The 57,671-nt window shown below is 35.3% G+C and carries 50 protein-coding genes; 22 read left to right on the forward strand and 28 right to left on the reverse strand.

Going from position 1 to position 57,671, the window contains the following annotated elements; translation table 11 throughout:
- The 9 genes from J3U57_RS07985 to J3U57_RS08020 form a co-directional block, all read left to right on the forward strand.
- Nucleotides 1-293, forward strand: a 293-nt coding sequence (locus J3U57_RS07985; RefSeq protein WP_267344440.1) for a DUF2345 domain-containing protein, incomplete at its 5' end; no start/stop codon positions are given.
- On the forward strand, nucleotides 265-672 hold the full coding sequence (locus J3U57_RS07990) for a DUF2345 domain-containing protein (RefSeq protein ID WP_267344439.1): 408 nt from the start codon (nucleotides 265-267) through the stop codon (nucleotides 670-672). The genes J3U57_RS07985 and J3U57_RS07990, both read left to right, overlap by 29 nt.
- Nucleotides 673-682: 10 nt before the next feature.
- The gene (locus tag J3U57_RS07995; protein WP_267344438.1) at nucleotides 683-1,681 is read left to right on the forward strand and encodes a hypothetical protein; all 999 of its coding nucleotides are present in this window, start codon (nucleotides 683-685) and stop codon (nucleotides 1,679-1,681) included.
- On the forward strand, nucleotides 1,681-2,847 hold the full coding sequence (locus J3U57_RS08000) for a hypothetical protein (protein ID WP_267344437.1): 1,167 nt from the start codon (nucleotides 1,681-1,683) through the stop codon (nucleotides 2,845-2,847). Before J3U57_RS07995 ends, J3U57_RS08000 begins: the two co-directional genes overlap by 1 nt.
- 61 nt (nucleotides 2,848-2,908) lie before the next feature.
- Nucleotides 2,909-4,066, forward strand: a complete 1,158-nt coding sequence (locus J3U57_RS08005) for a hypothetical protein (RefSeq protein WP_267344436.1) — start codon at nucleotides 2,909-2,911, stop codon at nucleotides 4,064-4,066.
- A gap of 17 nt (nucleotides 4,067-4,083) precedes the next feature.
- Complete coding sequence (locus tag J3U57_RS08010; RefSeq protein ID WP_267344435.1) at nucleotides 4,084-4,524, forward strand: Tox-REase-5 domain-containing protein; 441 nt, start codon at nucleotides 4,084-4,086, stop codon at nucleotides 4,522-4,524.
- Nucleotides 4,525-4,540: 16 nt separating this feature from the next.
- The gene (locus J3U57_RS08015; protein ID WP_267344434.1) at nucleotides 4,541-5,284 is read left to right on the forward strand and encodes an Imm52 family immunity protein; all 744 of its coding nucleotides are present in this window, start codon (nucleotides 4,541-4,543) and stop codon (nucleotides 5,282-5,284) included.
- A gap of 248 nt (nucleotides 5,285-5,532) precedes the next feature.
- Complete coding sequence (locus J3U57_RS12840) at nucleotides 5,533-5,697, forward strand: Tox-REase-5 domain-containing protein (RefSeq protein WP_416379669.1); 165 nt, start codon at nucleotides 5,533-5,535, stop codon at nucleotides 5,695-5,697.
- 18 nt (nucleotides 5,698-5,715) lie between these two features.
- Complete coding sequence (locus tag J3U57_RS08020; protein ID WP_267344433.1) at nucleotides 5,716-6,879, forward strand: hypothetical protein; 1,164 nt, start codon at nucleotides 5,716-5,718, stop codon at nucleotides 6,877-6,879.
- 394 nt (nucleotides 6,880-7,273) lie between these two features.
- Here J3U57_RS08020 and glnS read toward each other — a convergent pair whose 3' ends face one another.
- The 4 genes from glnS to J3U57_RS08040 all read right to left on the reverse strand — a co-directional run bounded on the left by glnS (nucleotide 7,274) and on the right by J3U57_RS08040 (nucleotide 12,659).
- Entirely contained in the window at nucleotides 7,274-8,959 is a 1,686-nt protein-coding gene (gene glnS, locus J3U57_RS08025) for a glutamine--tRNA ligase (protein WP_065634533.1), read from the reverse strand.
- Nucleotides 8,960-9,256: 297 nt separating this feature from the next.
- Nucleotides 9,257-10,468, reverse strand: a complete 1,212-nt coding sequence (locus J3U57_RS08030) for an MFS transporter (protein ID WP_267344432.1) — start codon at nucleotides 10,466-10,468, stop codon at nucleotides 9,257-9,259.
- A 122-nt stretch (nucleotides 10,469-10,590) separates the two neighbouring features.
- The gene (locus tag J3U57_RS08035) at nucleotides 10,591-11,934 is read right to left on the reverse strand and encodes an ATP-binding protein (protein WP_267333867.1); all 1,344 of its coding nucleotides are present in this window, start codon (nucleotides 11,932-11,934) and stop codon (nucleotides 10,591-10,593) included.
- On the reverse strand, nucleotides 11,931-12,659 hold the full coding sequence (locus J3U57_RS08040) for a winged helix-turn-helix domain-containing protein (RefSeq protein WP_267333868.1): 729 nt from the start codon (nucleotides 12,657-12,659) through the stop codon (nucleotides 11,931-11,933). The genes J3U57_RS08035 and J3U57_RS08040 overlap by 4 nt, the downstream gene beginning before the upstream one ends.
- A 156-nt stretch (nucleotides 12,660-12,815) precedes the next feature.
- Here J3U57_RS08040 and J3U57_RS08045 point away from each other — a divergent pair, with 156 nt between their 5' ends.
- The 4 genes from J3U57_RS08045 to J3U57_RS08060 are packed head-to-tail and all read left to right on the forward strand — an operon-like array spanning nucleotide 12,816 to nucleotide 15,137.
- On the forward strand, nucleotides 12,816-13,544 hold the full coding sequence (locus tag J3U57_RS08045) for an MtnX-like HAD-IB family phosphatase (protein ID WP_267333869.1): 729 nt from the start codon (nucleotides 12,816-12,818) through the stop codon (nucleotides 13,542-13,544).
- Nucleotides 13,545-13,556: 12 nt separating this feature from the next.
- Entirely contained in the window at nucleotides 13,557-14,390 is an 834-nt protein-coding gene (locus J3U57_RS08050) for an alpha/beta hydrolase (protein ID WP_065634529.1), read from the forward strand.
- Nucleotides 14,390-14,746 carry an EamA family transporter gene (locus J3U57_RS08055; protein ID WP_267333870.1) on the forward strand — a complete coding sequence of 119 codons (357 nt, stop codon included), beginning with the start codon at nucleotides 14,390-14,392 and terminating at the stop codon, nucleotides 14,744-14,746. The genes J3U57_RS08050 and J3U57_RS08055 overlap by 1 nt, the downstream gene beginning before the upstream one ends.
- Before the next feature lies 1 nt (nucleotide 14,747).
- Nucleotides 14,748-15,137 carry a DMT family transporter gene (locus J3U57_RS08060; protein ID WP_065634527.1) on the forward strand — a complete coding sequence of 130 codons (390 nt, stop codon included), beginning with the start codon at nucleotides 14,748-14,750 and terminating at the stop codon, nucleotides 15,135-15,137.
- Between the two features lie 75 nt (nucleotides 15,138-15,212).
- On the opposite strand, the gene J3U57_RS08065 is transcribed toward J3U57_RS08060, so the two are convergent.
- From J3U57_RS08065 to J3U57_RS08075, 3 genes are all read right to left on the reverse strand, one after another.
- Nucleotides 15,213-16,085 carry an arginase family protein gene (locus J3U57_RS08065; RefSeq protein ID WP_267333871.1) on the reverse strand — a complete coding sequence of 291 codons (873 nt, stop codon included), beginning with the start codon at nucleotides 16,083-16,085 and terminating at the stop codon, nucleotides 15,213-15,215.
- Entirely contained in the window at nucleotides 16,082-17,131 is a 1,050-nt protein-coding gene (locus tag J3U57_RS08070; protein WP_267333872.1) for a GNAT family N-acetyltransferase, read from the reverse strand. The genes J3U57_RS08065 and J3U57_RS08070 overlap by 4 nt, the downstream gene beginning before the upstream one ends.
- Before the next feature lie 80 nt (nucleotides 17,132-17,211).
- Nucleotides 17,212-18,621, reverse strand: a complete 1,410-nt coding sequence (locus J3U57_RS08075; protein WP_141671563.1) for an aspartate aminotransferase family protein — start codon at nucleotides 18,619-18,621, stop codon at nucleotides 17,212-17,214.
- A 176-nt stretch (nucleotides 18,622-18,797) separates the two neighbouring features.
- Here J3U57_RS08075 and J3U57_RS08080 point away from each other — a divergent pair, with 176 nt between their 5' ends.
- The 7 genes from J3U57_RS08080 (at nucleotide 18,798) to gyrB (ending at nucleotide 28,096) form a co-directional block, all read left to right on the forward strand.
- Nucleotides 18,798-19,547, forward strand: a complete 750-nt coding sequence (locus J3U57_RS08080; protein ID WP_267344431.1) for a MipA/OmpV family protein — start codon at nucleotides 18,798-18,800, stop codon at nucleotides 19,545-19,547.
- A gap of 130 nt (nucleotides 19,548-19,677) precedes the next feature.
- Complete coding sequence (locus J3U57_RS08085) at nucleotides 19,678-20,586, forward strand: recombination-associated protein RdgC (protein WP_267344430.1); 909 nt, start codon at nucleotides 19,678-19,680, stop codon at nucleotides 20,584-20,586.
- Nucleotides 20,587-20,778: 192 nt separating this feature from the next.
- Complete coding sequence (gene ompA, locus J3U57_RS08090; RefSeq protein ID WP_267344429.1) at nucleotides 20,779-21,876, forward strand: porin OmpA; 1,098 nt, start codon at nucleotides 20,779-20,781, stop codon at nucleotides 21,874-21,876.
- A gap of 162 nt (nucleotides 21,877-22,038) precedes the next feature.
- Nucleotides 22,039-23,397, forward strand: a complete 1,359-nt coding sequence (gene dnaA, locus J3U57_RS08095; protein WP_267333877.1) for a chromosomal replication initiator protein DnaA — start codon at nucleotides 22,039-22,041, stop codon at nucleotides 23,395-23,397.
- Between the two features lie 15 nt (nucleotides 23,398-23,412).
- Entirely contained in the window at nucleotides 23,413-24,516 is a 1,104-nt protein-coding gene (dnaN, locus tag J3U57_RS08100) for a DNA polymerase III subunit beta (RefSeq protein ID WP_267333878.1), read from the forward strand.
- Between the two features lie 52 nt (nucleotides 24,517-24,568).
- Nucleotides 24,569-25,642 carry a DNA replication/repair protein RecF gene (gene recF / locus J3U57_RS08105; protein ID WP_267344428.1) on the forward strand — a complete coding sequence of 358 codons (1,074 nt, stop codon included), beginning with the start codon at nucleotides 24,569-24,571 and terminating at the stop codon, nucleotides 25,640-25,642.
- 42 nt (nucleotides 25,643-25,684) lie between these two features.
- Nucleotides 25,685-28,096 (forward strand): DNA topoisomerase (ATP-hydrolyzing) subunit B, encoded by a 2,412-nt coding sequence (gyrB, locus tag J3U57_RS08110; RefSeq protein ID WP_267333880.1) that lies wholly within the window; start codon nucleotides 25,685-25,687, stop codon nucleotides 28,094-28,096.
- A 137-nt stretch (nucleotides 28,097-28,233) separates the two neighbouring features.
- Here gyrB and J3U57_RS08115 read toward each other — a convergent pair whose 3' ends face one another.
- From J3U57_RS08115 to gss, 13 genes are all read right to left on the reverse strand, one after another.
- Complete coding sequence (locus tag J3U57_RS08115) at nucleotides 28,234-29,718, reverse strand: vWA domain-containing protein (protein ID WP_267344427.1); 1,485 nt, start codon at nucleotides 29,716-29,718, stop codon at nucleotides 28,234-28,236.
- Between the two features lie 99 nt (nucleotides 29,719-29,817).
- The gene (locus tag J3U57_RS08120; protein WP_267344426.1) at nucleotides 29,818-31,206 is read right to left on the reverse strand and encodes a VWA domain-containing protein; all 1,389 of its coding nucleotides are present in this window, start codon (nucleotides 31,204-31,206) and stop codon (nucleotides 29,818-29,820) included.
- A gap of 62 nt (nucleotides 31,207-31,268) precedes the next feature.
- Nucleotides 31,269-31,751: a hypothetical protein gene (locus tag J3U57_RS08125; protein WP_267333883.1), complete on the reverse strand. Its 483-nt coding sequence runs from the start codon at nucleotides 31,749-31,751 to the stop codon at nucleotides 31,269-31,271.
- A gap of 2 nt (nucleotides 31,752-31,753) precedes the next feature.
- On the reverse strand, nucleotides 31,754-32,446 hold the full coding sequence (locus J3U57_RS08130) for a hypothetical protein (RefSeq protein WP_267333884.1): 693 nt from the start codon (nucleotides 32,444-32,446) through the stop codon (nucleotides 31,754-31,756).
- Nucleotides 32,446-34,059: an SUMF1/EgtB/PvdO family nonheme iron enzyme gene (locus tag J3U57_RS08135; protein ID WP_267344425.1), complete on the reverse strand. Its 1,614-nt coding sequence runs from the start codon at nucleotides 34,057-34,059 to the stop codon at nucleotides 32,446-32,448. Before J3U57_RS08135 ends, J3U57_RS08130 begins: the two co-directional genes overlap by 1 nt.
- Entirely contained in the window at nucleotides 34,016-35,239 is a 1,224-nt protein-coding gene (locus tag J3U57_RS08140; RefSeq protein WP_267333886.1) for an ABC transporter permease, read from the reverse strand. The genes J3U57_RS08135 and J3U57_RS08140 overlap by 44 nt, the downstream gene beginning before the upstream one ends.
- Nucleotides 35,232-35,960, reverse strand: coding sequence for an ABC transporter ATP-binding protein (locus J3U57_RS08145; protein ID WP_267344424.1), 729 nt, complete (start codon nucleotides 35,958-35,960; stop codon nucleotides 35,232-35,234). The genes J3U57_RS08140 and J3U57_RS08145 overlap by 8 nt, the downstream gene beginning before the upstream one ends.
- Nucleotides 35,961-35,965: 5 nt before the next feature.
- A complete protein-coding gene (locus tag J3U57_RS08150; RefSeq protein ID WP_267344423.1) occupies nucleotides 35,966-37,939 on the reverse strand; it encodes a vWA domain-containing protein in 1,974 nt (657 codons plus the stop codon).
- Between the two features lie 14 nt (nucleotides 37,940-37,953).
- Nucleotides 37,954-38,964 carry a hypothetical protein gene (locus J3U57_RS08155; RefSeq protein ID WP_267344422.1) on the reverse strand — a complete coding sequence of 337 codons (1,011 nt, stop codon included), beginning with the start codon at nucleotides 38,962-38,964 and terminating at the stop codon, nucleotides 37,954-37,956.
- 130 nt (nucleotides 38,965-39,094) lie between these two features.
- Nucleotides 39,095-41,773, reverse strand: a complete 2,679-nt coding sequence (locus J3U57_RS08160) for a putative virulence factor (protein WP_267344421.1) — start codon at nucleotides 41,771-41,773, stop codon at nucleotides 39,095-39,097.
- Nucleotides 41,770-44,796 carry a virulence factor SrfB gene (locus J3U57_RS08165; protein WP_267344420.1) on the reverse strand — a complete coding sequence of 1,009 codons (3,027 nt, stop codon included), beginning with the start codon at nucleotides 44,794-44,796 and terminating at the stop codon, nucleotides 41,770-41,772. Before J3U57_RS08165 ends, J3U57_RS08160 begins: the two co-directional genes overlap by 4 nt.
- A gap of 8 nt (nucleotides 44,797-44,804) precedes the next feature.
- Complete coding sequence (locus J3U57_RS08170) at nucleotides 44,805-46,346, reverse strand: SrfA family protein (protein WP_267333892.1); 1,542 nt, start codon at nucleotides 46,344-46,346, stop codon at nucleotides 44,805-44,807.
- 258 nt (nucleotides 46,347-46,604) lie between these two features.
- Nucleotides 46,605-48,479, reverse strand: a complete 1,875-nt coding sequence (gene gss, locus J3U57_RS08175) for a bifunctional glutathionylspermidine amidase/synthase (protein ID WP_267344419.1) — start codon at nucleotides 48,477-48,479, stop codon at nucleotides 46,605-46,607.
- Nucleotides 48,480-48,674: 195 nt separating this feature from the next.
- Here gss and ybeD point away from each other — a divergent pair, with 195 nt between their 5' ends.
- Together ybeD and J3U57_RS08185 are read left to right on the forward strand one after the other, a co-directional pair.
- Nucleotides 48,675-48,944 (forward strand): DUF493 family protein YbeD, encoded by a 270-nt coding sequence (gene ybeD / locus J3U57_RS08180; RefSeq protein ID WP_065634508.1) that lies wholly within the window; start codon nucleotides 48,675-48,677, stop codon nucleotides 48,942-48,944.
- 74 nt (nucleotides 48,945-49,018) lie between these two features.
- Nucleotides 49,019-50,296 carry a bifunctional O-acetylhomoserine aminocarboxypropyltransferase/cysteine synthase gene (locus tag J3U57_RS08185; protein WP_267344418.1) on the forward strand — a complete coding sequence of 426 codons (1,278 nt, stop codon included), beginning with the start codon at nucleotides 49,019-49,021 and terminating at the stop codon, nucleotides 50,294-50,296.
- A gap of 53 nt (nucleotides 50,297-50,349) precedes the next feature.
- Here the strand turns inward: J3U57_RS08185 and adk are convergent, their stop codons facing one another.
- The 8 genes from adk to J3U57_RS08225 all read right to left on the reverse strand — a co-directional run bounded on the left by adk (nucleotide 50,350) and on the right by J3U57_RS08225 (nucleotide 57,634).
- The gene (adk, locus tag J3U57_RS08190) at nucleotides 50,350-50,994 is read right to left on the reverse strand and encodes an adenylate kinase (protein WP_267333895.1); all 645 of its coding nucleotides are present in this window, start codon (nucleotides 50,992-50,994) and stop codon (nucleotides 50,350-50,352) included.
- A 39-nt stretch (nucleotides 50,995-51,033) separates the two neighbouring features.
- A complete protein-coding gene (locus J3U57_RS08195; protein WP_267333896.1) occupies nucleotides 51,034-51,282 on the reverse strand; it encodes a zinc-ribbon domain-containing protein in 249 nt (82 codons plus the stop codon).
- Between the two features lie 3 nt (nucleotides 51,283-51,285).
- On the reverse strand, nucleotides 51,286-52,752 hold the full coding sequence (der, locus tag J3U57_RS08200) for a ribosome biogenesis GTPase Der (protein WP_267344417.1): 1,467 nt from the start codon (nucleotides 52,750-52,752) through the stop codon (nucleotides 51,286-51,288).
- A 15-nt stretch (nucleotides 52,753-52,767) separates the two neighbouring features.
- The gene (gene bamB, locus J3U57_RS08205) at nucleotides 52,768-53,940 is read right to left on the reverse strand and encodes an outer membrane protein assembly factor BamB (RefSeq protein ID WP_267333898.1); all 1,173 of its coding nucleotides are present in this window, start codon (nucleotides 53,938-53,940) and stop codon (nucleotides 52,768-52,770) included.
- 26 nt (nucleotides 53,941-53,966) lie between these two features.
- Nucleotides 53,967-54,683 carry a YfgM family protein gene (locus J3U57_RS08210; protein WP_267333899.1) on the reverse strand — a complete coding sequence of 239 codons (717 nt, stop codon included), beginning with the start codon at nucleotides 54,681-54,683 and terminating at the stop codon, nucleotides 53,967-53,969.
- 18 nt (nucleotides 54,684-54,701) lie between these two features.
- Nucleotides 54,702-55,979 carry a histidine--tRNA ligase gene (hisS, locus tag J3U57_RS08215; RefSeq protein WP_267333900.1) on the reverse strand — a complete coding sequence of 426 codons (1,278 nt, stop codon included), beginning with the start codon at nucleotides 55,977-55,979 and terminating at the stop codon, nucleotides 54,702-54,704.
- A 24-nt stretch (nucleotides 55,980-56,003) separates the two neighbouring features.
- Entirely contained in the window at nucleotides 56,004-57,113 is a 1,110-nt protein-coding gene (gene ispG, locus J3U57_RS08220) for a flavodoxin-dependent (E)-4-hydroxy-3-methylbut-2-enyl-diphosphate synthase (RefSeq protein ID WP_065634500.1), read from the reverse strand.
- Between the two features lie 86 nt (nucleotides 57,114-57,199).
- Entirely contained in the window at nucleotides 57,200-57,634 is a 435-nt protein-coding gene (locus tag J3U57_RS08225; protein ID WP_065634499.1) for a helix-turn-helix domain-containing protein, read from the reverse strand.
- Between the last annotated feature and the right edge of the window lie 37 nt (nucleotides 57,635-57,671).

The following is a 57,671-nucleotide window of genomic DNA, read 5'->3' on the forward strand; positions in this document are numbered from 1 at the left end:
AGGCAAACTTAACTGAACTGGCGCAAAGTGGCATTTTAGCTTATGCACAGGAGGGCATGGCGTTAACCAGTCCTGAAAACATCCAACTATCCACGAGTAGCAGTATTTCCTTAACCAGTGAAAACCAGACTGACATCACTGCATTAAAAAACATCACCCTGTCTGGTGGTGAATCATTGGGATTATTTGCCCACAAATCGGGGATGAAAGTTTTTGCTAACCAGGGGGGATATAAACCTGCAAGCGCAAAATGCCAACCTGAATATGGCCGCCAAACAGGATATCAAAATTGACAGTGTTGATGGTGAGCTGACAATCACAGCCAGTCAAAAAATCACCTTAATTTGTGGTGGCTCTTATATCAAAATCAGTGAAGAGGGGATTGAACTCGGTACAGCTGGTAATGTGTATATAAAAAGCAATGCCCTGCAAAAAATGGGGGCAAAAACAATAGCACCTAATCCATTAGCACTACCGTATATTATTGGTGATTATGCTGTTAAATTTATCTGTAAAGATGAAACTGGAAAAATTTATGCCAATGAACGTTACATTGCTACGCTACCTGATGGTAGAAAGATACAAGGGCAAACCGATAAAAATGGGTATACACAATCATTCCACTCTACCAATGAAAATGAAACAATTACACTGGAATTAATTAGTAGGTAAGTTAATCAATATGCCAAATGAAAACACGCAAAAATGTAAAATTTTTACAGCTCAAACAAGTAAGCTTGAAAATGGCGAGGTTGCCACTGAGGAAGTGATATTAAAAAACGTACCAACGCCTCTTTTTATATTATTTGCTTATGGGGGCACAGGAGCAGCAAACTTTTTAAGAGCTGCCGAATTTAAAAAACAACGATTAGAGTTTAAATACCCGGATGCTGAAGTTAGAATCATAAAAGGTTTTGAGTATCCATTACAATTTAAAGCGGAATGGAAAAAACTATATAATGAATTAACCAACTCAGAAACGGCTTGTAAATATGCATTGTGGCATGTTCATTATTTTGGGCATGGTGATGAAATTTCCCTAACTTTTAGAAGCTACAGTAGGTTATACTTTGACAGTTCCGACAACATGGAACGTTTACCATGGCATCCAAATGAAGGCATTTTTGTTTTACACTCCTGTCGGGGAGCAGCTTTTGAAGATACTCTTAATATAACATACATAGAGAATCAAATTTGCTTAGCTAATACCATTTCAAAGCAGCAAAAAACACGTTGTTTAGGGCAAGTAACCTTTGGAAGTTTTAATGCTCTTGACATACTAACAGATAATAATAAAGTTGCCATACCATTGAATAAGCGAGCAAATATTTTTCATCCAAAGGACAAATGGGAAGCTGATATTATAAGTAAAGCAAAATACAGATCTCATTATGCTTATAATTATGTTAAAGATTTCTTAGAACAACCCGCTGTTTTATGGGGCTATGCCTTGTTAACAAATGATACAAAAGAAAGAACATTAGATATAAAACAAAAGTATGAGAATAATACAAAAATACAAAATTCAACTTTACCTAAGTTATATCCAATCTATCAAGAAATAGAAAAACTTGCACCGAAAAATCAAATCCTACCTTGTAGGGTTTTTAATAAAGGAGATTTAGAAGAGCGTATTGTTGAAGTGGATGTGTTTAATCAAAATGATTTGGAATATATTTAATGAGTTATACTACCAAAAAAAATAAATCAATACGGAAAAAATTAATCATTTTTGTCACTTTTTTGGGTCTTATTATCAGTATTGGCCTTATATATTTAAATACTGATAATTCAAAAAAACGAAACTATGAACTTAATCAACCGGAAAATTTAATTATGGACTTTACCATTTACCCTTCAACTATTCCCGAAAATGAATTATTACGCATAGACGAAGCTAAAAAGCTGTATAACTCAGCCTTTGACCATAGCGTATTTTATGGTGTGGTTAATCCTGACCAATTGATAAAATTTCTTAAACATGCCTGGCAATGGGATAAAAATGCCATGCCGTATTATTACGATGTTCTTAGTTGTAAAGATTTTTATGATAAAAGAGGAAAAGAGGACGGTATCATTATGTCCTTTGCTGAGTTTATGCACAAATATCGAGATCAGTTAGTGGATAGTGCTGGTAAACCGTTAGTTGAACCAGCGGTGTTTAAAAATAGTCAAATACAGTGGTATTTATGGGATAAGTTTGCCGATTTAAAATATCCCTATTTTGCCTTTCAAAATGGTTACGTAATAGGTACTTGTGGGTATGATGAACAAGGTATGGCGCGCCCCTGTCCAGATGAGCAATTAGAAAAAAGTATTGAGTATTTAAATTATGCCATTGAAGGCGGCTATCATTGCTACGAATATTTAATAGCCCGTATGTTATTTCAACATGGGCGTCAATATAAAGATCAGAAATATAAACAACTGACTAAACTAACCGAATACCGCAGAGCATTAAAATCAGATGATTTAAAACTAGCCATAGATTATGCACAGTTAATGGCCGAGCATAGCTCAATGATTGGCATATTGCGCATGACTGAAGCCTATTTCTATGGATTAGGTCGAGAGCAAGATCCGGTTAAAGCTTATGCCTGGTCACTGTTAAGCAATTATGCAAAACAAAAAATCACCGAGATAGACAACAATTTGGCGTGGGATGCAGAGCAATTACCACCAGTTTGGGAATATAACAAGCAAATCCAACAACGTTTAGAACAAATGCTTACCCCAACCGGAAAACAGGCGGCATTAGATTATTTGGAAATACTGAAAACTAAAATTGTAACTTGGGATTACAATGAATGGCGCAATCAAATAGATGATTTTCATCCTAAACCTTAATTTATTTGACTATATTGTAGTGAGTTTAAGGTTGAATAATAGTGATTAATCTGGATAGCGTGTGAAGAATAGCAAATTGAAACGTTCAAAGTTGAAAATAGTCATGCTAGTAATGATTATGATAATGGTTATTAGCCTTTATCAATTATATTTTAATCAATCATCCGATAACCAAGTTAATGTTGGTTTTGTTGAATCCGAAAATTTAATTAGGGACTTTACCATTTACCCGTCAACTATTCCCGAAAATGAATTATTACGTATAGACGAAGCTAAAAAGCTGTATGAATCAGCCTTTGACGATAGCATATTTTATGGTGTGGTTAATCCTGACCAATTGATAAAATTTCTTAAACATGCCTGGCAATGGGATAAAAATGCTATGCCATATTATTACTCTCTTCTTAGTTGGCAAAAACACTTTGATGATGGTTACAAAGAAGATGGGATGATCTCTTTTACAGAATTTATGCGCAAATATCGGGATCAGTTAGTGGATAGTGCTGGTAAACCGTTAGTCGAACCTGACGTATTTAAAAGTGAGCAAATGCGGCAGTATTTATGGGATAAGTTTGCCGATTTAAAATATCCGTATTTTGCCTATAAAAAGGGGTGGGGAATGGGTTTTTGTTGGTATGATGAACAAGGTATGGCGCGCCCCTGTCCTGATGAGCAATTAGAAAAAAGTATTGAGTATTTAAATTATGCCATTGACGGTGGCTATCATTGCTACGAATATTTAATAGCCCGTATGTTATTTCAACAAGGTGACCATTATCAGGATGAAAAGTATAAACAAATAATTAAATTAACCGAATACCGTAAAGCATTAAAATCAGACGATTTAAAACAGGCAATAGATTATGCACAGCTAATGGCCGAGCATAGCTCAATGATTGGCATATTGCGCATGACTGAAGCCTATTTCTATGGATTAGGTCGAGAGCAAGATCCGGTTAAAGCTTATGCCTGGTCGCTGTTAAGTGATTATGCAAAACAAAAAATCACCGAGATAGACAACAATTTAGCGTGGCATGCTTATCAACTACCACCAGTTTGGGAATATAACAAGCAAATCCAACAACGTTTAGAACAAATGCTTACCCCAACCGGAAAACAAGCAGCATTAGATTATTTGGAAACACTGAAAACCAAAGTGATCACTTGGAATTATAATCTGTGGCGCAACCAAATAGATGATTTTCATCCTAAACCTTAGCGTAATTAAATATATTAATGAGCGATCTATCCGCCGATTACCAAGGCGCTTTTTCAGGGGAATCCTGGCAAGAGACAGAGAACCCGAAAACCGGTAAAATGTCCCTTGAGATGAAAGAGTGGTTATACGTAGGTCCTGCTGGACGAGCCGATTTTGATGGCTGGTTAGAAATGTTTTGTTTACTGCTTGAAATGAAAGCTAATTATGATTCATTGATGTTTAGTCGGACAGAGTTTGAAGATGTAGAGAAAACGATACCACAGTTAAAAACGTTAGGCAGAAATAAAAAGCTTAGTTTTGAAAAACAAGCGAAAAGACATAACGAAATTTGTTCAAAACACCCCTACGCCCACTGTTGTTGGATTTTTATGACGCCATGGGCGTATAACGCTTTTTTGAATATTTTAAAAGTTAATTCATTCCCTGCATTAAGTGCAATTTGGGTTCCCTTACCTTAGTTATAGAGGATATTTTATGCGAGAGATATTAAATGTTCAGTTCGATATAATCATTTATTTACCTAAAGTCTCCTTCATTACCTATGCTGATTTTTGTCACCGTTTAGAAAAGGCCTTAAAGGTTTATCAACACTGTTTTGACCCCAAAATGACTTGGTATTTGTTCAAAAATACGGTGAAAGTAAAACCCGAGGCGCTAGTCTATAGTCCCGATGGTTTTACTGAGTTTGGTTTAAAAAAACTCTCTTTCGCTCACAAAAAAATCGATAAAGATGGCGATACGCTGATTTCGTTTATTGATGGTGAACACAATACTTTCGGAAAATTAATTGGTTATAGTGCATCTAAATCCTTAGATAATTCGTTTGTTCAATCTAAAATAAGTTTTTTTTTCACTGAACCCAACGAGCCTCAAATTTTAAAACAAATCACATCTTTTGTTACCGAGCTGGCAAAAGTCTTTACCGATAGCTATATTGAAATTGACTTAATGCAGACCTTTTCGAAAGTGAATGCACTATTTGTGAAACGAATTGGTGTATCACTAATAGCTTATATCCCAAGTCCCTTAAAAGCTAGCGACTATCCCGAAGCCTATCAAGTGATCCCGATTTATAAAGACGATAAACAGGTGGGAACTGTGATTGTATCGCTTGATCATTTGCCAAGTATTGAAAACACCGAAGATGTGAAAACAATCAATCGGATTGATTTAAGATTACGTGATGCTGATTTATTACCAATTAGAAGTGATTTATAAGGGATATTATGTGACAAGCTACTCTGTTCAATGTGATTATTAACTTAGTTAAAAAAACTTTCATTACCTTTGACGATGGTATTAGTGGTCTTGCAAAATTGTGATTGCCCTCCCGATACCTTTAAACAGGTTAAGCTAAAACCAATATGTCGAGGTATGAGCTTACTATTGCTCGATTATCAATAAGCGAGTGGTGATGTTGAATGGTACGTTGAGGTAGGTAATAAAAAATCAAATTTTATTCCTGAGTGGGTCTATTTTTAGAGGTTAAAGCTCATTATGATTTTTTATTTCAAAAAGGGTTAGAAAAGCCGCTGTTAAATAAATGGGCTAGGCGTTATCACAATTCTTTAGTTAGTCAAGCTAAAAAGCAAAATAAGGTATGTAGTTTTAATACTACTGCAAAATGTTAATGATTTAGAATACATTTAATGAATTATACTGCCAAAAAAAACAAATCAATACGGAAAAAATTAATCATTTTTGTCATTATTTTGGGTCTTATTATTAGTATTGGATTTATATATTTAAATACTGATAATTTAAAAAAACAAAACTATGAACTTAATCAACCGGAAAATTTAATTAGGGACTTTACCATTTACCCCTCAACCATTCCTGAAAATGAATTATTACGCATAGACGAAGCTAAAAAGCTGTATGAATCAGCATTTGATGATCAAGTATTTTATGCTGTAGTTAGTCCGAACAACTTAGTCAAATTTTTAAAACATGCCTGGCAATGGGATAAAAATGCCATGCCATATTATTACTCTCTCCTTAGTTGGCATAAATTCTTTGATGAAGATTACAAAGAGGATGAGATGATCTCATTTACAGAATTTATGCGCAAATATCGAGATCAGTTAGTGGATAGTGCAGGTAAACCGTTAGTTGAACCAGCGGTGTTTAAAAATAGTCAAATACAGTGGTATTTATGGGATAAGTTTGCCGATTTAAAATATCCCTATTTTGCCTTTCAAAATGGTTATGTAATAGGTACTTGTGGGTATGATGAACAAGGTATGGCGCGCCCCTGTCCAGATGAGCAATTAGAAAAAAGTATTGAGTATTTAAATTATGCCATTGAAGGCGGCTATCATTGCTACGAAGATTTGATAGCTCGAATATTATTTCAACAAGGTGACCATTATCAGGATGAAAAGTATAAACAAATAATTAAATTAACCGAATACCGTAAAGCATTAAAATCAGACGATTTAAAACAGGCAATAGATTATGCACAGCTAATGGCCGAGCATAGCTCAATGATTGGCATATTGCGCATGACTGAAGCCTATTTCTATGGATTAGGTCGAGAGCAAGATCCGGTTAAAGCTTATGCCTGGTCGCTGTTAAGTGATTATGCAAAACAAAAAATCACCGAGATAGACAATAATTTAGCGTGGCATGCTTATCAACTACCACCAGTTTGGGAATATAACAAGCAAATCCAACAACGTTTAGAACAAATGCTTACCCCAACCGGAAAACAAGCAGCATTAGATTATTTGGAAATACTGAAAACTAAAATTGTAACTTGGGATTACAATGAATGGCGAGATCAGATAGATGATTTTCATCCTAAACCGTAATTTATTTGACTATATTGTAGTGAGTAAAATTTAAGGTGTATTAAGAAATCGCAAATTGAAGTAAATGGACAATAGTGTGAATAAACGTAACGTTAAATGCTCGATGCTTAAATTATTAATCCTTATAATTGGCATGAATAGATTGGATGTTATTATGACAAAAATTTTGAATATTTTCGAATCATCTAAAAATAATCAACCTAAATAATGTTTTTTAATTTTATCTAGTACAGCCCCTTCTTTGGCTAAAGACTGCGTTATATATAATAATTCTAAAGATAGTTTCAAACTAGCTTTAAAATTTACTTAGTTATATTTTGCGTAAAAGTGATAACTTTTTAATTTTAATTAAAAATAAGTTAAATAAAACGCCGACTGAAGTCGGCGATCATCATTACTTAGCTTGAGTTTCGTTCCAGCTATCTCTTAATCCAACCGTTCGGTTGAATACTAAATTGTCATCAGTTGCATATTTACTATCTAAACAGAAGTAGCCTTCACGTTCAAATTGGTAAGCTTTGCCAACTTCAGCATGTTGCAGGCTTGGTTCAACAAACCCTTTTTTGATAATCAATGATTCTGGATTAATAGTTGATAAAAAGTCTTCAGCCGCCCCAGGATTTGGAGTATTAAATAAACGATCATAAAGACGAATTTCGGCTGGTTTTGCAAATTTAGCCGATACCCAATGAATCACACCTTTAATTTTACGTCCATCTTCTGGGTTTTTATTAAGGGTGGTTGGATCATAACTACAATAGATAGTTTGTATATTACCTTCTGCATCTTTTTCAACGCGATCAGCACGAATAACATAAGCATTACGTAAACGGACTTCTTTTCCTAATACTAAGCGCTTATAATTTTTGTTCGCCTCTTCTTTAAAATCAGCGCGATCAATATAAATTTCGCGGGTAAATGGTGCTTCACGATTGCCCATCTCCGGACGATTTGGATGATTTGGCATGCTGAGCACTTCATCTAAGGTTTCTGAAAAGTTTTCAATCACAACTTTCACTGGGTCAAGCACAGCCATTGCTCGTGGTGCGTTTTCGTTAAGATCTTCACGAATACAAAATTCTAGCGTGCTCATTTCAACGGTATTTTCTTGTTTGGTTACACCAATGCGGTTACAAAATTCACGAATGGAAGCAGGTGTATAACCACGGCGACGTAAACCTGAAATAGTTGGCATACGTGGATCATTCCAACCATCAACAATTTGTTCTGACACGAGTAAATTTAATTTACGTTTTGAGGTGATAGCATACTCTAAATTTAATCGAGAAAACTCATATTGATGTGGGCGAGCGTCAATTGTGATGTTATCTAATACCCAGTCATATAAACGGCGATTGTCTTGAAATTCAAGTGTGCATAATGAGTGAGTAATATTTTCAATTGCATCAGAAATACAATGAGTAAAATCGTACATTGGGTAAATACACCATTTATTGCCGGTTTGATGATGTTCGGCAAATTTAATACGATATAACACTGGATCTCGCATAACAATGAAAGGGGAAGCCATATCAATTTTTGCTCTTAAACACGCTTTTCCTTCAGCAAATTTTCCTTCTTTCATTTGTTGGAATAGCGTTAAATTTTCATCGATACTACGATCACGATAAGGACTATTTTTGCCGGGCTCTTTTAATGTGCCACGATATTCACGAATTTCATCTGCTGAAAGTTCATCAACATAAGCAAGACCTTTATTAATTAACTCAATTGCATATTCATATAATCGGTCGAAATAATCAGATGAGTAACAGATTTCACCATCCCACTCAAAACCTAACCAATGAACATCTTCTTTAATCGATTCAACGTATTCAACATCCTCTTTGACTGGATTAGTATCATCAAATCGTAAATTACATTTACCCTGATAATCTTGAGCAATACCAAAATTTAAACAAATTGATTTAGCATGACCAATATGCAAATACCCATTTGGTTCAGGTGGAAAACGCGTATGCGTGGTTTTATATTTACCTGCTGCTAAATCTGCATCAATAATTTGACGAATAAAGTTAGTTGGACGATTTTCTGTCTCTGTCGGTAAGGAACCGCTCATAAAAAAACCTCTGATTAAATATTTCAATGACGAATTTAGAAATTTGTTCTGTCACTTTTTATCATTTTGACCAAAGAATATAACAAATTTTTTGTTTTTCTGAAATGGAAAAACGTGTATTTACTGTGACAAAATAATGTTTTTTATAAAATCGATGGTTTTCCTAAAAATTGCATGTGACGACAACCTAAAAGTGACATTACTCAAATATAATTAAAACAACTATTAAAATTGGGTATTATTTATATTTGAGTAAACTAGTGAGTTTAAAATTTTAGTTTTAGTAATAAGATAATGTTAATTTTTATTTTTCTTTTCATTGACAAAAAGCATAGCGGTTATACCCACTAAAGTTAACGCTGCGGCTAAATAAAAACCACTATTTAAACTACCTGTTTTATCCGCTATCAATCCAGTAAAATAAGGAGCACAAATTGATGCGCTCATACCAAAAAAGTTGTATAACCCAAAAGCCGTACTAAGCGAAGCTTTAGGTGCATTATCGGCAACTAAAGCGATTAATACTGGATTCAAGCTTATTTTACCAATAAAACCATATAATATAAGTACTGCAATTAATACAGCATATGATTCACTATACACAATCGAAAAAATAGCAATTAATGATAATGGCATCATGCATAACACTACCGGTTTACGTCGACCAAGTTTATCCGATATATAGCTACACAACAAAGTACCAATAATTGAGATCCAAGGTACAATTGATGCAATTTGTGAAGCTTGTAATTTATCCATTCCTCTTTCTGCTTCAAGATAGTTTGGTAACCAGGTAATAATGACAAAAAAACCATATATTGAACAAAAGATTGTAATATAAGCTAAAACCAAATTGCGGTTCTTGAACAATTCCGAAAATTTTATAGACTGTGAAACCTGTGTTGCTGTCGGTTTGGCCACTTTTTCTTTAATACACACAGCCATCAGTAAAGTAACGATTATTATTGGAATAGCAACAACCACAAACGGTAGTTGCCAAGAACTATGGAATACTGAAATCATCACACTTGATAGATAATATCCCATGGCAATACCAAATGACATTCCACTGCCAATAATAGCACTGCCTAACGTTATCCATTTTTTAGGAATAGCTTCTGATGATAACGCATATTGTGGTCCATAATAACAGCCTTGTGCCGCACCAGCTAATATCCAAAGAATCAAAAAGATTATGAAAGAAGGAGCAAAATATATTGATGCAATAAAAATGGCATATAATATGAATCCTGTCACAAGCACACGCTTGCGACCTATTTTATCGCCCAATATACCTGAAGGTATTTGAAATACGGTATAAGCAAGAAAAAACAGGCTCATTATACCGCCAGTTTCAGCCTTATTTAAGCCAAACTGAGTTTGTAATTCACCAATAAGCGGGCTTAAAACTGATCGCCCAGCATAAATAACAATCCAGCCCAAAAAGAAAATGATAACTAATTTGATCCAATAAGCATTTGGAGTGGCGTTTTTTGAATCGCTTGCCATGTTACTCACCTTACCGTTGCATAAAGTAAGTATCATCTTATGATAACGTCAAAAAAATAAATTACTCACATATCACAATTATGATTATTTTTAATAAAAAAACATTGATTATAAAAAAATAATTAACAATCATTCGATTTTAATGAAACAACAAATCGTGCGCCACCCAATGGACTTGTCACCACAAATGCTTTGCCATCGTGAAATTCAGCCATTAGTTTTACATAAGCTAAACCAAGACCATAGCCGCCCGTTGAACGAGTTCGACTAGTATCTAACCGCGCAAAAGGCATAAAAATTTTTTCTCGAGCATCAAATGGAATACCTGGACCATCATCATCGATTTCAAACACAACGCCATTTTCTTGTTTGGTGATATTTAATACCGCTTTATGTGCTGCATATTTAAAAGCATTTAGCAGTAAATTTTTAACAATGGTTTCGGCTAAATTGATATCTATCACGGCTTGAGCATCTTGACTATTACACACTAACTCAAAGTCTTTGGGTTTGAATAATGCGAGTGATTGGCAAACTTTTTCGCTCCACTGTTTGAGTGATACTGCTGTTAAATTTAGCTCAATATTACTCTGCTGCATTTTAAAGTAACTTAAACTAGCATTAATTAACGTTTCAAGTTCGTTAATGTCATCATTCATACCTTTTTGTAGCAATAACCGTTCTTGTTCGTCGGTTGACTCTTCAAGCATGCTAAGTTCAAATCGCATTCGTGCCAGTGGGGTTCGAAGTTCATGCGCCATGGCATGTGAAATAGTTTGATTGGTCCCAACTAAATGTTCAATATGTGTCCCCATGTTATTAAGGACATTAGCCAATGGCTGAAATAACCAACCTTTGACATTTTCCGTTCGCGCCTTAAGATTACCCTGTCCTAACTGCTCAGCTGTCTGCCTAATATTAACTAAATCTTTCCAGACCGCACTGAAAGCAAAATAGATCAAAATAAAGAAGATAATAGCGCTAAATAATGCCCATATAATTAAAAAAACACTAAGTGACATAGTGTTAGATTTTAAAATATCGCGCATAACCATGGGCCCGAGTTGTAGCAACTTGCCATCGTTTAAATCGATATAGACAACCTCTTCATCACCATCGTATGAAAAACCTAATTTTTTTAACTCGTTGTGTACAGTTTCAGGCAGTGGTGTATTAGCGGGTAAAATGGTTATTGGATAACCAAAATAGGGTTGTAATTCATTGACCACTTCTTGAAGAGGACGATGTTTATTTTCATTAATGCGCATGCGTATCAGGTTGACTGTACCTCGTTGTGACTCACGAAACACAATATGATCATCTGGCATATCGGTTAATGATGAAGGTAAAGAATCAAATACGAGTAATGCACCATAAGCAATGATACATTGCAATGAAAGCAAAATGACCAGATAAAATACGATGCGGCGATTAAAAAAAAGGGGTTTTGCTAATAATTGGCTCAATGATTATCCCCTTCTCGCATAAATAAATAACCTTTGCCTCTTACTGTTTTAATGCGTGATGGATTATCGGGATCATCAAGTAATTTTCGACGTAGTCGAGAAATCCGAGCGTCAATTGAACGATCACTACCATCAAAATCAATTCCTCGAACTTGAGAAAAAATATCATCACGAGTCAATATATTACCGGCGTTAACAGCGAGTAACCAAAGCAAATCAAATTCAGCGGTGGTTAAATCAATTTCTTGATCTTGTAATAGCACCTTACGATTTTCACCATCAATAGTAAGATTATCAAAAACTAATGTTTTGTTATTGAGCGGAGCGGCTGTTTCTTTACTGCTATCTTTGTCTAATTCAATTTGTTTTCGCCGAAGTAGCGCTCGAATACGTGCAAGTAATAATCTTGGTTCAACAGGTTTAGCCAAATAGTCATCGGCACCCAGTTCTAAACCGACAATTTCATCAATATTATCTTCACTTGCTGTCATAATAAGAATGTAATTATTGAACCAAGTACGTATATCACGGCAGATATCAAAGCCAGATTTTTCCGGTAACATGACATCTAAAATGACTAAATCGGGATTAAATTGTTGAATTTTTTCTTCTGCACCATTACCACTATTATGCCATTGAACAAGATAACCTTGTCGAATCAAATAAACTTGTATTAAATTAGCAAGTCGCTGGTCATCTTCAATAATTAGTATACGTTCACTCATTCTTATTCTCAGTATGGTAACAGTAAGTAGTAAGGCCTTATTATACAGGCAATTTTATTCTCGTTACAAAATATATACAAAGAGCCTACAAAGTTTGAAATCACTCTATGAGAAAATTTGCGACAATATCGATAAATAGGCTATTTAATTTCAAAAATGAATAATTTTTCATCAATTACAAGTCATCTATTTCATCCATCTTATTCACAACATCATACGCCAATCGTGTTGTGTGATTTTGATGGTACTATTAGTGTTAAAGATGTAACAGATACTTTACTGAATCATTTCGGTAAAGACGGATGTGACGAGCTTGAAGAGTTATGGGTGAATGGTAAAATTGGTTCTCAAGAGTGCATGAGTAAGCAAATTGCTTTGATGGATGCCAGTTTAGCAGAACTTAATGAAGTTTTATCACAAATTGAAATTGACCCAACCTTTAAGGCATTCATTGATTACACTGATCAAAACAACATACCGGTTCACGTTGTCAGCGACGGATTAGATTACGCAATTGAATTTGTGTTAAAACGTCATGGCATAGAAAATTTACCTATTTTTGCTAATAGATTATTACACGATAATGAACGTAGCTGGCGTCTTGAATTTCCTTATGCTAATCAAAATTGCATTAAACAAAGTGGAAATTGTAAATGTAATCACGTTAAAAAACAGCAATATTTTCCACAAATTCTTTATGTTGGTGATGGAACGTCTGATTATTGTGTTTCTCATAATGTGGATTTTGTTTTTGCCAAAGATAAATTGATTCATTATTGCCAAAAAAATAATATTGAACATAGTGCTATTAAATATTTTTCTGATGTTACTCAAGCATTAAAACAGTCACAGCAAGCACTTATTCCAACTGTGATGGTAAAATAATAGGAAATAATAATGAGTACAATTCAAGATTTATCTTACTTTTTACCAGGTAATAAAAATGGGGTGCTTTTAATTCATGGATTAACAGGTACACCAAATGAGATGAGAATTTTAGCAAATGGCCTACATAAAGCTGGATTCACCGTTTATGCAATACAATTAGCTGGCCATTGTGGGACTGAAGCCGATCTTTGTAAAACCACATGGCAAGATTGGTATAAAAGCGTACAAGATGGCGCAGATTATCTAGCCAACCATGTAGATAATATTTTTGTGGCGGGATTATCAATGGGCGCCCTGCTAGCGTTAAAGTTAGCAGCTGACAGACCTGAACAAATTAAGGGAGTGGGTGTGCTTGCGCCCACTTTTTATTATGATGGTTGGAGTATGCCTTTTTGGGCAAAAAAATTCTTTTTCTTACTCGTCTATTTTAAAAAATTAGGTATTTTTCAAAAAGTTTCTTTTATTGAAAAGCCGCCTTACGGGCTTAAAGATGAACGAATTCGTGCTGTCGTTTCAGAAAGTATGCTTAGTGGCGATGCAGCGTCTGCCGGCCTTGCTGGTAACCCTTTTCCGGCGCTGGCAGAAATGCAACTATTAGCAAAAAATGTACGACAAATTTTGCCGAATGTTACCTCACCTTGTTTAATTATGCATTCGGGTAATGATGATATCGCAAATATTGAAACCAATGCCAAATTAGTTGAAAAGCATGTATCGGGACCTAAAAAATTAATCGTATTAAATGAGAGTTATCATTTAATCACCATTGATTCTCAACGCCGCGAAGTGATTAAAGAATGTGTTTCTTTTTTTAACGGTATAGTAGAAGGAACAAACACTTAATGTCACCATTAGTCATCATACTTTGGGTTAGCAATATCTGTTTTGATACTTTAGGGCAAATAGCCTTTAAATTCGCTGCAACTTCAACAAATAATCGTGACGGTTGGTACTATTGGATCGATTTATCAAAAAATCATTGGATTTGGATTGGTATTATATCCTATATTGCTGAATTCCTACTTTGGTTAGCATTTTTAACATTAGTTCCACTGTCACAGGGTGTTTTACTTGCCTCATTTAATATTATTACCATCATGTTGGTTGGTCGTATTGTTTTTAAGGAACTTCTCACCTTTCATCGTATAGTTGGTATGCTTTTAATCACAGCTGGCGTTATTTTTGTGGGATTGTCTTAATATGGCACGATTTTATTTAATTGGCTTCACAGTATTACTCATCTTTGATACGATTGCACAATGCAGTTTTAAATTAGCAGCAATTCACGCTGAACCTTTAGCGATGAGTATTGATTGGCTGGTTCGCGTATTTACTAATCCATGGATCTATATATCAATTGCTGGTTATATTTTCACGTTTTTTACCTGGATGACCTTACTAAAAAAAGCACCAGTTGGACCCGCTTTTGCCGCTTCTCATTTTGAAGTGGTGACAGTTATGATCGCATCAATTTGGTTATTTAACGAGCCAATAACCTTATTTAAATTGATTGGAACAATATTAATTGTGTCAGGAATTGTGTTTTTAGCGATAGCTGAAAACAAATTAACTCAACAAAACAATCATTAAATTAAACCTAAATTATTCAATAAAGTGTAGGTGGTTTTCTATTAAAACAACTACACTTTCTATTCGATTTTTCAGTTATATAACTAATGCTTTTAACAAGGTCAAATTAAGTTGATGTTGTTCACTTTGCCAAGTTTGTAACTTATCAGCCGGTATGATGGGTTGTTTATCTAACGAACTTAAAAAGCGCTTAAACCAGTTCGATGGTTGCCATATTGACAATTCGCCGGTGATATCACTACCAATAACACGCTGTTTAATCGATGAAATAACATCCAATAGGTGGTAAGTCTGTAACTGACCTTGATCCCAATTGGTATGAATAACCTCTTCACTTAATACATCTTTATCAATCGATAAATAAACGGGTTCTGCATTGTGATACTGTTCAGATAAAAAACTCGCAATAAGATCATCTGGAGTAGAAAAATGCCGAAATGCATGACCTAAACCTATTTTTTTTGCCCATGACACATTAACACCTAGGCTCCAATAAGTGAGTTTTTTATGAAAAAGTGGTTTCCATCTATTTTCCCAAAAATGGCTAATGCCAATATCATGTGAGGTAATACCCAATACGTGTACCTGTTTCACAAACGGTAAGCTTGCGACATAACTGACCCATGAACCACAATGAATACCAAATAAGTAACGCATATTATCGGGATGATTATCAAAAATTATTACTTCAATGGGATTTTCTGCTGAGTAATATTTCGCTAAACGCGCAATCAATAATAGTGAGATATGATGATAATCCCCGCTTCCCATCAAAACTGTACCATAATGCTCAGGTAAAAATTGTTGAAGTTTTGCGCTAAATTGTTGAAATTTAGTTCGAGAGCATCCAAAACGCAGAGTCTCTTGCCAAGCGGTTAAATCTATTTTTTTAGCATCACTAATTTCACCGACACTTTGATCAAAGTCGAGAATTATAGGGCATTTCATGCTACTTTCTCCTTGTCACTTTCAAAGTGACCAATCAATTTACGTATTACCACTCTTAATAAAGGATTGCGGATATAAACTAAATGCTTTGTTAACGTAAATTTGGCACCAAGTGATGCTTTAACTTCGGGATCGGTCCAACCGGCAATATAGTGACTAAAGCCGTTTTCAACTGCATATTCAAGATTAACAAACCAACTGACAAAATAGAGATTGAGATTTTGAGCTTGGGGGTAAACCATACCAATATATTTATCAATTAACATGTTATTGACCACGTAGCAGATATTGTAACCAATAAGTTCATTGTCATGATAATAAGTAAAAATACGTGTTTGAGCAGATTTGTTCTGTAATAATTGCACGAAAAATGGTTTAGTTAACAAATCAAAATGTACGTCGCTTTGCTGATAAACATTAAGATAAAGTTGATAATATTTATCTAAAACAGCATCATTAAAAAAACAGTCATCGCCACTATTTAAAACATTAATCTCTAGCTTTTGGCGAGATTTTAATTTCCGCCTAAAATTTTTTCGACGACTATATGAAAAACGTGAAAAAACTTCATCTAAGCTATCAAAATCTATAGGTAACCAAGCTAATGCTTGCCCTTCAACTTCAATAAAACCTTGATTTTTTAACGCTGATATAAATTCGGCAGAATATTGATTATCTTTATCACTCAATAAGGGGGAAGATAAAGGTAAATCTTTAACAATAACAAAAGGATATTCTTTGCTATAACTTGCTTTCAGGTTACCCGCTAATTTTTTTGCATCAACTTTATCATTGAGCATGCCATATTCAGAGACAGTTGTCCCAACAAAACATGTTTTAGGTTGTAACCAGTGCCGCCATTTTTTGGATAGTGGTAATTTTTCAATTTTATTTTTGAAATTATCATCAGCTGTTGTCAATAAATCGAACTTTGCTGAAAAAACAGGCACACCACCATCACTTAGCCAAGCAGCAAAATTATGTGGAGGATGATTTAAAAAATTGTCTATTAATTCATTAGGCTCTAACTGATTAATATATTTCATAACGATATAAATGTTAACTGTTTGAATTGAATAAGAGATCCCGCTAATAGCCATTAGCGGGAAAATTTAGAAATAATGGATTAAAGCTCTTTTTTAGCTCGAGTAATTAACTGATCCAGTAATTCAATACCTTGATCAATCTCTTGACGAGTAATGTGTAGCGAAGGGGCAAATGTAATTACGTTTTTGTAATAACCACCGATATCAAGCACTAAGCCCATTTTCGTACCTTTCCAATCAAGATCGCCTGACATACCAATGTCTACCATTTTATCAACCAAAGCTTTATTGGCTGTAAAACCATCATCAGTACAAATTTCAGCACGAAGTGCTAGACCTAAACCATCTACTTCACCGATCTCTTTGTGTTTTTTCTCTAGTGTTTTTAAGCCTTCAAGGAAATATGCACCGCTATCCATTACCATTTTTTCGTAATCAGTTTCAGACGTCATTTTTAACACTTCAAGACCAACGGCTGTACCTAGTGGATTTGATGCAAAAGTTGAATGCGTCGATCCAACAGGGAACACTTCTGGATTAATTAACTCTTCACGAGCCCACAAACCACCTAATGGATTTAAACCATTAGTTAATGCTTTAGCAAATACCACCACATCAGGTTTAACATCAAAATGTTCAATTGACCATAATTTACCAGTACGGTAAAAGCCCATTTGGATTTCATCTACAACTAATAAAATACCATATTGATCGAGAACTTTTTTCAAACCTTTAAAGTAATTACGTGGCGGAACAATATAACCACCCGTTGCTTGTAGTGGCTCAGCATAAAATGCAGCATATTCAGCCTGACCTACTTTTGGATCCCATACACCGTGATATTCTGTTTCAAATAAACGCGCAAATTCAGCAACTAAATGTTCACCATACTCTTCAGCAGTCATGCCTTTTGGACGACGGAACGGATATGGGAATGGAACAAACATAGCACGATCACCAAAATGTCCATAACGACGACGGTAACGGTAGCTTGAAGTAATTGAAGAGGCACCCAGTGTACGTCCATGATATCCACCTTGGAAAGCAAACATCAGTGACTTACCGCCTGTTGCATTACGAACAACTTTTAGCGAATCTTCAATACATTGTGAACCACCAACATTGAAATGCACTCGACCTTGATAACCAAATCGCTGCTCCATACCTTGAGCAATGGTTTTTGCTAATTCGATCTTGGTTGGATGCAAATATTGGCTTGCACACTGTGGTAAGGTATCAATCTGTTTTTTTAGAACATTGTTTAATCGTTCATTTGCATAACCAAAGTTACATGCTGAATACCACATTTGTAAATCAAGAAAGGCTTTACCTTCTTTGTCGTACATGTAGCTACCTTCACAGCCATCGAAAATTTTTGGCGGTTCAACATAATGAACGGTATCACCAAAAGAGCAATATTTGGCTTCGTCGGCTAATAGAGTGGCATCATCAGGGCGACTGTTAATCATTTCTAAAGTTGGTTTACTCATAATTTATCTCACTAATCCATATTCAAATATGATAAAATGTGGCATTATTATTCAAGAAATTTGTTTGTTACAATGTACAATTAATGTATAGATTTTGTGACCATTCATTTTAATTCAATTAAAACAAAAATATTCGACCAGACAATGGCATTAGAAATTTAATGGGTATAAAGAAAATGAAAAAATCGCGCTGTGCTACTTATATATTTACACTAATGACTTTAACATACATACCTATTGCTTCTGCTGATCCAACTTCTATTGGAATTGGAGCAGGTTGGGCAACATCACCATATAAGAATTACAGCTCGAAAATTTATCCAGTTCCACATATTGATTATGATAACGGTGTATTTTTTATCGATGATTTATCTGCAGGTGTTTATGCATATCAGGCCAATGGACAAAGTCTTTCAATTGGTGCTCGCTATTTAGCTAATGAATTTAAACCTCATGATTCTGATAATCACCGCTTAAAACAATTAGATACTCGCCATTCTACTCTACTTGCAGAAATCGAATATTCAATTGATACTGACTTCGGCAGTTTTTCTAGTAGTGTTGGTACCGATGTTCTTAATGAAAGTAACAGCATTTTAGCTAATGCTGATTATAGCTTACCTTACCTAGAGGGTAATTTAGTTATAGTACCAACCATTGGTATCAATTGGGCAAACAGCAAACATAACGATTATTACTATGGCGTATCTCACAGAGAATCATCTCGCTCTGGATTACGTTATTTTAATGCTGATAGTTCAGTAACCCCTTATGCTGAAATCGGCGCCCAATATTCATTAACGGATAATATTGCTACTTTTGGTGGTGTTCACGTTGATAAATTAACCGGTGATGCTGCCGATAGTCCAATGGTAGACAGCAGTACAATTACTTCTGTTTATATGGGATTATCTTATAAATTCTAAGTGTTTTGGTCTGTTTTAGAATTAAAGCTGATGATAAAACAATAGGTCAATCGTATTATTATCGTACGCTTTATTTACGACAATTATGGTAAAATAGTTATCCTAAATAAAACTTAGGAAGTGTAATAACATGCTTTGGTTTAAAAATGCCATTATTTACCAACTTAATAATGACACCTTACTAAATAAAGACACTATTGAAAAAGCAGTCAAATCCCAACTGTTTACACCCTGTGGTAACCTTGATACCACTAAAATAGGTTGGGTATCACCTTATCGTGATGATAACCAAGATAATTTAATTATTGATATCAATGGCCAATATTTACTACGTATAAAAAAAGAGACAAAAATATTACCTGCGCCAGTTATCAAACAAGCATTATTAGAAAAGATAGATAAACAAGAGCAAACATTAAGTAGAAAATTAACTAAAAATGAGAAAGCGACATTAAAAGATGAAGTCATGATTGATCTCATGCCTCGAGCCTTTAGTAAATATAATCACTATTGGCTTTGGATTGATACCGACAATAAACGTATCATTGTCGATAGTAGCAATTTTAAACAAGCCGAAGATATTTTAGCTATTTTACGTAAAGAGTTAGGCGCACTTGCCTTAACACCGTTATCAATTGATAAACCGCTAGAACAAATATTAACAACTTGGGCTAAAGAAAAACTTAGCTTTCCACCTTTTATATTAGGCGATCAAGCTGAATTGAAAGATCCGCTTGAAGGAAATGGCATTATTAGTTGCAAAAATCAAGACATCACTAGCGATGAAATGCTAATTCATTTTGATTCAGGAAAATGGATCACAAAAATGAAAATTATTGATGATAGAGGTGTGAATTTCATTGTACACAGTGATTTGACGTTAAAAAGAATCAAGTTTGATTCTATCATTTTAGATGAAAATGAAGACATCGGTTCAGATGAATTTGATAAGCGTCTCGAAGCTGATTTTATTATTATGTCAAACGTTTTAGCTAATACCATTAATGAGTTTACACTCGTGATTAACAAAATTATTTGATAATATTATTTAAATATTTTTTTAGTGTTCTATTATAAACTCTAGCTTTGCATATAAAGTATGCTATAATTACGAAAGATTATGTATAGCATAATTTACTTGAAGATAAATTATTATTAGTTTATTTCAAATAAACTTAAATAAAAACAAACTAAACAACGTCTATAACAACATATAAGTTGAGGCAAGAAAATGAAAAAAACAACTCTAGCTCTAGCAATTGCAGTTGCAAGCTTAACAGCTACTGCCGCTAACGCAGCATATGAAGACAACACTTTTTATACAGGTGCTAAATTAGGTTGGGGAGAACTTTATAGCTTAGATGCACATAAAGTTCGTGGTGATGATGAAATTGGCATTAAAACTTCAGACCGTAGCAACGTTGCTGGTGGTGCTTTTGTAGGCTTCCAAGCTAACCCTTATTTAGCATTTGAATTAGGCTATGATTGGTTAGGTTCAGCTAAATATAAAAGAACTTGGTCAGATGATAATACCAAAGCAGGTAACAGCAAAGTTTCTGCGCAAGGTGTTTCTTTAACTGGTAAATTAAGCTATCCATTATCATTCATCTCTGACGATTTAGATGTTTACGGTCGTGCTGGTGGTATGGTGACTATTGCTAAATGGAAAAACAGTGGTGACTATAAAGACTATTATGGTCATGGTGGCACTAAAACTGATGTATCTCCAGTTTATGCATTAGGTCTTGATTATCGCTTAGACGAAGACTTCTCTACTCGTTTAGAGTACCAATACACTCAACATATTCATACTAAAAGTGATGCATCACCTGATTCAGGCTTGTTAACTTTAGGTATTACTTACCGTTTAGGTTCTCCAGCAGTTGCTGCTCCAGAAGTTGAAGTTAAAACTCAAGAAAACCGTTATGTATTAAACGAAGATGTTCTATTTGCTTATGCAAAAGCTGATTTAAAACCAGAAGGACGTCAAGCACTTGATAACCTATTAACATCTCTTGTTAAAATTAACCCAACTCAAAGTGCAATTGTTGTAATTGGTCATACTGACCGTATTGGTTCAGACAGCTACAACCAAAAACTATCTGAACAACGTGCACATTCAGTAATGAAATACCTAGTAGAAAAAGGTGTTCCAGCTGATTTAATTAGTGCTCGTGGTATGGGTAAATCTCAACCAGTTACAGGTACTAAATGTAATGCACTTCGCGGCGCTGACTTAAAAGCATGTTTAGCACCAGATCGTCGTGTTGAAATTGAAGTTAAAGCACGTAACGTTAAAGAAGTGAAAGTGATCGACTCAACCAATTAATTTTGATTGATTTAATCACTAAAACCCGGCTGATGCCGGGTTTTTTTATTTATAAGATTTGGTTAGTAACTAAATAATATATCACCTTCGATCTATAAATTACCCACAAAAAAGATTATAATCAGTACTGTTTTGTTAGTAATTATAATTAAAGGGGTTATTGTGCCTACCGCTATTTGGCAAGATTGTCTTTCACAATTACAAGAAGAACTTCCGACAACTGAATTTAATTTATGGATTCGGCCATTGCAAGCGGAAATGGTTGATAATAAACTTTACATCTATGCCCCAAATAGATTTGTGCTCGATTGGGTTCGAAATAAATATCTCACAACCATATCACAACTATTAAATAAACATTTTAATAATGATTCTTTGAAGTTATATCTTGAAGTTGGCTCTACTTTATCAATTGATAAAAAAGTCAAAAAGGAACAACCGAAAGCTGATCTGGCTCCGGCATGGAAAACAACTAAAGAAAATAATAGTAACTATAATTATCATTCAGGAATCAATCAAAAACATACCTTTGATAGTTTTGTAGAAGGTAAATCTAACCAACTTGCTGTCGCGGCGGCAAAACAAGTGGCAGAAAACCCAGGTAAAGCCTATAACCCATTATTTTTATATGGATCAACGGGTTTAGGCAAAACACATTTATTGCATGCAGTTGGTAACCAAATAATTGAAGAACAAAATAATGCAAAAGTTGTTTATATGCATTCGGAACGATTTGTGCAAGATATGGTCAAAGCATTACAAAATAATGCTATTGAAGAATTTAAAAATTACTATCGATCAGTTGATGCGTTATTAATTGATGATATCCAATTTTTTGCCAATAAAGAGCGTTCACAAGAAGAATTTTTTCATACTTTTAACTCATTATTAGAAGGTAATCAACAAATTATCTTGACATCTGATCGCTATCCGAAAGAAATAAATGGTGTTGAAGATCGTTTAAAATCACGTTTTGGTTGGGGGCTAACAATAGCAATAGAACCACCAGAGCTTGAAACTCGCGTTGCGATACTAATGAAAAAAGCAGAAGAAAATCATATAAAGTTACTTGAAGAAGTAGCATTTTTTATTGCTAAACGCTTACGTTCTAATGTACGAGAACTAGAAGGTGCATTAAACCGAGTCATTGCCAATGCTAATTTTACAGGTAAAGCGATAACGATTGATTTTGTTAAAGATGCGTTAAAAGATTTACTCGCATTGCAAGAAAAACTTGTGACTATTGAAAATATTCAAAAAACTGTGGCGGAATATTATAAAATTAAAGTATCAGACCTATTATCTAAACGCCGCTCTCGCTCTGTAGCAAGACCTCGTCAAGTTGCGATGGCATTAGCTAAAGAATTAACCAATAAAAGTTTACCTGAAATTGGTGATGGATTTGGTGGCAGAGATCACACTACCGTTTTACATGCATGTCGAAAAATTGCAGAATTAAAAGAAGAAAACAATGATATTAAAGAGGATTATTCCAATTTAATTCGAACATTATCAACTTAAAAAAGAATCAACATTATGAAATTTATTATTGATCGCGAAAAACTTATCAAACCACTGCAACTTGTCAGCGCACCTTTAAGTAGCCGTCCAACGTTACCCATTTTAGGTAATTTATTATTACAAGTGAACGATAATACTTTATCAATGACAGGCACCGATCTTGAAATCGAAATGATTGCGCATTTACCTTTAACTGAAGCAAATGAACCGGGTGCAACAACAGTTCCAGCAAGAAAATTCCTCGATATCTGTCGAAATTTACCCAATAATGCGCAAATTTCGATAACCGTTGACGATAATCGATTAATAATTCAATCGGGTCGAAGTAAATTTTCCTTAGCGACCTTACCTGCTAGTGATTTTCCTAATTTAGAAAATTGGCAAAGCGATGTTGATCTTGCAGTTCCGCAAAAAACAATAAAACGACTTATTGATGCTGTTCAATTTTCAATGGCTAATCAAGATGTAAGATATTACTTAAATGGTATGTTATTTGAAATTGAAGACGGTCTATTAAAGACAGTTGCAACTGATGGGCATCGTTTAGCCGTTTGTGCTCAACCAATTGGTCAAAATATTGCTAGCCCTTGCTCAGTCATTATGCCAAGAAAAGGGGTGATAGAACTTGCAAAATTAGTTGCCGATAATGAAGAACTGATTAATATGCAAATTGGTAATAATAATTTACGCGTTAATCTTGGCGATTTTACCTTCACTTCAAAACTCATCGATGGTAGATTTCCCGACTATAAACGCGTATTACCTAGAAACCCAGATAAACCACTTGAAGTATCCTGTGATGAATTAAGAAATGCATTATCTCGTGTGGCAATTTTATCCAACGAAAAATTTCGTGGAATAAGATTATACGTACATAATGATCAGATAAAAATTACGGCCAATAACCCAGAACAAGAAGAAGCAGAAGAATTAATTGATGTTAAATATCAATCATCAGAGCTCGAAATCGGCTTCAATGTCACCTATTTATTAGATATATTAAATACTCTAAGATGTGATAGCGTACAACTTTTATTAACTGATGCAACATCCAGTGTTCAAATTGAAGATATCAATGATCAATCTGCCACATATGTTGTCATGCCAATGCGCTTATAATCATAACTTCTCTTAGCTTCTGATCCCAGTCGGAAGCCTTATTTTATACTATATGACAATTTCACAAATCAAAATTCATCATTTTCGTAATATTGATCATGCCGAGTTATCGTTATCTCGGCATTTTAACTACATCATTGGTGATAATGGTAGTGGAAAAACTAGCCTACTTGAAGCAATATACATGCTTGGGCATGGCCGGGCATTTAGACATATTCAATCCAATCGAATTATACAACATGAACAACCTGAATTAATTTTATTTAGCCAAATTGAATCTGCCAATCAACAAACACGCACAATTGGCTTATCAAAAACACGCAATAATGAAAACAAAATAAAAATTGATGGTGATGAAGGTTTTCGGCTCACTGATTTAGCAAAACTATTGCCTATTGAACTCATTACGCCAGAGGGTTTTGATTTACTCACTGGTGGTCCTAAATATCGACGAGCTTTTATCGATTGGGGCTGCTTTCACCATTACCCTGAATTTGTCTATCTTTGGAACAATTTAAAACGATTATATAAACAGCGTAATGCGTTATTAAAACAATCTTATAACTATAACCAACTATTACCTTGGGATAAACAGCTAGTCCCGGTTGCTGAAAAAATAAGCCAGATTAGAGCGGATTATACTCAACATATTTTTCCAAAAATTATAAAAACCTGTGTAGATTTTCTACCTGAATATCAATTAAATTGCCTGTACTATCAAGGTTGGGAACACAGCAGTGATTATGCAGAAATACTTTACAAGCAATTTGAACGAGATAAATTACTTAATTATACCTCGCTAGGTCCACATAAAGCAGATATCAAATTTCGAGTTGACAACATTCCCGTTGAAGATCTTTTATCACGTGGTCAGTTAAAACTACTCATGTGTGCTTTACGTTTATCACAAGGTGAGTATTATTCAAAACAAACAGGGCAATCATGTATTTATTTAATTGATGATTTTGCTTCTGAACTTGATAACAATAAACGAAATCTATTAGCAAAACGTTTAAAACTTGCAAATTCACAAGTGTTTATTACAGCCGTTAACCAAGACCAAATAACCCAGATGATCGATGAAAATGATAAGATTTTTAACATAAAATCTGGTATAATTTCATAATTGTACGAAACGATAAAAGAAATTAAATAGGTCAAAAAATCCATGTCTAACTCTTATGATTCATCTAGTATTAAAGTGCTTAAAGGGCTTGATGCAGTCCGCAAACGTCCTGGTATGTATATTGGAGATACCGATGATGGAACAGGCCTTCATCATATGGTTTTTGAAGTCGTTGATAATGCCATTGACGAAGCATTAGCAGGTTACTGTAACCATATCGAAGTAATCATTCATCCTGATAACTCTGTATCCGTTCGTGATGATGGACGCGGTATTCCAACGGGTATACATAAAGAAGAAGGTATCTCAGCAGCTGAAGTCATCATGACTGTTTTGCATGCTGGTGGTAAATTCGATGATAATTCCTATAAAGTATCGGGTGGTTTACACGGTGTTGGTGTTTCGGTAGTTAATGCTTTATCTGATAAATTAGAACTTGTCATTTATCGTGAAGGAAAAATACACAAGCAAACCTATCATTTAGGTGTGCCAGAAGAACCGCTTAAAGTTATTGGTGAAACCACTGAATCAGGGACTTATGTTCGTTTTTGGCCAAGTCCAAAAACGTTCACCAATATTGAATTTGTCTATGAACATTTAGCAAAAAGGCTACGCGAATTATCATTTTTAAACTCTGGTGTTTCTATTAAACTCATTGATGAACGTACAGGTAAAAGTGAGCACTACCATTATGAAGGTGGTATTAAAGCATTTGTAGAATATTTGAATAAGAATAAGAATCCAATTCATCCTAAAATATTCTACTTCAGTACCGAAAAAGATAATATTGGTGTTGAAGTTGCATTGCAATGGAACGATGGTTACCAAGAAAATATCTACTGTTTTACTAATAATATTCCTCAACGTGATGGTGGTACCCATTTAGCCGGTTTTCGTGGTGCTATGACTCGTACACTAAACAATTACATGGAAAGCGAAGGATACAGTAAAAAAGCAAAAATTAGTGCCACCGGTGACGATGCACGTGAAGGGCTTATTGCTGTCGTATCTGTCAAGGTTCCCGACCCTAAATTCTCATCACAAACTAAGGACAAATTGGTTTCATCAGAAGTTAAATCAGCAGTGGAATCGGTTATGGGTGAAAAGTTAACCGAATACCTACTTGAAAATCCTTCTGATGCGAAAATTGTTGTCGGTAAAATTATCGATGCAGCCAGAGCGCGTGAAGCAGCACGTAAAGCACGTGAAATGACTCGACGCAAAGGCGCATTGGATTTAGGCGGTTTACCTGGCAAACTTGCTGACTGCCAAGAAAAAGATCCTGCTTTATCTGAACTTTATTTAGTGGAAGGGGACTCTGCGGGCGGTTCAGCCAAACAAGGACGAAACCGTAAAAACCAAGCAATTTTACCATTAAAAGGTAAAATTCTAAATGTTGAAAAAGCTCGCTTTGATAAAATGCTCTCTTCTCAAGAAGTCGCAACATTAATTACAGCATTAGGTTGTGGGATTGGTCGTGATGAGTATAATCCAGATAAAATGCGATATCATAGCATTATCATCATGACCGATGCCGATGTCGATGGTTCACATATTCGCACATTATTACTCACGTTTTTCTATCGTCAAATGCCAGAAATTATTGAACGTGGTTATGTTTATATCGCACAACCTCCACTCTATAAAGTTAAAAAAGGCAAACAGGAACAATACATTAAAGATGATGATGCAATGACACAATTTCAAATTGCATTAGCATTAGAAGATGCCTCATTACATGTTAATGATCATGCACCAGCACTTGCTGGCGAAGCGCTTGAAAAACTGATTGCTGAATATCAAAAAGTTGAAAAACTCATTACCAAAATGGAACGTCGTTACCCTAAAGCGTTACTTTCTGAATTGGTTTATCATGATGTTTTAGATGAAAGTATTTTACAGAATCAACAATCAGCACAACATTGGGCTAAAACCATTATTGATAATTTAGCCAGCAAAGAACAACACGGTAGCAGTTATCGCTATTCAGCAGACTACAACGATAAAACACAATTATATGTGCCAATAATTAAAGTAAGAACACATGGTGTTGATAATAACTATGCATTAGATCAAGTGTTTATTCATAGTAATGAATACCGTAATATTTGTCATTTAGGTGCGCAATTAAAAGGTTTACTGGAAGATGGTGCTTTCATTCAACGAGGTGATCGCAAACAGCCAGTTAACTCATTTGAAGAGGCAGTAGATTGGTTAATTCGTGAATCTCGTCGTGGTTTAACCATTCAACGCTATAAAGGGCTTGGTGAAATGAACCCAGAACAGTTATGGGAAACAACAATGGATCCAACCAGCCGTCGCATGTTACAAGTGACCATAAAAGATGCAATCGAAGCTGATCAGCTGTTTACTACCTTAATGGGAGATGAAGTTGAACCACGTCGCTTATTTATTGAAGAAAATGCGCTAAAAGCGGCTAATCTTGATTTTTAACAGCCTATCAGCCCTATTACAGATAACAAAAAACCAGATAAACATCTGGTTTTTTTATAGTGATTGATAGTGATGGCTAAAGCAAATTAGCCTTATTTTGTAAGATAAGTTAATGCCTTAATACTTTATTATTGTCTTTATTGGCAAACAGGTCTATTTATTTTCAAATCAGACACCGCATTGTTCATCTGTTTAATCATATCTTTTGGACTCTGAGCGATATAGACCTTCCCTCCTGTCATATCCGCAACACAATCAATTTTATGTTCACCTGCTATATCGACAATATTAATTTTTAATTTTGGTTTCTGCGTCGAAATATAATTCGCTAAAGTACAAATATTATTCCTTGAACAGCTATCTTCACCATCACTGATGATCAAGATATAATCATTACGATTCACACCATCTAACATACTACTCGCTTTTTCAAGTCCACTATAAAGTGGTGTTCCACCCCCACCTGCACCTGATGGATTAAGTCTGGTGATATTATTTTTTAAAATACTACGACCAGCATAATCATAAAATTGCGTAAAATTTGCCGCCGGACAGCGATTTAACGTGACAAGCGATATACCAATATTGGGTTGTATTTTATCGATACTCGATAACGCTACGCCTTTACTTGTCGATAAACGACTGGGTAAACGCGTCATTTTTTTCTGATAATCAGCTTTTTCCTGTTCGGACATATTACGAGGATAACCATAAGACAGGTATTGAAAAAATTGCTCAACTTCTGCTGGCGATTCAGCTAAAGTTGCAGTCATCGATAGGGAATTATCAAACACAATAACCATTTTCGATGGATTTGGATTGTTCTTTATCTCATCTTGAGTGATACAATTAGGCGGATTTTTAACCTTAGGTTTTGGTTTAACTTTGGGTACTTCTTGAGTATTAATGACAGGCTCTGGCTCTATAGCAGGTACGGGATCATGTTCTGGCGTAGCGACAACTTGCGGCGCTTTCGGAGGTTCCACTACCGGTGCCGGCTTAGATACAGGTTCAGGTTTATTGACTAATACTGGCGGAATAATAATTAACTCAGGAACAGATTGCGCCTTGTTTTCTGGTGAAGATGGATAAAAAAAGTACCACAATAGGCTCAATAATCCTAGTAATAGCAATGCCAAAATTAACCAGTACCACCAACGCCAAAATGATTTTGAAACCGTAACAGGGGGAATAACCGGTTGCGATAAAACGGGTTTTGCTAGATCGAAAATAATAACGGGTTCATCATTAATAACAAAAATTTGATTGGCTAAATTTTTTATTCTAGGCAACCATAAAGCTACCAATTTTTGTTGTTCATCATTTAAAGGAATTGATTTAATCGCCGTTTCAATATCATTAATTCGCGTGGTTAATGTATCTTTTATTTTTTGCTTATGCGATTCATCTGCAACATGATCAATTAATATCGGTTGCCCTTCAAGATGAGTATACCAACCTAAATAGTCATTGTTACTCATAAGTTTAGGTATAGCAAAAATGGAAAAAGTGCGTTCTGTCAAATGCGGTTTTAACAACGATAACATTAAGGAGTATTGCTCCAATAAAGCCAACTTAGTTGAATCATTATGATCAATTGAAATCCGGGTTATTCGTTGCATTATTCACGCATTTCCTTCTATTTTGAACGTATAATAAACAAGCTTATTAACTCAAGGCTGTTTTTATCAACAACATCAAAAATTTATTATCGCTTTACACTACTCACAAATCGGTTTACTAATATTCATATCAGACACAGCATGATTCATTTGATTGACAATTTCTGTTGGATTTTGTGCAATGTAAACTTTACCACCAGTACTTTGAGCAACACAGTCAATTTTATGTTGCCCTGCAATGTCGACAATATTAATTTTCAAACGTGGTTGCTTAGCCGCTATATTACTCGCTAACGTACAAATATTACTTTTAGTACAATTATCATCACCATCACTAATAATTAAAATATAGTCATCACGATTTACGCCATTAAGTAATTTACTGGCTTGTTGTATACCACTATAAAGTGGCGTTGCGCTGTTATATTCTAACGGATTTAATTTATTGATTTTATTTTTTAACTTTGATCGATTAGTATAATTATAAAATGATGTGGTTTGAGCGACTGGGCAACTTGTAAGTGTCACTAATGCGATATCAATATTTTGCTGTATTTTATCAATTGTGGATAGTGCCACTTTTTTACTACTTGATAAACGATTAGGTAACCTAGTCATCTTTGCTTCATAAGCGTTGGCTTGACTTTCTGACATGGAATTCAAATTAGTTTTTAAATATTGATCTATTGCGGATTTTGACTCCATTAATGTCAATGTCATTGATGCTGAATTATCAAATATTATTACCATTTTAGAGGCGTCATTATTATGGGCGACGTCTTCTTTTCGAATACAATTTTTAGCTACTGGCTCAGGCACAGGTTGCTGAACAACAGGTTCAGGCTCTTTCGTCGGCGGTTCAACAACAGGAGCTGGTGGCTTGTTAACTAACACAGGCGGAATAATTATTAACGCCGGAATAACATCAGGCTTTTTATCTTTATTAAATGGGCAAAAAAAGTACCCTAACACACCTAAAAGTCCTAATAGCAATAATGCCAACAATAACAAATACCACCATCGCCAAAATGATTTTGGGGCAACCACAGGAGGAACCGGCGTAGGTTTGGGTAAAATTGGTTCTTCAAAAGAATTAACAATGACAGGTTCACCATTAACAACATAAATTTGATTACCTAAACTTTTAATTCTTGGTAACCAAGACAAAACTAATGTTTGTTGCTCACTATCTAAACGCATTGACTTAACGGATAATTCAATATCGTTGATGCGTGTTTGTAACGTTTCAGTAACTTGTTTCTTCACGAGCTCATCATTAACATCACTCAGTGAAGTAGGCTGTCCTTGAAGTTCGGTGTACCAACATAAATATTGATTATCATCAATTAATCGAGGTATCGCGAGAATTGAAAATGATCGCTGAGTTAAATTGGGCTTTAACAACGATAACAAAGAATTATATTGATCCAATAAAGCCATTTTTTGTGAGTCATTATGGTCAACTATAACCCTTGCTATTCGTTGCATGCGCAATATATTCCTTAATTTTAACTTTTCAAATAAATAATACTGTTCAAGTTTTCAGATAGCTAAATATTTAATGCTTTCTGTAATTGTTGAAGTTTTTTATTTAATTTATCCAGTTCGACCTGTTTTTCTACTTCTGATTTGTTTGATTTATTTACTTGATTATACTGTTGCTCAATGTCATTAACTTGTTTTAATAAATCGTCACGACCTTTCGCTTTTGCTTTTATTTCGCTCGTTAATTTAGACAGATCTTGCTTTAACTTCTGCTGCTGAGCTTGTTTCTGTTTTACACTCAACGTAGTATCGTTTTTCTGTTTTTCGATATTTGCATAAATCTCTTTAAATTGTTGATTAGCCCTTTGTTCGTTCTCAAGAATTTGTTTTTTCTGATCAATTCTAGCCTGATAATTACCGGAATAATTGCAACTTATTTTATCCATAATACCGATATTAGTATTTTTAGGATCACATTGTTCTGGAGTTGTAGAACAGCCGGCGAGTAAAGCAAGCGATAAAATAGAGATAAAAGATATTTTTTTCATAATTAACCAACCTTAACAGCTGAGCGTTGTTGAGTAACTAAATTCACTTGTTTTTCAAGTGCTGCTATTTGTTTATGTAATTGACCGATTTCTTGATCCAATCTAGTGACGTTCACACCGGATCGTTGTTCCTGAACAGACAGGTTAACCCAATCATTTTCAACTTTCTTAATTCGTTTTAATTTATCATTTAAATAAGCAATATTCGCGTCGATTTGAGTTAACTCTTTCTGAGCCTGCTTTTTATTGACACTTTCGCTTTTTATTTGTTGATTTAAAGCGTTAAGCGTAGCTAAATTTCTATCCACAACATCTTTAGCACTTCGTGTAATTGATTGCACTTCTGCGGTGTTTTGTTGAACATCTTGAATATAGGCATCAATGCGCGCCTCAGCATTAGCATATTCTGCTCGTTTTTTATCCAGATAATAATTTCCGCCCATCATTACTCCACAACCAACAGCGGCAGAAGCAAGGCATGCAGCAGGTTTTCCACCTAATAACACACAGCCAAGCCCACTAATACCTGCACCTATGGCACAAGATTGCCATGCAGATTTACTAAAAAATTCAGCAGTTGAACCTTTAGTTAATTCAGGATCGACATTTTTTGTACTCGCTCCGCCAGATGTAGATTGACAACCTGCCAAAACTAGAGAAATGCATAAAGCAAGTGTACCTATCATTTTGTTCATTATTTCTTTCCTTTTATCTCATTACAAGATTGCAGCCAAGTTGTTCTTTCAATCTTACCAGACTCAATATATTGATTAATATGTTGTAAATAAAGTTTTAAGTAATCACTCATATTCGCTTTACCACTGTTTTCTAAAATAAATTGCGTGGGCTTTGCTTGCTCATCAAGAGTATTTTTTTCATAGTTTGATGCGGTATTAACAATGGTGTCAGCATAATATTTTAAAATAAAGTCTCTGGCATTTTTCGACTCATCAAGAACGTGTTTTAAATTATTGAGTTTTTCGGGTGAACACACACCGTCATTATTAACATTTTCTGAATCTTTTGTTTCACAAACTTCATTATTTATGGTGTTATATAAATTATTATTATATTCAAATTTACTATTTAAGTCAGAGACATTTGCACACAAAAAAGCGCCTAACTGTAGCGCGGATTGAATTGAGCGGTTTCGCTGTTCGTCGCGAGCTTGATTGGCACTACGTAAAAGGGTATTTAGTTGATTGAGTTCTTTTTTAGTCTTTTCATCTTCGACTTGTTTAGTGATTTTTTCAAGCTCACTCACCACATTTTGTTTTTGATTTTCTTCGGCTTCTGAGCCTAATTCATTCCATTCTTTGTCTAATTCTTTGATAATATCGCTACTAGACATCACTTCAGTTGTATAGACCACTCGAAAACCGACATCCATACTTTTATAAGCACCTTTATCATCGTAATACGGTTTTTCAATACGAAAAGCAGTGGTGATTGACGATTCAGGTGTCAAATAACTGCCACCTCTAACCGTCATACCACCAGGTTGACCATGATAACGATCAAGTTTATTCATACGAAAAGAATCAAACATCATTTCGCTAGCATTGCCTAACATATCATAAAGATCAACAGGATTAGGCTGTAAGCGTCCAATAAGCTGTAATTTACCATTGGCTGATTTTGCACCAGAAAACCATGCATAATTTTCTAAATTTGCCGTCATTGGGAAACGCATTTCACGGAACTCAGAATCTGTCACTTTTGACCCTCCACGAGCTGCATATTCCCATTCGGTATTATTAGGTAGACGGATATAACCTTTCGGTAAGGTATTAGCGTTAATCTTCGACTGATTTTCAATCAACCAACGATTATATTTATCAGTAAAAGCAACAGCATCAAACCAACTAATGTTGGTAATAGGAAAGGTAAGTGCTAGTTTTGCTGTGGGGCAAGTATCACTCATGACAGCTTGATATTGCAAAGCGGTTATTTCATATTTGCCAATCAAATAATAACGCTCTTTTCCCTTTTCAGAAAAACTACCAGAAATATAATTGGGGGTTGCATATTCGGCAAAACCGAGCTCTTTTTGATTACTGCCTAAAATAACTTTAATATCATCTAAAGGCTTATTCGTTGGTGTATAGATTTTTTTCATTACCAAACTACCATCACATGGCATAGGCAAAATAACATCATCTTTTGCTGGTTTTGGATTGAAAAAATTACTATTCCAAGGTTCAGCATAGCAACTTAACGGAAATAAACTGATAGTTAATCCCCAAAAAGCAATTTGTTTTAAGTTACGCTTCGCGTAAACTTTCTGCTGGTTGGATCTTAATAGCACGTCGACCTCCTATGGCTACAACGACACCTGAAATAACTATACACAACAAAAATGCAATGATAAGGTGGTAAAATTGTAAGCGACTTACAATTGGTTGTGAAATCAAATTTTTACCTAACACAGCATTAAAGGCATAATTGCCTAATAAAAATAACACAAAGGAAACGAAAAACGCCAAACAACTCAAAATAACGGCTTGATTGATTAAATACCCCATTATCGCTTTGGATTGGAAACCAAGTAATCGCATAAAAGCAATATCTTTGCGCTTACGTTCAATATTTGATAGAAACGAACCCGCAAACGATAAAATACAACCTAGTCCTGCGGTTATTGCAATCACGCTAAAAATAAAATTGAGTACCCGATCAATCGCTTTAACATTTTCAATGACATTAGACTGCGTGCGTGTTTCGATGTTCTTTTCTCTTAATTTAAACGATAATGGTGCTACGTTATCTAACGAATTGGCATAAATGCGAGCCCTTGCAAATAATGAATGGGGTGGCGGATTATTTTTACCGGTATTAGTTGCAAATAATTCACTTTGATAGCCATCATAAAAATTTTCCATTGCAATGAGTAAATCTAAACTGACAAACGCGGCAGCACGACTATAGCGATTGTCAGGAATAATACCTTTGACCTCTAATTCAATTGATCCTTTCTCGAACTTGCCATCTAATTGACGGGTAATAAATAATTTTATATGACTACCCACAGTTACTTGCAATTTTTCCGCTGATAATGCACTTAATAAAATTTGAGTTTTATCATTAATAGAAGGCAAATCCTGTGTAAGCGGATCGCCACTCGCTGTAGGAATAATTTCAGCACTGCTCACAAAGTGGCTTGAATCTTTGACTAGATCGGCTTGAGTATTAAGCGAACGCGTTAAAGGAATCACAAAGCCAGTTTCAGGTTGTTTTTTTATCCAGTCAAACATGGCATCATCCAGATTTAAATTACCCACAATCTTTATCTCTAAATTTTGTGGATCATTAAGTAGTTGCTGCCGTAGCTGCGAAACTACGCCATATTTTAAGCTGAATAATAACAATAATGGTGTAATGACCGATATGACCGATGCGATAATACAAAATGAAACTTTTTTGTCGTACCATAAATCAGACAATGATAACCGTATGATTAGCAACCATTTTAATATCATTTTACTCATCGACGCATACCTTGCTTTGTAATGGTAAAAAAACTGATGATTGTGGAGAGTTTAATTTGGCCGATAAAGTAAATAAGCCTTTACTTGCAATACGTTGCCAATCATGCGTAACAATCATCGCGGCAATATTATCTTGTTTTGCCTGTTCAATAATCAAATCAAACAGTAAATTGGCGTTATATGGATCTAACGCTGAAGTCGGTTCATCAGCGAGTAATAGTGCTGGTTTATGAATAATCGAACGAATAAACGATGCTCGTTGCCTTTCACCAATTGATAACTGCTTAGGATATTTACTAAGTAAATGTGCAATGTTAAGCTTGTCGACTAAATAATCGAATCTTGACATATCAACGGGTAGCTGAAGTAATTTAAGCGGTAATACAATATTTTCCCGAATAGTCAAAAACGGCAGTAAACCACCAGTTTGTAACATAAATCCTAAATAACGAGCACGAATAATCGCTAACTCATCGATATCATTACGGTGAATTAATTTAGCTATATCAATATCGCTATTATCTAAAACTAATTTATAACAATCCAGCTCATCAGGTTTTAGAATCATGCCAATCATTTCAAGCAACGTACTTTTACCCGATCCGCTATCGCCTTGTATCACGACAACTTGCCCTGCGTTTAATGATAGCTCTGGCAGGCAAACGTTGAAAAAAGATTTGCCTGTAGAGCGAGAGATGGCTAATTGCTTTATTGTTAACATGAGCTTTACGGTAACATTTCTAATGGGATAGGATAAACATTATCACGAGGATCACTACCTTCAGCTAATGAAATCCAACGATCAACATCGGCATTACATTTCTGATAATAACGAATTTTGCTATTAAGATTACGAATAAATTTTTCTTGTTCAAGTCCACTCATGCTTTTCCAAGTATCTTGATCCAGTCCAGTAACATCACTTTTATAAGGAATATTATCCAAATATTCGCCAAGCAAACCTAAATCAGCAATTTTGGTAACTGAATCTGATTTTAGTTTACTTGGATCTTGCCCCATAGCTGCGGCAACAGAACGTAATTGTGAAAACATATCATCAGAAGAAATCAATCCATCATTAGCTGCATTAGCAATTTTACTAACCACATCACTTAAGTCACTCAATTGCGACTTAGTTAATAAAATCCGAGGCTCTGCTGTTGGTATTGTTGGTTTAACAAAATCTTTATCCGCAATCCACGCTTTAAAAACTGAAGGGGCTTTCGTTCCATTGGTATCACCTAAATAAGCAAGCTGCATTGCTTTACTCAATAATAATGCATCTTTTAGCATATCCGAATCATCATCTTTAGCATTAAGTGCATTACCTACAGATGCTTCACCTTTATATGCTAATTTCACTTGTTCAGACAACGCATCAGCTAATAAATCAACCTTCTTACCAAATTCTTGAACATCACCAGCATTAACAGGGTAATAAAGTGATTTATGAATAAAATCATTGTAGGTTAAATCAGAATATTGCGCGGCAGCGACTTGATGATCTTTTTCACCACTTGGTGTTTTTAAATGCAGTGCATAAATAGCAACACCTTTATGCTGAGCTTCAAGCCTTAATTGTGCAGCATCCATACCGGTGCTAGACAGTTTATCGTCACCAGGAATGGCACTAGCATCAGTAATTAAAATCATATATCGCGCGCCAAAACTATTCCAATTGATATCATTTAGCGCTTGTGCAACACCTGCATAAGAATCTTCTGCAAAATAAGAAGTTGAAACAGTCGCTTGCTTGAGTGAAGCACTTAATTTCATGAACTCTTCTTTATTTTGAACTTTATTAGGATCAACAAAAATTTTAGAAACAAACTCCAATTTATCAGACGCTTTTAAACTAGAGCGGAACGATACTAAACCAAATTTAACCTGATTTTGTAAGTGTTCCTTTTCAATATGTTGATAAACACGTTCAACTGCCTCTTTGGTTCTTGAAATATAAGGATCCATTGATATGGTTGAATCAATGACAAAAACAATTGCAGCTTTAAATGGTACAACTTGATTGGCCGTATTATCATCCGAGCTTTGGTTATTAGTGGAGTTAGAATTAGTGTTATTTTTAACCAATTTATCTTGTTTACTCACTGAAGCGACTTCTAAAACTCGCTCATAAAAACCTTTACCATTCATCACCTCTTCACCTTGTAAAATAGGTAATAAATAAAAGTTTGTTTTAAAATCAATATACGCTTTCGGCTCTTGCGCCACAATTTCAGGCGTTGCTTTATCAGCGTTTAGTGAGTCTCGAATGGGTTTTAACAAAGTTTCGGGCTGATCTGAATCTACAATTTTGGTTAAAGCCGCTTTATCTTTAAAAAATAATAGAGGATCACGATCAACTGGGTTGGTAAAAACCAATGTCATTTGCATATTCCATGCTATTGCACAGGAATTATTTATCCAACCTACAGTATTACCATATGAATCAGGTCCAATACTAAGCCACTCTTGATTATTATCTGTTTTTCGTTCATACACATAATACCGAGAAAAAGCAGGTAATGTAGCGCCTGTTGGATCCGTAATATTTTTTTTCAATTCACAAGTTGGTGTACTTAGCACTCGTTGATAAAGTGTTGTTTTACCCTCTTGTTTTAGTGGTTCAGCAGCTGAACTTATCAACGGCATACAGGCAAGCGTTAGACTGATAACTAATTTTGAAACGGCTATTTTTTTCATACCTGTGTTCCCCATTATTTTTGTAACTCGTCTAATCGTTCTTTAGCTAATGTATTATTCGGATCACGGTCTAATGCAGTTTCATACCAATAACTTGCTGTACCTTTATCTGCTTTAAAACAATTATTTGCTTGATAAAATTTTTCGTCATACTCTTTAGCATAAAGGAAAGCAATCTGACCATTTTGCTGGGCTTGATTTGCATATAGACGCTGAGCAATATTACATTTATCCGCCTTTTTTGCATCATTAATTAACTGGATAATTGCCTGAATATCAGGCTTGGTTTGTAAACACTGTTGAATAAAAGCCAGATCGTCAGTTGTGGTATTATTTAAACTGCATTGCGCATTAACTTGAGCTGTAGGTTCGACAGGTTGTGTTTTTTGAAACACTAAAAAATACCATGCAGCTAGGCCAAGACCAGCTAAAATCAATAGAACAATGATAATGGTGATAACCAAGCCTAATTTACTCTTCGATTTTTTTAACTGAGGAGTCTGAGCAATCTCTGGTTCAATTACTGTTTCGACGTCAAGTTTAACCGGCTCAATAAGGTCATCATTTTGCGTCTCAATGTTGGGGATTTGTTCAGGCTCTTCAGGTAGTTCAACAGGTTCGGTAAGTGATTTGGTTTCAACCGATGGATTATCTAATGGCGGTTGAACAACATTTAATGCTGTTGAAGCAAGTACATCTTCGGCAATACTAACAACACCACCATCAATATAACGTTGGTTTTGTTTGTCGCGTAACTGTATTAGAAATCGTTTGGTATTGTCCTGAGATAATAACGAATCAACTAACCATTCACTCACATAACCACTAATTTGTTGATTATCTACTGACAAATCGGCTATTGAATGCCAACACTTTTCGGGTCCCCATTGTTGCAAACCAGATAAATAATAACCATCTTGATTACGCTGTATAAGCATATCGATATCGGCACTACCATTCCACTTTTTTGCCGAAAACTTCGCAATTCCAGGTTTATAACCTTCTAATTCAATTCTTAATGCCATAGTACCCTCTATTTCCCCTCCCAATCACCAAGCTATTTTGTCATTCAGTGATCAATAACAAAACTTTCATTTAAAATCAGGAAGATCTAATATTATTTTTAGTTAATTTTTCAATCTTATTGTTATAACATTAATTTATATAAGCTTGCTTAAAACTAGCCAAAATCTCGCCCAGGCGACTATTTTGTTCTTGACTGATTTCACGCCCAGCATGATGTCCAATGTTTTCTTGAGCAAGCATCGCAAATGCAATAAACCAATCGAATATTGCATACTGAGAATAATTTTTAGTTTTCTCATCTAATATAGGCAATGGATGCGATTGCTGATGCGTAAATTCAGCTACCGGTGAAGAAAAAATAGGTTTACCTTGATTCACCCGGCTCATTGGTATATCAACAGCTTGCCCCTGAACAAAACCAAGCCAAGCAATAAAATCTGCTAATAAAGTATGAATGGTGCTCACTTGTCTTGACTCAAGATCATCACGTTTACTACCCGTATTTTCATTATTTAAAATGCGATCAGTTAAATTTGCCTCAAGCTTTAAACGATTTGCAGCTGTGATTAACTCTTCGACAATAAAAGATAACGATTTCTGATGTAAACCAAAGAACTGCAAAACATGTTTATCTAATACCATATTTCTTAAATAATCCAACCAAGCGGTAAAAACTGTTTTGGCTAATTTTGACTCGGTAGGTAACGAAGATGTAAGCGTCACTTCAGACGAAAAGGTTGCATCAGAAAATAACTCAAAATCAGTATTTAAGCCAAAATCAGTTGATAAATCATCACTATTTCCATGCACATTATGAGTATCTTGAGTTGTTTCAGTATCAATATTACTCGTATGATAAAGCGCACGGATAGTTTGATCTGGCAGTTCTAAAGTTTTGAGTAATTCGCCAAGTAATAATGCTTTCCCTTGTAGTTCTTTCACTACATCAGTAATAATCTGTTTTTTCTTACTTAGTTCTTCATCACTATCAGCATGATACCAAGTATCAAAACGCATATTTATAATATAATCAATTTTTTCATTAAGCTGTTCTAAAATACGCTGTTGCTTAACTTCAGTAATGGCAACTTGTTCTAAATATTGGCTAATGCGTTCAATCCCACCATCATTTAGCTGCAACATAGCATCCCACGCATTAGCCGGTTGATTAACATATTGCTCAATATCGGGATTTTCAATAAATGTTTTTCTCAATAGCAACATTTTTTGTTGATAACTTTCGTTATAAGATAATTCACGATTGGAAGTGGCATCAACGTTTAAAAACGGCACATCAAAACCGGGTTTTCGCACTAAAAAAACATTATTGAATTTATAACCATTTGACCAATTTGTTAACCAATCATAATTACCAAAGCGCTCTAAAATAGTTTGTTGTAGTAACCCACCTTTACCCCAGCTATTTTTGAGATTATCTTCTGAAAGTATTAATGAGCTACCAATACGTTTATCAAACATGGTAATCGCCCATAATAATCCTGCTTTTTTTGTTGCTCTTTTTTCAGCTGTCTCACCTTGGGTTTTATCAATCCAACGTTCAAGCACGGGGCCGACATCGTTAACATCAGACTGTTTGTCTGATGGCGTACAGACAACCAGTACGTTCATTTCTTGATTATCAGTATATTTTTCAAAAAGATAAGCCACTTTACCTCGCAATAAAAGCTGAGCAATCGGGTTACCTTCTTTAACATCAGAGACAGAAATCAAATTCAAACGGCCGCGATACCCAGGAAAATCAAGCAAATCAACTTTTTCAAAAGTAGTAACCCGTGTTGGATTGACTAAAGGAAAAATCAGCTCAGCAGTCAAAAATGCTAATTGAGCGATAGATATTGTAGTTGGCTCACCATTTAGTGGCGTAATAGTGACTTGAGTATCGCGATCGGTATTTAATCGTTCAAGAATATCGACATTCATAATGCTATCAATTTGCGATTTAACACCATCATTATCTTTCACTAATACTGATAGTGGAGCATAAACAGTATCAACATGGTTTAAGCTGCTTAACGTTGTGGCGAGTTGGGTATAAGCCACAGTCAATTCGTTTATGCCACCCCATAACACCGAAAAAAGTTCACCTCGATCAAGTATTGAAAGATAGGGGAGTAATTGCATCGCCTTTTCCCAATAGCCGCCTTTCAATCCTTCTAAAGCATTGCCAAAATTTTCGGAAAGATAATCATAAAGATCAACAATATCGTCTTCGGTTATCCCACTAGTGCGCTCAGTTTGCTTCTTGCCTTCAAGCTGTAGAAACAGCTGTTTCAATGAAGAGAATTCGATTTTATTCGTGATTTTTTGTTGATCAAAATCTTTAAAATAAGCATTAATTAAAATTTTTACAATTTCAATCTCTTGAAATAATCTTAATTCTAATGGGTAGTTGGCTATTCCCCCTTTGGCTATACGACTAAAACGGGTAACCAGTCCAGTTGCTTCTTTACCACTTCCAACAGGATTAACATGTTCAATAAAGTCTAACACTTGATTGTCAACAACTGTTTCAAGTTTACCGTTTTCACCGGCAGCTAATGCCGAGATAAGATAAGATTTACCCGCTTGCGATAATCCAAAAAAACCGACCGCCACAGATTTACTTGAGACATCACCCAATCTTTTGGCTGTATTACGTAAACGACGAAGATCAAGAATTAAGTTATCAGCCTCGCTATTCAATCGTTTGGATGAATCACGAGTCTGTTTCACCCATTCAATCGCTTGTGCTGACGCTTGATACACTTGATCCCAAGATTTAGGAAGTTGTTCATTTAAATTATTCATCGTTTTATCATTCCACTATCAAGCCAATATTGTGTACTTATTAATCCAGAATTAACCATTGTATTTAGGTTCAATTTGATATCCTGATTTTTATTACAAGCACGCCCATCAGAGGCTTTAACATCTTTAATATAAAAATTCTCAATGGTTTTTTGTCGACTTTTTATGCCTAATGTCACTTCTAATACCACACCTTCAGTACTCAAGCGTTTAGCCACTTCACTGTTTTCAATAGTTAAAATATAAATTGGTGACGCCGGCCAACGTTCGATTTCTAATTGCTTGAAACCGAGCCGTGTGGTGCCACGGATCTCAAAAGAGGTATCGGGAAAGTCATAATCAGGATCATCTAAATCAATATCTCGGTAATAAACATTTTCCTTTTTTATCATATTAAGATTATCTAAAAGACCAATATATTTAACTGTAGAATATAAATCGATATTTGATGATCTAAAATAAAAATTAGGTAAACGTAAATTTTTACTTAAAAAGCATAACATAGCCCCAACAGCCGCTGTTGTTTTAGGATCGTCAATACGTTCTTGTTTATGGAATGGATACCAACCGCCAGTATAATAACCATGTAATGGTAAGATTCTTCCGGCTGGAATTGACAAGCGCGATCGAAAATAACTTTGTACACCAGGTAAACGTGACGGGCGACCGGTTAACAATAATACATCACATTGATAACAACTAATGATTTCAGACAGCGCGTCAAACGTTTTACAAATATTGTAATAATCACCACGTATAAATAAATAATGAATTCGTTTAAGATTAATCTCAATATTTAAGTCCAATACTGAAAAAGTAGGATTATTCAGTGCTCGCCGAATCGGTTCATTAATAAAATTAAGCACATGATCAGTCATGACATTATGCTGTAATAGCTCCCTAAAAGTAGCATTATACACATGTTGCTCGGCATGCAGCGGATCATAAAGCTCATACCTTTTTAGTACTTGCAAACCTAATGGCGTAAATAACTGTAAAGTTAATTGTTGACGTAATACCGCATCTTGAATAGAAAGCTGCTGAGAACCAATAATTGCTGATAAAATTGGATTAGGATCAGTAAGCCCAGCTTGTTTTAAGCCATTAGTCAAAGCTGTGAGTACAGTGTCTTGAATAATATCAAGTAAAATATCATCGCCCGCCACTTTAAAGCCATCACGAAAACGTTGAATTGGAACAATATAAGCATTACTGCTATTGATTTGCTTGCTGGTACCGTAATCAAGCTCATAATCATTTATGACTAAATCAGTAGTACCACCACCAATATCTACTGTTGCAATTGTGAGCTTTTGTTTATTGGTTTTATCTGGACGTACCATTGATGCAATAAATTCTTCACTGCGTCCATTGTAATTATTTTGTGTTTCGTTAAATAAATATACAACTTGTCCACAAGTTGCTTCATCCCATTGAATATAAACTTCAGGGATGTTTGGCCAAACACTTTTTAATTGTTCTGGATTATTAAAATCAATATTATCATCAGAACTATCCCAACCAAGACTTTTCCATACAAGTCCAATAGCTTGGTATACACAACTTTTAAAAATGGCTTGTTCTGGTTTTGGCATTGCAGGTGGAATAGTCAAAATAATAGAACGTAGGTTACGCGGCGTTTTAGCGTGTTCGAGTTTATTACGTTGCGCAACGCTATTCATCTGCATTAATGCATGCATCAAAACTTCACAGAGCATGAATGTCATTAACGAACTTCGCGAATATTTTGGATGAAAAACCGGCATTTTGCGATCAAACTCTTCCTCAATATCATTGCTTAAAATATGTAGTGCTTCACCATATTCGTTAATTAAACTCGAAAATGGTTCAGCGGTGGCAAAGGGTTCATGATCACTTTTTACATAATGGGAATTAAAACGCCAACCTTGCTCATATTTATCTTGATCCCATAAATAGCGTTTAGGGCTAGAAAGGCCAGTAGCACCTTCATTGCCTTCTCGTTGACTTGCTAAACGGCTTGCCTCAGTCCCAACACGAACAATACTTGGCCAACGGAATGTGTCTCGTCTTCCACTTTGTAACGAAAAATGTTCCTTACCAAAAAAAGTTTGCGCAAATTCAACACGGCTTTCGAAAGGTTCATTATAGATATGCTCAGGCTGACCTAAATCACGAATCTCAAGCTCATAACGACGATTTAAGCTATCTTTATCTTGCACATGATCTTCAATCAATATTCCACAAGTGCGTGAATTACCCACATCAAGAATCATATCAACGGGTATTGATTTAATCACATCATCTTTAGCATTTGATACAATCTTAATAGTTGGTAATTGTAATGAATCAGCAAGTAAATTGATGATATTTAGATAGTGTCCATAATAAGCTTTATTATTAATTTCTGTATTAATATCATCTTTATGTATTTTTAAACGATCAGTTTGAGGCGCTAGCTCTTGAAACAAATCAATTAGCCAGCTTGTTACCCATTTAAGTTCTAAATACCATGAAACGTGATCTGAACGATGTGCCAAACTAAATACTGCTCCAGTTTTAACATCATTTTCGGTAGGCGCTAAATAGATCACATCTTGCATATTGGTGAAAATTTTAGTATCAAATGCAAAGGTGATGCGATGGGTATTACCATCAGGATCTTCACCCTCAGGGATACTGACAATTCGCACGCGGCTCCAATTATGCGGTCCTTTATCAAAACGTTCTGGAGGAATCGATCTTAAGACAGGAATTGGCAACCAAATCCCATCATATAATTTTAGTGATTGCTCAACACTTATTTCTTGTGTTGGTTTAACCGCAAAAGATAAATCATCTGGCGCAAAAAATTTACCACTCTCGGCATTCTCAATCAGTCTTATTAATGCCCCGCTTTCAGATGGGTCAATAAAATAACCATTTAATTTACTGCGCCATTGATTATCTTTCCAATCTATCTTAAGTGCAAAATCAAGAAACTGAATACCACTATTCATAATAAGTGTGACTTCTTGACCATAATTGCGTAATTCTGGAAGCATATACTACCTTATTGTTTTTTCATAGTAATTGGGAATGTTTTCCCGTTATCATAAACCCCTTGGCAATCAGCTTGATTGTTTTTACCAGGCGTACATTGAATTTTTGGTAATTGATATTTACTATTGTCACTACATATTGCTTCAGTATTGCTGGCAATATTTAAATTCGACTTGTTAATACCGCTCTCTACTTTACCTACACACTTAACACCATCACTACGTGTTACGGTAACTTGACCATTACCTTCATTAAAGTCATAACTCAATTGTAATGGTTTGCCTGTAGCTTTATCTTGAATACCGCCTCCAACAGACCATTGACCATCTAAAAATTTAGTTGATCCTTGTTTAAGTTGATCTTGAGATAAAGCTAAATTATTAGTTTGATCTGGGTTAGTTCCTGTGCCTGTTTGCTTACCATCATCTAAATCGGGAGGAATTGATCCTTTGCTATTTTCATCTTTTTTATCAGGTTCATTAGTCGGCGACTTATCATCGTTATTATTTTGATTATCAACTTTATCTTTTTCTGAATGATTAACCTGCTCATCTTTATTTAACGTGTCTGAGTTTTGGTTAAGACTATTATCATCTTTAACATCATTAGGTAATGTAGCGGAATCAACAGGATTAACGGTGTTAGCTACAACATCACCATTCACTCGGGTACCATTGGCATCAATAATATCATGACCGTTGGTTGTTACTCCGTTAACCACTTTAATGTTTCTATCGATTACTTTATCAGTAGGTTCAGGATCTTTTTTATCTTGTTCCAGCTTTTCATCGGTAACAGTAGAAGAAGAAACATGATTATCTCTACCTAAATCAGCATTAATCGATACTACAGGGGATTGCCAACAGCCTCGAAGCCAAAAAATCGCCAATAAAAGTAATAATAGAGGCAGTAATGCAAGTAACCAGAGCCACCAGCGTTTCCACCATGGTTTGTTAATAGTGGCCGGCTCAGTAAATGTATGAGTGGCTGATGGAGTTGGTTGTTTGAATGATTCTAAACAATAAAATGGTGAATTGACTTGCGCAGTTTGCGGATAAACAAATCCCCAAAAAGTAATAACAGGTTTACCGTTAACAATATAGACAAATTGATTACTTGGAAATCGAATTGCCATCAAATTGGGTTCTAGGTCATCACTCTTATTGTTGGGATCATAAATCAAGCGACTAAAAAGCAGTTGATCGCCTTCTAAATTAGGGTTGCTTGCTAACTGTTTACCAAAATTCAATACTTTGTGTTCAAACTCTTTGAGTAAAATCAAAGCTGATTCTTGCTCTGATTCGCTCGCTGATGTCCAAGGTACAATATCATATTGCCCATCAGGTTGATCTGATTCAAAAGGAATGTACCAATCAATAATATTACCTTGATCATTACGTTGTGGTATAGCTAAACAATCGGCATATTGTTTACCTAATTTAATTCTAAACATTTCACGGATTTGCGCCGCAACAAGATAAGCGGCTTTTCCATCATGCCCAAGCATTTTGAAATCTTTAATATCACCACTTCGAAGTAATGTATTTACCATATATTCCTTTTTATCCCATTATTTTAATTATATTTATGTAACTCAATCAATTTCAACAAAAACCTAATTATAAACATAACCACACTACATGATAGTGTAAGTTTTTCATCGAATTTTTTTAGTCGACTAGGGTTAGTCAATAACAATGAGAACTTATTAAAAATAAGTTAATCAAGTGATAGTCATTTACCTATCTAAAATATGTCTATTCTTGTTACATCTGGTATAACTATAACCTGAAAATTCTTTACAAAGAAATTATTTCATAAATTGCTCATCAGTTAATACACGTAGTGGTTGCATATCACTTTCACCTTTTATCACCAAAGTGGGATCTGAACGTAAACACGCGCCACCATAATGACCTCCAACAGTGAAAGTACAAACTTGTAAATATCGATCATCGACCTTAGGTAAACACCAAAGCTCTTGGTAAATATTTTCTTGCTTAGCAAATTGACCAACCGTTTTGCCTAGTGTTTGTTCTTGACTACTGACTAATTCAATATCACTACCGCGTCGACCGGCAATAGGTTTAATGGCATACCCTTTTTTGATAAGATCTGCATTAAGTTCAAACGTTGATTCTAATAAATAACGATGATTAGGAAACAATGACCATAGCACCGGTAAAATCGCTTTATTACTTGGTATTACTGTCCATAAAGGCTCAAAAACCGAGACTTCAGGTCTTAAAAGCACGTCAATTAATCGGACCGCATTTTCAGGATGCCAAGTACGAATCGGTAAGCCAGCAACTTGCGCCTCACTTTCTTGTCGCAGCTGCTCTAATACTGTTTCCCATGCCCATGTTTTCCATACACAAGTGACCTGCCTGTTTTCATCATCAACTAATTGCCCTTGCTTATCCCATTTTAAACCAGTTAAGCCACGTAATATTTTGCTTTTAAAACCAGCTAAAGTCAGAGCTTTTTGCATAAACAAAGCGTGATAATTTTCCTCACTATCATTGTCTTGCATGATGTGTACAAAAGCTTGAGCATCACTATGCTTCCAACAGTTAGCAAGCGAATTGAGTAACCCTGCACTTGGATTAGTACCAATATTGAGTTCAGCTTGTACCGCCCATTTTTCCAAAATTTGCCCTGCTTCTGTATGACAAGATGCAGAATCTGCATTGTATTCATAGACTTTTAAACCGCGCTCATCCATACAAAAATCTAAACGACCTGTTATCATTTGATAGCGGCGTTGTTGCCATGAAAGCCTTAATCTTGGCCAAAGTATTTCTGGAATATTAAAATTATTTAATAAATGATCGTCTTTTAGCACTTTATCCGTTGCATGCAAATACATCAAATGTAATTCATTCGTCGCACGGATTAATTCTTGTTCAGCACTTTCTGAAATAGTGAAGTAACGATAATGATCATCATGACTAATTGCATGACCTGCGGCTAACACATAGGTGCTTTCTAAAGGATCTGACTCATCAAGCCATTTTTTTTCAAATTGTTCTTTATTCGTTATATGAGCACTATGAATTTGTAGTAAGGGTTTTGCTACTTCAGGTTGCGATAAACTATGTTCAGTTTTATCTGTTTGAATCATCCAACCTAAAATTTTCGTATCATCAAAGGTATCGTGTAATAAATAACCTTCATTTGTTACTGTCATCTTAAGTTCACGCGTCCATTGTTGACCAATAGGTAAACGCGTATGTATCACATTTTGTTCAGCTATTCTAATTTTGTCATCAAATACTTCAGTAATAACTGCAACATGCCCCGTTCTATCAAATACGCCACCATCATCCCAGATTAATAATGAGCCTGCTTCGGGTATTTTTTTACTACCATTAGCAAAAGCTTGTAAAGGTAAAATAGCTTCATTAACTACTTGCCTTAAAAAGCGTAGTGAAAATATTTCGTGAGCCATACCAACATCAGTGAAAACAATCCCATAATTCAAAAACAAAAAGCGCCTTGCAAATTCGACACATTGCCACTTATAGCCCATATATTCGTATCCTGAATAACTACGAAAGGATGCATCATCAGGGTATTGTTCGGAATCTAATGTTTCATAATCTGAAGAATAAATGGCAACGCCGCCCGGTGCATAACCTAATAATGTGCCAAAGGGTTCTTTATTGTTGGACTGAGATAACATGCTGTATGGCCTTATGATTGATAGTTAAGATATGTTTTATAAGTCATAATAGAATTTTATTATCATAGATCAAATTAGAGCCTTTAAAAAGCGATGTTTATTTTTTGTTACTTGAAGAATCATAAAATGCCTATATATAGGAAAAAGTAGATTACACTAGTAATTAAAAATACCGATTAACTGAGAAATCAAATTATGCAACAGAAAACAAAATTAAATGAATTATTAGAATTTCCATGCTCTTTCACGTATAAAGTAATGGGAGAAGCAAAACCTGAATTAGTTGACAAAGTGGTGACAGTCATTCAAAAACATGCACCGGGTGATTATACACCTTCAGTTAAACCAAGTAGCAAAGGTAATTATCATTCGGTTTCAATTACAATTAATGCAACGCACATTGATCAAATTGAGAATCTATATAAAGAGTTAGGTGATATTGATATCGTAAGAATGGTATTATAACACTTTACCTTTTCAGGATTTTTTGCGCAAAATAGAGCCTTGTTGTTATATTATTATAATTATGAGGCTCTAACATGAAACCAGAAACAATTGCTCTACACACAGGCTATAGTCCAGAACCAACCACCCATGCTGTTGCTGTCCCCATTTATCAAACAACATCATATGCTTTTGATGATACTCAACATGGCGCTGATCTTTTTGATTTAAAAGTCGCTGGCAATATTTACACACGTATTACTAACCCAACCAATGCTGTACTGGAAGCGCGCATAGCTGCTCTCGAAGGAGGAATAGGTGCATTGGCTGTCGCCTCAGGTATGGCCGCAATTACTTATGCAATTCAAGCTATTACATTTGCCGGTGAAAATATTGTTTCGGTTTCCAAATTATATGGCGGAACGTATAATTTATTTGCTCACACACTACCTAACTTCGGCATTACAACCAAGTTTGCACCGCATGATAACCTTCAAGCTATCGAACAACAAATTGATGATAAAACCAAAGCGTTATATTGTGAAAGTATTGGTAATCCAGCCGGAAATATTGTTGATTTATCGGCACTTGCAGAGATCGCTCATCGGCATGGCATTCCTTTAATTGTCGATAACACTGTAGCAAGTCCAGCACTTTGTCGTCCTTTTGAGTTTGGTGCCGACATTGTAGTGCATTCATTAACTAAATATATTGGCGGTCACGGCAATAGTTTAGGTGGCATGATTGTCGATTCCGGTAAATTTCCATGGAAAAAATATCCGGAAAAATATCCAATGTTAAATCAACCCGATCCCTCTTATCATGGTGTTTCATATACTGAAACTTTTGGCGATGCTGCTTATATTGCGCGCTGTCGAGTTATTCCATTGCGTAATATGGGAGCGGCACTTTCACCATTTAATACTTTTTTATTACTGCAAGGGCTTGAAACATTATCTTTACGTATTGAACGTCACTGTCAAAACACCTTAAAAGTCGCTAGATATTTAGCATCTCATCCACAAGTAAGTTGGGTTAACTATGCCGGTCTTGATACTCACCCTGAGCATTACTTAGCGGTTAAACAGATGGATAAGGGGTTGCCGGCTGGAATTTTATCTTTTGGTATAAAAGGCGGCATACAAGCTGGGGCTAAGTTTATTGATGCTTTAAAGCTAATTCTGCGTTTAGTTAATATTGGTGATACACGTTCACTTGCTTGTCATCCAGCGTCAACAACTCATCGTCAACTTAATGATGAAGAATTACAAAAAGCCGGAGTAAGTCAAGAAATGGTGAGATTATCTATCGGAATAGAACATATCGATGATATTATTGCCGATTTAGAACAAGCGCTTAACGCTGCAAAATAATGTCAAAAAGAGCAAGATAAAATTAACTTCTTGCTCTTTTAGTTAACTCGTAATTATCCTAAAATTTTAGCTAACTCTTTAGTGACCTCTGCCACAGGTTGCGTTCCATCAATACGGAAATATTGCGTATGACCTTGTTTAGCTTCATGCTGATAATAACTCACTAAAGGTTTAGTTAATTGATGATATTCAACAAGACGTTTACGCACGATATCTTCGTGATCATCTTTACGAATAGTTAATGGTTCACCAGTAACATCGTCAATATTCTCAACTTTTGGTGGATTATGGCGAACATGATAAACCCGTCCTGACGGTGCATGAATTCGTCTGCCACTCATACGGTCAATGATTACTGAATCAGGAACATCGAACTCAAGCACATAATCTATGTCAATATCTGCCGCTTTCATTGCATCAGCTTGCGGTACTGTGCGAGGGAAACCATCTAGTAAAAAACCATTAGCACAATCACTTTGCGCAATACGCTCTTTAACTAACGCAATCACCAGCTCATCAGTAACAAGCTTACCGGCATCCATTAGTTCTTTAGCCTGCAAACCAAGTGGACTACCCGATTTAACTGCTGCACGTAACATATCCCCTGTTGAAATTTGGGGAATACCATATTTTTGCATAATAAATTGTGCTTGAGTGCCTTTTCCAGCGCCTGGCGCACCTAATAAAATAATTCGCATAAAATAACCTCTTATGACTCTAATATAGATAAAGTCTTTTTACTCTGGTAAATAGTGAAATATCACCTTACTGCTAGCAATTAAACCATCAGTATGACAAATATAATTAATTGCACCACAACCTTTAATCATTTGAGCATTTTGCTGACAAATGGGACAAATGTATTGTTCAAGGTAGTGCTGCTTACAATGAGAACAGACATAGTGTTGAGGTGAAACAACTTGCATTTTACAATGGCATTTAGGACAAAAACCCTCTTTACCATCTATACTAACTTGCTCTGACATAAACTACTTTCGCCCCCTAACATGTTTCATCAATCGACGGCGTTTACGTTGTTGAGATGCGGTTAAACTATTTTTTCTGCCTTCAAATGGATTAGCACCTTCTTTAAACTGAATACGAATAGGTGATCCCATAATTTTCAATGAGCGTCTAAAATAATTCATCAAGTAGCGCTTATATGAATCAGGTAACTCTTCAACTTGATTACCATGAATCACAACGATCGGTGGATTATATCCTCCCGCATGAGCATATTTTAATTTAACTCTGCGCCCTTTAACTAAAGGTGGTTGATGATCATCTTGAGCCATCTGCATAATTTTAGTTAATAATGCAGTGTTAACTCGTCGTGTTGCACAATCATAGGCTTCTTGAATTGAATCAAACAAGTTGCCAACACCACTGCCATGGAGAGCAGAAATAAAATGAACACGTGCAAAATCGATAAAATCCAGTCTATCATCTAGCGTAGTTTTCACTTGTTCTTTAATATCTTGCGATAAGCCATCCCATTTATTCACCGCAATAACAAGTGAGCGCCCACTATTAATAATAAAGCCAAGGAGTGATAAATCCTGATCAGATATACCCTCTCTAGCATCAATGACTAAAATCACAACATTGGCATCTTCAATAGCTTGTAGTGTTTTAATAACAGAAAATTTTTCAACGGTTTCTGTCACCTTGCCACGCTTACGAACACCAGCAGTATCTATCACAACATATTCGCGCTCATCACGGGTCATAGGGATATAAATACTATCACGAGTGGTGCCGGGCATGTCATACACGACAACGCGCTCTTCACCTAGAATACGATTTGTTAGTGTTGACTTACCAACATTTGGACGACCAACAATAGCTACTTTAATTGGCTGATTAATCAATGATTCGGTTTCATCACCTAAATCATCGTATGATTCAGGTAAATCATCTAGTTCATTGTGAACACTAACTTCAGTTGCTTCTTCTGATTCAAATTGAAAAATTGGATCTAAGACAGTTTCGATTAATGAGGTTACGCCACGACCATGACTAGCCGCGACGGGGTGAATTTCACCTAATCCTAAGCCATAAAAGTCAGAAACAGCAGTATCGACATCAATACCATCAATTTTGTTAGCAACTAAAAAAGTCGCTTTTTGACGTGAGCGTAAATGCTTGGCAATAGCATGATCAGCAGGCATAACACCCGATCTAGCATCGACCAGAAAAAGCACAATATCGGCTTCTTCAATTGCTTGTAGGGATTGTTCAGCCATAAAGCTTTCAACCCCTTCTTCTGTGCCATCGATACCGCCGGTATCAATCACGATATATTCATGACCTTTGATCTCAGCTCGGCCATATTTACGATCACGAGTTAATCCTGGAAAATCAGCGACTAAGGCGTCTCGAGTCCGAGTTAAGCGATTAAATAAAGTCGACTTTCCAACATTCGGACGACCAACTAGTGCTACTACAGGTATCATGTTTATCTAATTACCTTAATTTTTTGTAAATGCGTAAATATCACCATTTTTTGCTTGGACAATTAATTTATTGTCCACAACTAATGGTCGGGAGATTAATCCACTACTACTTACTTGTGTTTTAGCAACAATTTCACCATTGTCTTTATTTAGCCAATACAAATAACCCTCAAAATCACCCACAACAATATAATTTTGATACACAACAGGATCGGTTAATTGACGATGTAAAAGACTGGATTGAGTCCAATCGACAGCCCCACCATTTTTAGTGATAGCTTGGATATTGTCATCTTGATCAACAACAAATAGTTGATGAGAATCAACTGCAAAACTGTGCGTTGAGCCAATTTGTTTTTTCCATACAACTTGACCATTACTTAAATCTAATGCAGCAACATTACCATTATACCCTACAGCATAAACAAGATTGCCTTCAACAACTGGTGTGGAATCAACATCGTTCAATTTTGCAATTTCAGTTGAACCTGTTGGCTGCGAAATACGCTGCTGCCAAATAAGTTGTCCATCTTTAATAAAGTAAGCATCAACACGTCCATTATCATCACCGACAATTGCAGCACCATGAGCTATAGTTGGTGTTGAATTCCCCCTTAAAGATAAAGCAGGAACATCAAAAGACACATCCCATAATTCATCGCCAGTGTTACGATTAAGTCCTTGTAGTACACCGTTAGCAGTATGTATGATTAATTTATCTTCTGAAGATACAGGGCGCGCTAAGACTTCACCTTTCACAGGTTTTTCCCAGACCACTTTACCACTATTGCGTTCTAAAGCATAAACAACTGCTCGTTCACTGCCTACATATACATAATTATCATCTGCACTTACGCCACCAGAAAATAAAGCTGTTTTACTGCTAAATAAGGTACTTTGTGATAAATTGATATCCCAAATCGTATTACCGCTTGATAAATCAAGGGCTTTTACCTGACCACTACGACTCGCTACATAAATAGCATTATCATAATTGATCGGCCCTAATAAAGAGTAAATTTGCGTATTACCTGATGTACTATTTCGCCAAATTTGTTGAATAGGAAATTGATTGTTGACTGTCGGTGATGGTGAAATTTGAACCACATCTTCTTCACCACCAAATAACGAGCATCCAGCAAGTGAGAACATTAAAACACCGGTAAAAAAACATTTTGATAACTTCATTTTAAAGACCCTTATAGCAGGATAAATTAATTTTTATTTTGTTCTGTTGTTGCTTGTTGTGTCTGAGCTTTCTGCTCAGTTTTAGCTTGTTCTTCTTGTTCAACTTGTTGTTTAGCTTTTAAATATTCAGCTTGATTTAACTTCATTTTGATATTTGTTTCTAACTCTTTAGTTGGTCCCGAAGTTAAAGCGAGATTATATGCATCAACTGCATCACTGTAACGCTCTAATTTGACTAATATATCACCACGCAGATCGTTAACAATTGGCGCCCAACTTTTTTCAGTGATATTCGTTAACGAATTTAAGCTATCTTGATATTGACCTTGCTGATTTTGTAAGCGAGCAATACGAACATAAATGAGCGATTTTATCGGTTCTGCATCAGTCTTTTTCAGCGAATCAGTTAGCAATGTTTGCGCGCCAGCATAATCTTTTAATACATCAACATAAAACTTAGCTGCACGTAAATTAGCAAACACACTATAAACAGTATCATTATCTTTAGCAAAGGCAACTAATTCATTGACAGAATCGGATTTTGTCTCATCTAACTTTTTAATTAATTGCTCATATCGATCTGATGATTCTATCGATTGATTCACTTTATAAGATTGCCAGTAACGCCATCCATAAAAGCCTAATAATCCAATTACGATAACTGCTACAATAATTTTCCATGTCTTAGCAAGAAATTCTTTTATCATCGAAAATTGTTCTTCACTCGTTAATTGATGACTCACTTTTTTCTCCTATTTTCCTTATTCTATTGCTAAACAAGTTTGAACAATGTTGGCCTTTGCAACTTCAATTTGTTCACCTGTTTTCAAATTTTTAATCGTAACTGTTTGGTTTGCAATTTCATTTTCGCCAATAATGACGGCTATTTTAGCACCTAATTTATCTGCTTTCGCAAATTGTTTCTTAAAATTACTTGATCCATAATTAGTCACAATTCGTTTGTTAGGTAATCCATCGCGTAATTGTTCTGCAATACATTGTGCCGCTGAAATCGTTTTTTCATCGCCTGATGAAATCATATAGATATCAATCGCGTTTTCTTGCGTAAATGATGGATTTACCGCCTGAACTAATAATACTAAACGTTCAAGCCCCATCGCAAATCCTACTGCTGGCGTAGGTTGCCCACCGAGTTGGCTAACCAGTCCATCATAACGACCGCCACCACAAACAGTCCCTTGCGCACCTAAACTACTTGTTACCCATTCAAAAACAGTACGATTATAGTAATCTAAGCCGCGAACTAATCTTTGATTAATATTGTATTTTATTCCTGCATTATCTAACAATCGACATAAGCCTTCAAAATGCTGCTTAGAATCGTCATCTAAATAATCAAATAATTTTGGCGCTTGGTTAAGCAACTCTTGTACTACTGGATTTTTTGAATCAAGGACTCTTAGTGGATTAGTATACATTCTACGTAAACAGTCTTCATCCAATTTATCTTTATGTTGCTCAAGAAAGTCAACTAAAGCTTTTCGATAATTCGCTCTTGCCTCAAGTGAACCGATTGAATTTAATTCTAAAGAAGTATGTTTTTCAATACCTAAGGCTTTCCAAAAGCGTGCAGTTAACAATATCAGTTCAGCGTCAATATTGGGACCTTCAAGTCCAAATACTTCAACACCAAATTGATGAAATTGACGATATCGTCCTTTTTGCGGTTTTTCATAGCGAAAAGCAGGACCTAAATACCAAAGGCGCTGTTCTTGGTTATAAAACAGCCCATGCTCAATACCTGCACGTACACAACCAGCCGTTATTTCTGGACGTAAGGTAATACTTTCATCATTACGATCGTTGAAAGTATACATCTCTTTTTCAACAATATCAGTTACTTCACCTACGGCTCTTTTGAAGAGTGCTGTATCTTCAACAATGGGGGTTCTTATTTCATTATAGCCATAGCTATTTAAAACACCTTTGACAATTTTTTCTATCTGTTGCCAACTTGCACTATCTGCTGGGAGTAAATCATTCATTCCCCGTATTGATTGGATTTTTTTCTCTGCCATTCGTTTATTCGCTATTAAATAAAATTATAATTCAGTTGCTACAATTCGGTTTTTCAAAATCGAGGCTTTGGCTCGAATTTTGGATTCTAATTCATCAATCATTTTTTCGTTATCAATTCGACCTATACGCACACCATCTTCATAAAAGCCACTTTTATTATGTCCACCAGCAACGCCCATTGTCGACGCAAGTGCCTCACCAGGGCCATTGACAACACATCCAATAATAGAGACATCCATTGGAGTAATAATATCTTCTAATCGTTGCTCTAATATATTTACAGTGTTAATTACATCAAACTCTTGTCTTGAACAGGTAGGGCATGCAATAAAATTGATGCCTCTTGCGCGTATACGTAACGATTTTAAAATATCAAATCCGACTTTAACTTCTTCAGTCGGGTCTGCCGCTAACGATACACGAAGCGTATCACCAATACCTTCAGACAGAAGTAAACCTAACCCTATTGCCGATTTTACCGCACCACTACGCACGCCCCCCGCTTCAGTTATACCTAAATGTAAGGGTTGCTTAATTTGCTTCGCTAATAATCGATAAGCATCTACCGCAGTAAAAACGTCCGATGCTTTAACGCTTACTTTAAATTGTTCAAAACCAAGCCGGTCGAGTATATCCACATGCCGCATCGCCGATTCAACAATTGCTTGAGGTGTCGGTTCGCCATATTTTTCTTGAATATCTTTTTCTAAAGAACCCGAGTTAACACCAATTCTTATCGGAATGTTTTTATCTTTTGCACAATCAACAACCGAGCGAATTCGGGTTTCATTACCAATATTACCGGGATTAATTCTTAAACAATCCACACCATATTCAGCAACTTTTAAAGCAATACGATAGTCAAAATGAATATCAGCTATGAGTGGAACTTTAGCCTGTTGTTTAATATATTTAAACGCTTCAGCTGCATCCATAGTTGGAACTGATACTCGCACAATATCAACACCTACGCGTTCAAGTGCTTGTATTTGAGCAACTGTTTTGGCAACATCAGTTGTACGAGTATTGGTCATCGATTGAACTGCTATAGGCGCACCACCACCTATAGGTACGTTGCCAACATAAATCCTTGTAGATTCTCGTCTAATAATCGGTGAATCTTGATGACTCATAACCTGCCTAATTATATTACAAAATAACTAGCCAGTAATCTTAACAAGATTTAAAGCAAAAGTCTGTATGAGAATAACAAAATTTGCTAACTATTAACATGGTTAGACGTCGAGGGAGAAATATAATGGCTAACTTCAACAAAATTACTTTTATTTGCTTTATTAACACAATATAGAGTGATACCTAATGCACATAAAATGACAAAAATAATCATAAACCAGATTCCTTTTCCGCGTTTACGCTTATAATTACATTGATAATTACTCTTTTGTTGGGAAGGATATTGCTCAGATAGCTGATCAATATAAGGTTGATACTCTTGAGCGGATAAACCAACAAGCTCAGCATAAGAACGAATATACCCTTTAACAAATACGAGGGGGGTTGTAATTATTTGTCCGGTTTCAATATCTTCAATAATCGTTTTGCGGACATGGATTTTATTGGCGATATCATCTTGAGTTAACCCCATTTTTTCCCTTAAATCTGAAAGTTTTTCTCCTAATGATATAGTATCCATTATCCCCTCATTTATTTTGTTAAACGCAATTTAGTTT

Origin of the sequence: Gilliamella sp. B3464 (assembly GCF_026536145.1) — a bacterium.
In the GTDB taxonomy this organism is placed as follows: domain Bacteria; phylum Pseudomonadota; class Gammaproteobacteria; order Enterobacterales; family Orbaceae; genus Gilliamella.

Coding starts and splice junctions, on each gene's coding strand:
- J3U57_RS08130 (WP_267333884.1), bottom strand. CDS start 32,446: ATGAACAAAATGATAGGTACACTTGCTTTATGCATTTCTCTAGTTTTG.
- J3U57_RS08020 (WP_267344433.1), top strand. CDS start 5,716: ATGAATTATACTGCCAAAAAAAACAAATCAATACGGAAAAAATTAATC.
- J3U57_RS08120 (WP_267344426.1), bottom strand. CDS start 31,206: ATGCAACGAATAGCAAGGGTTATAGTTGACCATAATGACTCACAAAAA.
- J3U57_RS08195 (WP_267333896.1), bottom strand. CDS start 51,282: ATGTCAGAGCAAGTTAGTATAGATGGTAAAGAGGGTTTTTGTCCTAAA.
- J3U57_RS08000 (WP_267344437.1), top strand. CDS start 1,681: ATGAGTTATACTACCAAAAAAAATAAATCAATACGGAAAAAATTAATC.
- J3U57_RS08080 (WP_267344431.1), top strand. CDS start 18,798: ATGAAAAAATCGCGCTGTGCTACTTATATATTTACACTAATGACTTTA.
- J3U57_RS08045 (WP_267333869.1), top strand. CDS start 12,816: ATGAATAATTTTTCATCAATTACAAGTCATCTATTTCATCCATCTTAT.
- J3U57_RS07990 (WP_267344439.1), top strand. CDS start 265: ATGGCCGCCAAACAGGATATCAAAATTGACAGTGTTGATGGTGAGCTG.
- J3U57_RS08140 (WP_267333886.1), bottom strand. CDS start 35,239: ATGAGTAAAATGATATTAAAATGGTTGCTAATCATACGGTTATCATTG.
- J3U57_RS08225 (WP_065634499.1), bottom strand. CDS start 57,634: ATGGATACTATATCATTAGGAGAAAAACTTTCAGATTTAAGGGAAAAA.
- J3U57_RS07995 (WP_267344438.1), top strand. CDS start 683: ATGCCAAATGAAAACACGCAAAAATGTAAAATTTTTACAGCTCAAACA.
- J3U57_RS08010 (WP_267344435.1), top strand. CDS start 4,084: ATGAGCGATCTATCCGCCGATTACCAAGGCGCTTTTTCAGGGGAATCC.
- J3U57_RS08065 (WP_267333871.1), bottom strand. CDS start 16,085: ATGAAATGCCCTATAATTCTCGACTTTGATCAAAGTGTCGGTGAAATT.
- J3U57_RS08085 (WP_267344430.1), top strand. CDS start 19,678: ATGCTTTGGTTTAAAAATGCCATTATTTACCAACTTAATAATGACACC.
- glnS (WP_065634533.1), bottom strand. CDS start 8,959: ATGAGCGGTTCCTTACCGACAGAGACAGAAAATCGTCCAACTAACTTT.
- J3U57_RS08015 (WP_267344434.1), top strand. CDS start 4,541: ATGCGAGAGATATTAAATGTTCAGTTCGATATAATCATTTATTTACCT.
- dnaN (WP_267333878.1), top strand. CDS start 23,413: ATGAAATTTATTATTGATCGCGAAAAACTTATCAAACCACTGCAACTT.
- bamB (WP_267333898.1), bottom strand. CDS start 53,940: ATGAAGTTATCAAAATGTTTTTTTACCGGTGTTTTAATGTTCTCACTT.
- ompA (WP_267344429.1), top strand. CDS start 20,779: ATGAAAAAAACAACTCTAGCTCTAGCAATTGCAGTTGCAAGCTTAACA.
- J3U57_RS08050 (WP_065634529.1), top strand. CDS start 13,557: ATGAGTACAATTCAAGATTTATCTTACTTTTTACCAGGTAATAAAAAT.
- J3U57_RS08115 (WP_267344427.1), bottom strand. CDS start 29,718: ATGCAACGAATAACCCGGATTTCAATTGATCATAATGATTCAACTAAG.
- J3U57_RS08170 (WP_267333892.1), bottom strand. CDS start 46,346: ATGGTAAATACATTACTTCGAAGTGGTGATATTAAAGATTTCAAAATG.
- J3U57_RS08040 (WP_267333868.1), bottom strand. CDS start 12,659: ATGAGTGAACGTATACTAATTATTGAAGATGACCAGCGACTTGCTAAT.
- gss (WP_267344419.1), bottom strand. CDS start 48,479: ATGTTATCTCAGTCCAACAATAAAGAACCCTTTGGCACATTATTAGGT.
- J3U57_RS08060 (WP_065634527.1), top strand. CDS start 14,748: ATGGCACGATTTTATTTAATTGGCTTCACAGTATTACTCATCTTTGAT.
- J3U57_RS08145 (WP_267344424.1), bottom strand. CDS start 35,960: ATGTTAACAATAAAGCAATTAGCCATCTCTCGCTCTACAGGCAAATCT.
- der (WP_267344417.1), bottom strand. CDS start 52,752: ATGATACCTGTAGTAGCACTAGTTGGTCGTCCGAATGTTGGAAAGTCG.
- ispG (WP_065634500.1), bottom strand. CDS start 57,113: ATGAGTCATCAAGATTCACCGATTATTAGACGAGAATCTACAAGGATT.
- J3U57_RS08155 (WP_267344422.1), bottom strand. CDS start 38,964: ATGGCATTAAGAATTGAATTAGAAGGTTATAAACCTGGAATTGCGAAG.
- J3U57_RS08125 (WP_267333883.1), bottom strand. CDS start 31,751: ATGAAAAAAATATCTTTTATCTCTATTTTATCGCTTGCTTTACTCGCC.
- J3U57_RS08070 (WP_267333872.1), bottom strand. CDS start 17,131: ATGAAATATATTAATCAGTTAGAGCCTAATGAATTAATAGACAATTTT.
- ybeD (WP_065634508.1), top strand. CDS start 48,675: ATGCAACAGAAAACAAAATTAAATGAATTATTAGAATTTCCATGCTCT.
- J3U57_RS08165 (WP_267344420.1), bottom strand. CDS start 44,796: ATGCTTCCAGAATTACGCAATTATGGTCAAGAAGTCACACTTATTATG.
- J3U57_RS08075 (WP_141671563.1), bottom strand. CDS start 18,621: ATGAGTAAACCAACTTTAGAAATGATTAACAGTCGCCCTGATGATGCC.
- recF (WP_267344428.1), top strand. CDS start 24,569: ATGACAATTTCACAAATCAAAATTCATCATTTTCGTAATATTGATCAT.
- J3U57_RS08185 (WP_267344418.1), top strand. CDS start 49,019: ATGAAACCAGAAACAATTGCTCTACACACAGGCTATAGTCCAGAACCA.
- J3U57_RS08150 (WP_267344423.1), bottom strand. CDS start 37,939: ATGAAAAAAATAGCCGTTTCAAAATTAGTTATCAGTCTAACGCTTGCC.
- gyrB (WP_267333880.1), top strand. CDS start 25,685: ATGTCTAACTCTTATGATTCATCTAGTATTAAAGTGCTTAAAGGGCTT.
- J3U57_RS08160 (WP_267344421.1), bottom strand. CDS start 41,773: ATGAATAATTTAAATGAACAACTTCCTAAATCTTGGGATCAAGTGTAT.
- J3U57_RS08030 (WP_267344432.1), bottom strand. CDS start 10,468: ATGGCAAGCGATTCAAAAAACGCCACTCCAAATGCTTATTGGATCAAA.
- hisS (WP_267333900.1), bottom strand. CDS start 55,979: ATGGCAGAGAAAAAAATCCAATCAATACGGGGAATGAATGATTTACTC.
- adk (WP_267333895.1), bottom strand. CDS start 50,994: ATGCGAATTATTTTATTAGGTGCGCCAGGCGCTGGAAAAGGCACTCAA.
- J3U57_RS08055 (WP_267333870.1), top strand. CDS start 14,390: ATGTCACCATTAGTCATCATACTTTGGGTTAGCAATATCTGTTTTGAT.